The organism is Streptomyces sp. NPDC021080 (assembly GCF_044333225.1).
In the GTDB taxonomy this organism is placed as follows: Bacteria; Actinomycetota; Actinomycetes; order Streptomycetales; family Streptomycetaceae; genus Streptomyces.
Window position 1 is genome coordinate 1 of record NZ_JBIRQM010000024.1, and the last position, 57,671, is coordinate 57,671.

Below are 57,671 nucleotides of genomic sequence, written 5' to 3' on the forward strand. Positions count from 1 at the left end.
AACTCTTCCGGATAAGGCTTGGGCACAGCGACATCCTTCCCACCCGCCCCACAGGGCAAGCCAGTTCAGATGTCACCCAATCGTGCAGCAGACCCATCCTCTGCGGCTGGACCGTGCTCGTGCCCTTCTCACTCGATGAAGAGATCTGGTTGCCCATCGAGTCCGACGACCACGAGTCCATGGTCGTCGGCGCTCCTCAGGTACTACCACTCGCCGAAAAGCTGGCGGCAGCCATCGATCTGCCGGCCGAAACCCCGGCGACATGCGACAACCTCGACCTGAGCATGTGGTTCAGACACCAAGCAAAGGAACTGGCCGCAACTCGAACAGGACCGTGGACCAAGGACCTAAACACAGCCTTCTACGTCGCACTATTCCTGCGCGCCGCCCAGCACTCGATCCGACGCGGCTGCCCCATCGTCTACACCTGAGACCCATCTTCGGTCCCCTGGCCTTCCGGCGGAAGTCACTCACCGTGCACGCGTCACGGAAATCGGCTCTGGCTCACTTTCGGTGGTAACGGAGCGTCATGTCGCAGAGGCCGCCTCTGAAGGCCTCCGCCGCAGCTTGGGGGAGATACTCCCGGCCGTCGGGGTCACGTTCCGGGAGCTGCACCCGAGAGGCCCCAGCAGCGCACATCGCGGTCCGACCAGCAACTACCACCCTGCATAACCGAACTTACCCGGTGTTACCACTGAAAGTGAGCCAGAGCCAGGAAATCGAGCCAGAACCCCTAGAAGTGAACAAAGCCGGCTGCCCTTGTAACCGAGCGGCACGATCTCCTTCCACAGCTTCCACGCGTTGGTGAAGCCCTCGTTCCAGCGGTCGCCCACGTAGGACTTGTAGTCATCGAGGACCGAGGGCCGGTTTTGCCACTGGCCGGTGAACAGGTCCTCCGGCTTCGAGGCGTCGGCGAACCTTTTGACGGTGTGCCAGGCCATGCCGAGCTGCCGCTGGACCGAACGCAGGCTGTGTCCAGCGGCTGTTGGGCGGCCGGGGAATACCCCTGTGCGCGTGCTCGCTAGGCTCACGCCATGTCTGACGATCTCGGTTTCACGTGCTCATGCTGCGGCGACCACCACGCAGAACTCCCCATGAGCTACTCGACCATGGCCCCTGACGTCTGGGATCCCGGCTTCGAGAGTGATCCGGACAGCATGCTGTCGTCCGACCAGTGCGTGATCAAGGGCCAGCACTTCTTCATCAGGGGTCTGATCGAGATACCTGTGATCGGCAGCCAGGACGTCTTCTCCTGGGGCGTCTGGGTCTCTCTGAGCAGGGACAGTTTCGCCCGCGCTCTTGAGGTGTGGAACACGGAGGGACGCGAGGCCGAGAAGCCGTACTTCGGCTGGCTCAGCACCGAGCTCGCGCACTATTCCGAGGGCACCACCAACTTGAAGACGAACGCCCACACGCGACCAGTCGGCAAGCGGCCCTTCATCGAGCTGGAGCCCACTGACCACCCGCTCGCCGTCGAACAGCGCACTGGTATCACACAGGACCGCGTGCGTGAGATCGCCATAGCTGTGCTGCATCCGGCCTGAGCCGTCACAGGTCAAGACTTGGCGAGGCCACACGGTGCCCCTCCCAAGCTCAACAGCCGCGAACATAGAGCAACGACCGATCAAACTTCATTGAGAACGGTCAAACTTCGCTGAGACGAGTCAGGGCGCCAGCATGCAAGTGCTGGCCTCAACTCGACACGGCGTGAGCCGAGCTGCCCCCCGGCGCCGGGTCCGCGGCCGACGCCGAGGCACAGCCCGTCACCACCTTGACCGTACGGGGTACCACGGCCGCCGTCTGCGACACCCTTGCCCGGACCCTTGCCGTGCTGCTCGGCGATGTCGGCGGGCCACGGCGAACCCGGCGACGGCGCCTGCAGCAACAAGCAAGAGCAGCGGCAGGCATTCCGGCGCCGGGCCAAGATCCACACCCGGTCGTCCCCGGTAACAGGCGGGCTCCGCCACCCGGCCATCACCACGTCACCCGCCAGAATCGACGCCTCGGCCCCGGCCAGGTGACGCGGGTGTCCTGGGCGGCGGGCAGCACCGTGTACGTGACGTCCGCGGGCCGTTCCTGACGCGCTTGGGCCGGCGCGGACCACACCAGCGCCAGGAGACCAACGTGATCCCCGGGCGGTCCCCCTGTTCTGCCTGCACGTCGGGGCGAGCAGGAGGATCCTGCGTGTCCCCGGGGCCAGGTGGCACGGGGGTATCGGGCACAAGCCGGGCCAGCGTGCGCACGGCCCAGTGCTCGAGGGTCTTGATAGCACCCTCGTTCTTGCCCATCACGTGGGCGGTCTCGGCGACCGAGAGCCCCGGGAGGAAGCGGAGCATCACGCACGCCTGCTGCTGGAGCATGCCCGCGCTGTCCACCGTGCCTCCATGGCCGACTACCTCGTCCGGCGCGGCGACCTCACCGCCGACGCCGGAGAGCCGGCCAGTCTCTTTCGCGAGCCCACGCTCCAGAAGCAATTCGACCAGGCCGGGAAGCAGCTGCTGCTCGTCGTGGGGATGGAGCTGCTCCGCGGCCGTGCCGTAAGAGCGGCGTACTGCGCCGGCCAGACGAGGCGCAGCCGTCAATGGGCGGTTCGCGGTGCCCTTCGAAGGGAGGGACGTCGGAACCTGCGGCCCCTTACGTCACCGAGGCCGCGAGATCCTGCTGCGTTCAGCCCCGTTTCCGGGCCCTGGGGGGGGGTACTCGTCCATATCACCGTGCCCGCGGGTGAAGGGGATGCCGTCCAGGGCGTCGGCTCACGCCGAGGGTGTGCGGCACTCGATCATCGACCAGGTCACCACTGAAGCGAGGTAACCACCGTGTTCAAGTAGCGATGGTCAGCCTCGGACGGCCCCACGAAGCCCCAGGGCCCGGCCTGACCCTGGAGATACCATCAGCTCTCTTTGCGATCATCTAGGGGAAACCGTGCGTCGACGTCGAGTATCCATGTGTGCCGCTCTTGGAACTCTTGCCCTGGTCACAGCCTGCTCGGACTCGGAGGCCTCCCCCTCCTCCACCGCACAGCCATTGACTACGGCCACCACGCAGTCATCGACTCCGGCCACCACGCAGTCATTGACTACGGCCACCACGCTCGACCAAGCCGATGAGCGACTCCACAAGCTGCTACTCAAGGTGACCACGGCCGCACGGAAGTCAGGACCGCCTCCGTTCGGCGCCGTGCGTCCCGCGGTGGAGACCGCTCCTGATTGCCAGGTTCCGGGCACCGCGAGACACACGGTAACCATGTCAATCCTTCAGGGGGCCGGGTCTGCGGACGTCGGTTCGGATGTCCGAGCCGACCTCCAAAAGCAAGGTTGGACCATGAGTGAATGGCGCGCCCATGACAAAGTGAAGCGATACACATCCCCTGGCAAGTTGGGGGAATTCACCATCTTCGTCTCCTACGTGAAGGGCTCCGGCGAGACGGACGTGCTCGCAAACACTCCGTGCCTGAAGGGCTCGCCGCTCACGAAGTCCTCGATGTTCCCCGAACCTGGCAGCACCGAACCCCAGTAGGTTCCCAGCGGCGTGGATGACGAGGCCGGCGGTGCCTTCTACGAACCGTTCCTATGGACTGAGCGGGAGTGAGTCCTGTTGCCAGAACCCATGCTCAGTCGAACGCCCCGGACGGTGTTGGGCGTTCTGGTTGCCCGCGTTCGTTCCGAGTCCGGGCGGCACGGATCGTGTCCGTGGTCCGGGAACACGGGGGCGGGGTCCCTCACGCCTTGGGGTCTCCGGTCGGGCCTGGACGGTCCGATGCCCGTACCCATCACGCTGGTGGGTACGGGGCGGTGCCGTCCGACGCCTGATCGGGTGCCCCAGGGCGCGCCTTCCGATCGCCACGGCGGCAGCGTCGTGGCGGGTGGTGGTGCGTTTGCCGGTGGTGAGGGGTTTCTGCCAGTGCTGGGCACCCCACTTCGAGGTGTAAGCGGGATCGACCGCCACCAGCGGAACACCGAGCTCGGCGGCCATCGAAACCAGCCGGGCGCGCAGCCGGGCCACGGGCATGCCGGAGATCAGCTTGCGGAACTTCTTTCGGCGGCCGTGTTTCTCCCGGCTGGTCTCGGCGGTGAAGTCGAGGTCCTCGACCGCGATCGCCAGCCGGTGACGGGCGGCCCAGTGCAACAGCCGGGTCAGCGCGTGGCGCACCTGGGCGTCGCGGTGCTCGGCGGTGCCCGTGAGGTCGTAGTCGAAGCGGCGCGGGGAGCCGACCGGATTGCCGTGCACATCCAGCCGCCAGGCCGCCAAATGATCGGCGTTGGTGTCCACCCCGACCAGCCCACCAGCCCGCACGGCGGCCAGGGGCACGGTGGGGGCGGGTGGGATGGTCCAGGAGGCGGTCAGATACCAGCGCCGACGCTGGACGTCTTCGTGGATGCGGTACGCCACCGCCCGGTTCGCTCCGACGCGGTCACGCCACATCTCACCCCGGTGCGCGAACGACACCCGCGCGGTGAGGACGTAGCGGCCGTACGCCCCATTGGCCAAATGAGCCAGCGGGGCCGGAAGCCTGACGCTCACCTGCCCATCGGGGCTGACCCGGATCGTCTCGTTGCCATACCGCTTGCCCGACTCGCCGTCCGCCTGCAAAAAACCGGCGCGACGCCTCCCACCGGGCCCGCCACGCCTCCTCGCCGAGCTGCGCCTGATCCAGGTGGTGGCGGGTGTTGAACAGTCGTTTCCCGCCCCGCACCACCCGCACCCGCACCCGCACCCGCCCAGCCGCCCAGTCGGCCCGCGCCCGCTCCAGCCGGTCCTCCAACACCCGCAGCCGACGCGCCTTGGCATGCCACTCCCGCCGACTCCGGTAACCGCCGGCAGCCCGCTTCGAACCCTTCTCCCCGAGAGGGAGGGACAGCCGGTGCCGGATCGTGTCCACCCCAGCCTCCAACTGCCGGATGTGCGCCAGTTGGCCGCGCCGGGCCAGCGCCCACACGTCATGGGTGGCCTTCGTCAACGACCCCGCCCACCGCGACGACGACAGCCCCGTCAGCTCCCGCTTCCGCGCCGCCCAGCTTTCGTTGTCGTGCTCCAGGCCGACCGCACACCGCGCCTTCAGATCCCGCGCGGCGAGTGAACCCAGGTGGTCGCCGACCAGCCGCAGCACCCTCTCGTCCTGGGCAGTCAGGCCCCTGAGCCGGTCTCGGACCGCCACCCCCGACGGACCGGGCACCACGAACGACGCCGCCACCGACCTCAGACCACCCAACCCGCTCACCCCAGCCCCATCCGGCCCGAACAGCCCGTCACCCACCCAACGAGCACCACCCATAGAGGTCACGCATTCGAGACAGGAACTTCCGTTCCCTCCCCGAACCTCGTACGAGCGGAAACCGTCAACACCCACTCACACACGCCAGAACACACTTACGCACAGTCAACAGGCAACAGTTGCCAACCCCGGCCAGCCACAGCCGACTGATCCAGGCCGGACGCCGCCCGCCCGCGATGGTGTGTCGGCGGCTGGACAGCGGCACGGCCTGCCCGCCGGCGGGCTCGTCACCGAACTGCGGGCACACCTCGGTCAGCCACCACGCCAGCAGCCGGTCCACCCCGTCGATGGCCGGCGCCAGGTCGGCGGCGTACGCCAGGGCGCGGTCGACGTCGCCGAGCTCCCGGTGGATCCCGACCCCCGATGCTCGGAGTACGTCTTTTTTCAGCCATACCCCTATAACGCCCCTGCACGGAAAGGTACTTCCGTACGGGAGCACGCACCTGACATCTTGCATCCACCACTCGTTTCGTACGGCCCTGCCGGTGCCATCAGCACGGCGGGGCCGTCTCCGGAGGACGCATTGATACCCCACATATCAAACCGGACCAGACGCATGCTGGTCCTGGCGGCCGCGGTCGGCGCCGCCTTCACGTTCGGCGCCCCCGGCGCCCTCGCGGGCACGCTCCCCGTCGGCCCCTCCCCCGCACCGGCCGCCAAGGCCCACGCTCCGGCCGCCGTGCCGGCTTCCCAGAGTGCGACCTGGGTGGCCGGCACCCGTGCCTATCTCGTGATCACCGCCCCCGGTGACAGTTCGGCGGTCCGCTCCGCGATCGCGGCCAACGGAGGCACCGTTTTCTCGAGCTTCGACGCGATCGGCGTGATCGTCGCCCACTCGGCATCCAGCGGATTCGCCGCCGCCATGCGCGGCGTCGCCGGCGTGCAGCAGGTCGGCGCAACGCGCACCTCGGACGTCCCGGCCGACGCCTACAACCCGGCGCTCCCGGCCAATCCGGCCCAGGCCTCGACCCCGGCCGGAGAACCGGTCCGGGCCGACATGAGCCAGATCAAGGCCGACCAGGCCTGGGCCGTGAACCCGGGCTCCGCTTCCGTCACGGTCGGCATCCTCGACACCGGTGTGGACGACCAGCACCAGGACCTGGCGCCCAACTTCGACGCGGCCGACTCGGTCTCCTGCGCCTACGGCAAGCCCGACACCCGTGTCGGCGCCTGGCGGGACGTCGACACGCACGGCACCCACGTGGCGGGCACCATCGCCGCGGCCAAGAACGGCAAGGGCGTCGTCGGCGTGGCCCCCGGGGTGAAGATCGCCGCGGTCCGGGTCGCCGAGCCCGGCAACTCCTTCTTCTTCGCCGAGAACACCATCTGCGGCTTCGTCTGGGCCGGCGACCACGGTTTCAAGGTCACCAACAACAGCTACTACACGGACCCGTGGCAGTTCAACTGCCCGGACAACATCGACCAGGCCGCCATCATCGAGGGCGTCAAGCGCGCCCAGGAGTACGCCGAGGGCAAGGGCTCCCTCCAGATCGCCGCCGCGGGCAACGAGAACTACGACCTCGCCCACAAGACGACCGACTCCGCGAGCCCGAACGACTCGACGCCGGTCACCCGCACGATCACCAACGCCTGCCTCGACATCCCGACCGAGCTGCCGGGCGTGGTCACGGTCGCGGCCAACGGCACCGGTGTCACCAAGGCCTCGTTCTCCAACTACGGGCAGGACGTCATCGACGTCGCGGCGCCGGGCAGCAACGTGTACTCCACCGTCCCCGGCGGCGGCTACGGCAGCAAGAGCGGCACCTCGATGGCCACCCCGCACGTGGTCGGCGTGGCGGCACTCATCGCCAGCGCCAACCCGGGCATCACCCCGGCACAGATCCGCGCCAAGCTGGCCACCCAGGCCAACGACATCGCCTGCCCCTCGGACAGCCGCTGCACGGGCACGACGGCCAGCAATTCGTTCTTCGGCGAAGGACAAGTCGACGCCCTCAAGGCCGTCGGGACCACCCCGCCGCCCGGTAAGTACTTCGAGAACCTCGCGGACTTCGCCATCAACGACAACGCGACCGTGGAGAGCCCCATCGCCGTAACCGGCGTGACCGGCAACGCCCCGGCCACCCTCAAGGTGGGTGTGGACATCAAGCACACCTACATCGGTGATCTGAAGGTCGACCTGGTGGCGCCGGACGGGACCGTCTACACGCTGCACAACCACGCCGGCGGCAGCGCCGACAACATCGCCCAGACCTACACCGTAAACGCCTCCTCGGAGGTTGCGAACGGCACCTGGAAGCTGCGCGTCAACGACAACGCCGCCTCCGACACAGGCAAGATCGACGCCTGGAACCTGACCTTCTAGCGGGCCCGGCAACGCCCGCGTACAACACGCACTGCGCCGGCGACAGCTCCTTGCCCGCGGCCACGGACAAGGCGGGCTGCGGTCTGTTCGGCCAGGGCTGCGAACTGCTGGGTGGCAGAGGGCATATGGGCCCCGACCGCGGTGAACACCGCGGTCGGGGCCCATATGCCGGAGCCGTTCAGCAAGGCCGAACGGCCTGGGTCCGGCGTCCGGCTCACCGGTGCGCCTCTCTGAGGAGCTGCAGGGCTGTTCCGCGCTGACCGTACGGACAGCGGGGCCGCGGCTGCACGCGCCGCGGCCCCGAGGAGTGCCATCACCACCGGCGACGACGGATCCTGCCCGTTCGGCGGATCTGCCGGGCGAAAATCTTTCCCGACTCCATCAGGTACCGCCCGCCGTCGGGCGTTGTGACCTCGATCTCCAGGATCCGGCGCCGCAAGCGTGGAGGCAGATATCCATGAGCGTTTTCCGACCTCACGCTGATGCGTGGTGAAGGACGACTACTGCCTGCACGACGTTGGTAATGCGGTTGGCGCTGCAGCGGAGTTTCCGCAGGAGCCGCCAGCCCTTGAGGGTGGCCATGGCCTGCTCGCCAAGGCAACGGATCTTGGCGTGGGTGGTGTTGTGGCGGCGCTTCCACTGCTTGAGGCGGCGGGCCCGAAACGGGACCCGGACGGGCCTGCCGGCTCCTTGGTACGCCTTGTCCGCCCAGCACTTGAGGCCCGCTGCGGTGAGGGCGTCGATGATCCCGTGCTGCCGGGCGGCGGTCAGGTCGTGGGTCGAGCCGGGCAGAGCCGGCGAGGCCCAGAGCAACCGTCCGAACGGATCGGTGAGGACTTGGACGTTCATGCCGTGGCGTTTGTGTTTCCCGGAGTAGTACGGGGTGTCGGCGGCGATGCGGTCGATGGGCAGCAGGGTGCCGTCGAGGATGACGAACGCCTTCGTCCGGATGGTCTTCATCACCTCGGCCAGGGTCGGGGCGAGGGCGGCCAGGACCTCGATGGCCTCACGTATGTAGCGGTAGGCGGTTGCGATCCCGATGCCGAACCCGGCCGCGAGCTGGGTGTAGGTGTCGCCACACCGCAGGTGGGCCAGGGCGAGCAGGGCCTGACGTGCCACGGGAAGCCGCCGTTTATTAGACACTCCCAGCCCACGCGGGCACGGACAACAGACGGGTGGCGCGAACTCGACGGCCATCACCCTCCATCTCTTCCGGCGTGGCCCGCAGATGCTCCAGGCCGTCTCCTCGCCGCCAGGCCCGCTCGAGCAGCCGAACGCTCAATCCCCATAACAGGTCGCCGGTCTCGGCATCGCGCAGCTCACTGCCCATGATCCCGGGCACCACGACGACCGCGTCCTGCGTCACATCCGGCTTCAACGAAGGCTGCGGGCGCCATACACGCTGCGTCTCCGACTGCGCGCCACCACTCCCCCAAGTCCCCATGTTTGACGACAATATCGGCCATGAACGCAACATGAGGGGCGAACGCAGCCAGGACTGTCGCCCCTTTTCTCCCTCGCGCTCGAACTCGCGCCGTTCAGCGTGCCGGCCAAGACGGTCGAGCCGGGCGCCTGCTGACGACCGACTTCGCCGCCGCGGCGACGCAGGGCGTCCCGCTGGATGCAGCGATGAGGTTGTACCGCCGCACTCACCCCGCCAGCTCGGCCAGCCAGGGATGCCCTGGGTGAATCAGCTCCAGCCACCCACGAAGGCGATTCCGCCGCGGCGGGTCCAGCAGCGGCAACACCCCCTCGAAGTCCGCCTGATCCTTGGGCCGGGTCGCCTTGGCCTTGAACAACAGCACCAACTCCGGCACGAGGTACGGGATCCCGTCCGCAGTCCGCTCGATGATCGCGTCGTAGGGCAGCCGCACCCGCTCATCCCGTCGGCAGACCCAGGTCCCGCCCTCGTGCGGTTCGCGGAAGACGTCAAACAGGTACTGGTCGCTCACCGGATCCCGCACCCAGGTCTGGTGCGTGGCCGCCAGCGTCTGCGCTCCCGCCCTCGGCCAGACCCGACCTGAACCCACAGCGTCAAACACGTATTCGGGAAAGCGGCGCCGAATCTCCGCGAACCCCTCCACGGGCACCGCGATCTCCAGATCGCCGTGCTTCCGCGACGGCTCGGCGCGGAAGAGGTCCAGCGCCCATCCCGCCGCAACGCACCAAGGCGCACCGATGCCGGCCAACCGCTCCGCGACTTGTTCCGGACGCCAGGCATCCGCCCAGCGGATCTCCAGTTCGTCCGCATCGAGCACAACGCCGCCGGGCTGCAGGGATTCGGTCATCGGCACAACCTACTGCTCCAACCCGCCCCTGGTACGGCCTCTTTGCAGTCACCGAAGCCTGGCCCGCTACCAGGACAGACACGTCGGCAAGATCATGAGCAACGCCGCCGACGAGGTCGACTCCGATACCCAGACATCCACCTGCAACCGGATCTTCCTGGGCGCACGGCGTCGGGCGTCCGGCAAGATCCGAAAGAGAGGACCTGGGCCTCAGCCGGCCCGGTCGAGGACGGACGCCAGCGCGGCGCGCAGTTGTTCGTCCTCGCGGATCATCGCGTGGTCGAACCCGGAGACGACCAGGCGGCGGTCCCCGGTGGCGAGCGCGGCCAGCCGGTCGTGCTGCTCCAGTGCCAGGGCGGTGGCGCCGAGCGCCCGCAGGGCGTCGCAGGCGCCCTTGAGGTCGGCGCGGGTCTCGGCCGAGTGCAGCGCCGCCTCGGCGAGCCGGGCGCGGTCGAGGCCGGCCGGATCGGCGACGGCGAGCAGCCCGAGGACGGCCGAGGGTGCTTGGGCCGGGTCGTCGAGGAGAGCTTGGAGCCTGGCGGTAAGCGGGCGCCCGGCCGGACCGAGCACGGCGATCTCGCGTGCGGCGCGGGCGGTCGTCCAGTGGAACCACTGTCGGCCCTCGCATCTGTCGAACACCGAGGCCAGCACCGGAACGACCTCCGCCGCCTCACCGGCGAGCCGCCACAGGGCGAGCGCAAGGGCGAGGTCGGCGTCAACCTCCGGCACGGTGTCGCGGTCGATGGTGCGGCCGAGCGCCGTGCGCAGGGCCGGGGTGAGGCGGGCGGCCGCCGGGCCGAGGTCGGCCAAGGCGCGGGCGGCCTCGACGCCGTCGCGCACACCGTTGGCGAGCGCCGTCTCGGCGGCGGTGAACAGCGGCCCGGTCTCGCCGGTCAGCTCGTGCAGGGCCTGCGCCACGAACAGCTTCCGGGCGTCGGCCCGCAGGGCGGTGGCGGCCTGCTCGCGCTGCTGCGGCCCGCTGTCGGCGGCGACGGCGGTGATCGCGGTGGCGGCGTAGTGGAACCGGGGCAGGACGGAACACAGTTCGGGCAGCGCCTCGACGGCCTGTGGGCCCCATTGCCGCAGCAGGTGGACCAGCCCGGCGGTGTCGTTGTGGTCCTCGGTCGTCGAGCAGCCGCAGTCCTTGGCCCCCTCGGGCCGCTCCAGCGTGTTGGAGGCCAGGCGGGCGCGGACCGCGGCGAACAGTGCCGGGTCGAACGGGAAGGGCGCATCGGCCGGGGCGTGGGACCCGGCAGCGCACTGCATGGCGCGCGGGCGTCGGCCGAGGGCCCCGGCCAGCAGCGGGGCGGCGGCCTGCGGTGCGACCAGGACGAGCGCGGCGAGGGCCTGGTCGGCCGCCTCGTCGTCCGGCTGCGCGGCGAGTTCGGCGAGGAGGGGCGCGGCTTCGGCGGCGGCCGGGCCGATCTTGCCCAGCAGCTGGGCGGCCGTCCGGTCGGCGGCGAGCGGTGCGATCGCGGGGATCAGCCGTTGCGGGGCACTGCGGGAGAGGGTGCAGGCGCGGTCGGCCGCCCACAGGGCCTCGGCCCGCACCTCCGCGCGCTCGTCTCGCAGTGCGGCGTCGAGCAGCGCGATGGCACTCTCGCGGTCGGCGTCGGTGTCCCGCCCCAGCAGGGTCGCGACGATGGTGCGCAGCGGTTCCCGGTGCTCGTCCGCGTAGACGGACTTGGCCGTCCCCCGGGTCGGCAACAGGGTGAGGACGGCATCGCGGTGCGCGGCGAGCCACGGCTCCCCGGCGTTCAACGCGGCGAACACGGCGGCCAGGCGCAGCGGCGCGGGCGTGTCCGGGCCGAGCAGGGCGCGGGCCTCGGCAGCGGCGCCCGCGCGGTCCAACCGGGCGTACGCAGTGAGGAGTTCGGCCCGGACGGCAGGCTCGGTCTCGGCGGCCAGGCGGGCTCGGACGGCGGGCAGGGCGGTGCAGGTGTCCCGGGTGTGGCCGACCGTCCAGCCGGCCGCCTGCCGAACGGCGGCGTCCTCATCGGACAGCAGCGGTATGAGCAAAGGCAGTTGGGCGGCTACGGCGGCCCTCACGGCACCCGGCTCGACGTCGCACTCGTCCTCGCTCTTCGCCAGACAGCCGAGCAGCCGGAGCGCGTCGACGGTCTGTCGGCCGGAAGTGGCAATTCGGGCGAGGTACGGGGCGGCGTCGACGCTGGCCGCGTACACGGTGCCCTGGTGCACGATCGAGCCGTACAGTTCGTCCAGTGCCTCCTCAGCGTCCTCACGTGCCTCGGCGAAGGTGCGCAACAACCCGGGCAGGTCCTCGGCGGGGCCGTAGGCGTGGTTGACGGTGGCCCACGGGTGGGCGTCGAGCCCGGCGAGGGCGGCGGAAAGCTCCATGGCCGTGATCTTCGCAGGGACCTCTGACATTCGGCAGACTCGACGAGCTCGTTGACGAGCTTGGTCGCCAGGACGTACTTGAGCCGGTAGCCGGCCATCCCGACCTCGGCGCCGAGTCCGATCAGCAGGTGGCACTTGCCTGTGCCGGAGTCGCCGACGAGGCAGAGCAGCAGCGGCGCTGCACTGCGGAGCGAGGCCGGCTCCGAACTCCATGTCCGTCAGGTGAGGCTGTTGCGACGTGCCCGCAATGAGTACGTCGTCCCGTTCGGCCCGCCGCACTTCGACCAGCCGCCGCTCGTCGCGATCACCCAGCCCTTCTGCTCCTTCACCTGCGCGGCGAAGGTGCGCAGGTCGTTGATGGAGCAGCCGCAGGCGAGGGTGACTTCGATGCCGAGGTACTGGCTGCGGAGGTTGTCGTTGCTGTAGGGGTCCTTGGTCCATTCGACCTCGTGGACATGGTCCTTCAAGCCCGTTCGTTCCTCGTCGTGCTTGATTCCGAGTGCCTTGGCGAACTCGTCCAGGTCATCGATCTCAAAGAGGTCGCTCGACCACTGGCCGGGCCACACGGCGAACAGGCGTGACTTTCCTACGAGCGCGCGCTCGTAGGCCGCGTGCTGGTCTCCGTGGGTCACGGTGCCGTCTTCATGGACCTCGATGTAACAGGTGGTGCTCGCGGTGTAAGGGAAGTCTCTACCAGATGCGGCTGCGCTTCGCGGTTCCACTGGCCCCCAATGCATTTCTACGGAATGCGGCTCGCTCGGTGCCAGTGAACAACAAGCGAGCACGGCGCGGGCGCGTTCCAGGGAACGGGCTCAGAGCGCGTCGTGAACCAGCGCGCCATCAGGGAGGGGCAGCCCCGGAAACTCGACGGGTTCATCGCTCCCTTCCAGCAGGACTCGCGCCTGCCACCACGTACCAGAGCGCTCGACGACGTCGCGGTGCTTGCAGACCTCGCGGCCGACGCCCGGCAGGCGGCTTCCTCGGCTGCCGCAACGGGTCCGCACGGCAACATCCACACGTCTTGACCATTGCTCCCGGCTGCGATGAACGCCGGGAGCTGCCGTCCGCTGAAGCGGGCGCCGAGGCGTTCCCTGCCGTTCCGGTGCCGCCCGGGTCGTCGGACGGCACCGGAACGGCGGTAGGGGCCGAGGTGGGTGTCAGATCTGGCAGATCCCCCGCTGGTAGTCGACGGTCGCGGAAGACCGGGAGTAGTTCCACTGCGGCTGGAGCAGGGCGCTGTCGAGCTGCCGGGCGGCATCCGGGCTCTCCACTATGTACCCGAAGTCCTGCAGCCAGGCCGGGTAGAGGTTCTTCGAGCCGATGTAGAACGCCGAGCCGTCGACCGAGATCAGCTTGTGGTGCTGGGCGTAGGGGTGCCCGTCGGCCCACGTATCGCGCGCGGAGCCGCGGAACGGGGCGAGTTGGAGGTTGCCGCACAGGGCCGCCCGGGCCCTGTGCTCGTCTCCGGTGGCCCGTACCAGCCTGCTGCGCAGTGCGTCGCTGATCTCGGAGAGGGACTTGATCTGCGAGTACCCTCCGCTGCCGACGGTCCCCCGGTTGGCGGGGTCGCTGACAACGATGCGCACCTTGACGCCGTCGGCGAGCTTGGCGGCCAGGGCGTCGTACACGCGCGTGTCGTACCGGGGCAGCGGCGGGCACGTGGCGTTGAGGTCCTGCTGCGATATCTCGATGTGCTCGCCGGCACTGGAGATCAGGGAACGCAGGGCGCTTTCCTCGGGGTTGACCGTGTCGTAGTCGCGGTCGCCGTTGGTGTTGTCGTGCAGACCGGCCACGCACCGGGTGCCGGCGGTGTCCGGCAGCGAGGGGTGCCAGGTGGAGGCAGGGTCGGAGTCCTGCACGCCCACCCCGAGCCCGCCGACGGCGATGACCGGCACGTCACCGGTGGCGGAAACCGTTCGCGGGTTGGTGTCCTGCTCCATGCGGGCCTGGCAGGCTGCCGCGCCCGAGGCGGCGTACCAGACACTCGCCACATTGGTGCGGTTGCTGCAGGTCCAGCTCCAGAGCCGGTCCAGGTAGCGGCCCGCCGTGCCGGCTGCGGGGCCGGACAGGGCCAGGTCGACGTCCGTCACCGGGTGCGGGGTGTCGAGGTAGTCGCCCTTCCAGTCGTTGATGCCGCCGGTGATCGCGGTCTCTCCGTCGACGACGAGGAGTTTGGAGTGGTTCCACGACAGGGCGGTCTTCGACGTCGTCATGGAGGCGACGTCGATGGTGAGGGCGTCCGCCGCGGGGCCGAGTGCGGCCCGCAGGTCGGCAAGGTACTGCGAGGGGCGGACGTTGAGATGGTAGAGCGGTGCGGCGCCGACGAGGACCCGGACCTTCAGGTGGTGTCCGGCGGCCACGGAGGACTTCAGGCCGGCGACGATGGCGTCCTGGAAGGCGCCGTCCGGGAAGGGGGCGAGGCTGGAGACGTCGACGGTGCGGGTGGCCCGGGCGATGTTCTCGGTCATCCTGGCCAGCAGGTTCCTGGTTCCGTCGCGGTCTCGGCATTCCGCGTCGCCCCAGCAGCCGGGGGTCTGCAGCAGCCAGCTCGCGGGGTCTCCGGGCGCGGCATCGAGCCGGTTGCCCGCCGTCCGTTCCCATACGTCGCCCTCGAGGCCGGGTGAAACCTCGCGGAGCGTGCGTTCCACGGCGTCGAGATGCGGGGTCGCTGAGGAGGGGGCGGCGGCAGCGGGCGCCGCGGGCAGGGCGGCGAGGGCCAGAGCGGATATCAGCGCGGCACGCGCTGTGCGCTGTAAGCGGAGCGAAATGATCACCCGCAGAAGTTACCAGTGAGTATGACGGTGCGGCGAACACAGCACAGCCACAGGATGGCCACGGCACGCGGGCATCGCCAGAGCAATTCCCCTGCGAACAGCCTGGTTGCACATGGACCGCCCCGCCCGTACCGGGACCGGCTCGTCGCCAGACCGCTTCCGCCCGTGCAAGCGGGGGCATGACGAAACGACATAGCCGCGCCACAGAGGCGGGCCACCTCGTTCGGTGCTCAGGCATGGTCTCTGCCAGTCAGCAAGTCCAGGGAAGCCGGTGTGTTCAGCAGGACGTGCCCCAACTCCGGGAGACGTGGCGGGACAACTCTTTGAGCCACTCCGGCTGATAATTGCGCCGAGCACGCAGTGCACGATCGTGGGGTGTGTCTCCAGCGGGGTAGGGATTGTCGTACCAGGGGGCGGCCGCCTTCCCGGAATGGTCAAGACCGAACAGCAGCATCTGTGACCACTCGTTGGCCTTCTCGTCGTCCGCGTAGAGTCCAGCGAGTTCCTGCAGCATCTCGGGGCGGCCGGCGTTCGCCCGGGTGAGCAGGAGACGGCGAATGCCCGCGACGTCGCCCCTGAGGGCGTAGGCGTCCAGCTGGGTTTCGAATCCCGATCGGAGCTCGGGGGCAGCTTCGGTCTCCCGCGTGTCGGCCGAAGGGGGCGTGACGTCACCGGCCACGGGTTCGGGACACACAGGGGGGGTCTTGTGAGGCTCCGGCTGGAACTCGGGGCTGGGATCTTGTCGATCAGGGGCAGCAACTGTGTGACGTCGTTGCGGTTTCCGCCGGTCAGTGACACCGCGAGCGGGATGCCCTGGGCGTCGGTGACGACGTGGTGCTTGCTGCCCGGTCGTGCGCGGTCGACCGGGCTGGGTCCGCTTTTGGGCCCCGTCGGGCGGCCCGCACGTGGGATGAGTCGATCACCGCCCGGGACCAGTCCAGCTTCTTCGCGGCCCGCAGCTTCCTCAGCATCGGGGGAAGGGAGCGAACGGCGCCGCCGCGAGGGTGTCGTCGAGCTGCTGCTCGGGCTCGGTGTCCTGCTCCCCGCGTGTGCGGGGAGCAGGCCTCGACCTGGATCACCAGCTTGCCCGAGGGACCATCCCCGCGACTGCGGGAACCGGAGGCAGCTACACAGTAGAGCGGATCATCACCGTCAGGACCGGCGAGGCCAGCGACGGCTGGCTCTGCCCGATGTCCCCATAGCCCCACGACCTGTAGAGATCATGGACCTTTCCATTGCCGGCAGCCGAGTTGACCACGAGGGTGACATACGGCTCGTCGCGTACGGCGAGCAAAGCGTCATGGATGCGACGGGAATACCGGTCTTCCGCCACCCCGGGCTGACACTGATCTCTTTGAGAGCCACTGCTGGCCGCTTGGTGTACCTCTCCGCCGGCGTCGGGCTGGTGCCGTCCGGACCGGCGGACGGGGCGACGTCATGCGGGGACGCCGAGCGGCGGGTGCTCGAGCACGCGGGGCTTGTACTCGACCAGCTGGATGCGGCCGTCGAAGGTGCGGTGCTCGATCATCTCGAGGGCAACGTCCGGATAGCCGTCGTAGATGCGTTCTTCGCCCGTGGCCCCGGTGATCACCGGGAACATCACGACCCGGAAGCGGTCGACGAGTCCGGCACGTAGCAGGGACCGGCACAGGCTGAGGCTGCCGATCGTGCTGAGGAGCCCCGAGCCACTCGACTTCATGGCGCGGACCGCCTCGACGGCGTCGTCGCGGACGAGCGTGGAGTTGGCCCACGTCAGTGGCTCCTTGAGTGAGGAGGAGAACACCATCTTGGACGCTTGCGTGAGCTCGTCGACGGACGCCTCTTCCTCGGGCCTGAACTCGTCTTGGCCATTCGGGACCTCGCCTGCGGCGAAGCCCGACATCAGGCGGTAGGTGTTCGTTCCCATCAGGTAGGTGGCCTCGGGCTGCTCGCTGAGCCATGCGAGGTACTCCGGGCCCTCAAGGCCCCAGAACCCGGGCCATCCCTCTCCCGATGCGTGGCCGTCGAGGGAAGTGATGAAGTCGACGAGAAGCTCCGACACGGCGGTGTCCTTTCCTGGGGTGTCACGAGCTTGGACCGGCCGGGAGCCACAAACTCATCGGCCGCGCCGTGGAGCAACGAGAAAACCCATGGCGCTGCAGCCGATCGACCAAGTCCCTGTGGTCCCTGCCGCGACACCCGAACTGCTCCTTCATCCTGTGCCGGCCGCCCCGTGGCGGCCGTGCCCGGTCATCCTCACAGCCCCCTTGACGGTCCTGGCCTGCGGCGCTCGCTCAGCGAGCGCTCTTGCTGTCCGGCGCGCCCGGGGGCGGGCCGAAGGCCGGCATGCCGAGGTCGGCCCGGGCCGGGGCCGTGTAGCAGGACGCTGTGCGGCGCCGGCGCCGCACAGCGAGGACGCCGAGTCCGGCGGCCACGGCCAGCACCGCCAGGGCGGGCATCCACAGCGCGCCGATCGCGGAGGTGACGCCGATGGAGCCGAGGACGGCCAGGATCGGGCCCGCGCAGCACACCGCGCAGGTAGTGACCGCGGCCGCCCCGGCGCCGAGTGTGCCCCAGGGCCGCGAGGGGCGGGAGGCAGGAGTGGTCATGCGGGTGCTCCGAAGAGGTCGGCCAGCATCCCGGCGGCGGACTCGGGCGCCCGCACCTCCAGCTGGAGAACGGTCGGGGTCAGGTGCAGGGTGAAATCGAAGAACGCGCAGCAGCCCTGCTCCGCCGCGGCGAGCGCCGCGACCTCGTCGGCCAGCCCGGCGTCGGCAGGGAAAGACAGGCGTACACCGTCGGGGATCTCCTCCCGGCTCTCGGCCTTGCCGGCCAGCTGCTGCCACTGCTCGGTGCGCTCGCCCAGCTCGGCGACCTCCAGCGTGCAGGCCACGGGAGCGTCCCGCCATGCCTCGGTGGCCGGGCTCGCAGGGTGTGCCACGTTGCTCTGGTCGGGGAGCAGGCGAGGGGTGTCGGTGAGAGTTGTGGAAGCAGGTGCGTTGCGGACCGTGCCGCCGGCCGGAGAGCTGACCTCGTCGCTGATCGCCCGGGCCGCGGCCCGCTACGGTCTGGCGGCCGCCGACGTGCTGCGGCTGTGGACGTGCCCCACCTCCCCCGCCCGGCACGAGGGCGGCAGTGTGCGGGCCAACGCCGAGCTGCTGCTCGACGAGGCCGGACGGCGGGTGCTCGCCGGGCTGTGTGGGGTGCAGTCTTGCGCGGTGTCCGGATTCAGGCAGGCACGCCGTCCCAGGCGTTGCGCAAGTCGTCCGGCCAGAAGCGGCTGGGCAGGATCATCGTTTCGTCGCAGGTGGGATGGATGAGCAGCGGGAAGAGTGCGTGGTTGAGCGTTCCTGTCGGCAAGTGCCGTCGGGCAACCATCACATTCGTGCAGTACACGGCTGTGCTGCCGGTCAGGCTTTGAGGGACCGGCATCCGCATCTCGCGGGAAAGTTCTCTGCAGAGCATGTTGGCGAACGGCTGCAACAGCGGATCTGGCAGGAGCTTGCCTTTGACGGAGAACAGCCTGCGCGCGACGTACCGCAGGTGCTCGGGACGGTCGTCGAACTCCCGGTCGGCGCAGTAGAGCACGACGGCCGGATGATCGGTACGGCCCGGCTCGAACAGCAGGTTGTTGGCCTGTACCAGCGATGCCCAGACCACGACGCCCTGCTCCAGGAGCAGGTCCTGCCGTTCGAGAATCTCGAGCAGGGGATCGCCGGACATCCACCTCCGGCGAGGTATGCGGAGATACCTCCGCCGGTCTCGCCAGGAGAACGACCGCGGCCCGGAGCCGAGGTTTTCCCGGCACTGCGCAATGAGCTCGGAGGGGGATCTGTGCATCAGTGGATCTTAGGTGCCCAGACGGCGCAGGTCAGACGGGGACGGATCTCGATACGGCTACGGCTGACCTGCAGGTCAGGGGCATATCGCCGCTGCAGCAAGGTCCCCGGTACGAACCGGACGGGCGGGCACCTGACGCCCGGGACCTGGCCTGGGCAACGCCGTACCGGCTGCCCCACCCCCATAGGCCGGACACTGACTGGCATGGGATCCGCCCTGGCCCCTGGTGTCACTCCTGCGCGGAGTCTCTACAAAGGCTTGGCGGAAGGGCTTTTACCGAAGTGCAGCGGGCGGACACGAAGGCGACGACGTTGTGCGGGGTAGTCGGCGGCCAGGGCCTGTGTGATGTTGTGATCAGCCTGAGGTCTTCAGGAGGTCGTTGATCCAGATCATTGCGGCGCGGAGGTGGAGGCCGGCCAAGTAGCTCTCGGGCGACTTGTCATGCGGCTGATCCTGCACCGGTCTGCTCCGGGAAGTCGGGAGGGACGGACGCAGGGAGGCGCCGGGCGGAGGGTTCTTGACGCGCTGGCCCTGGTAAAACAGTGACCGGTGGGTATCCAGGAGCGGGAACGAAAGATGTACCGGCCGCTGCGGCGGGCCGGCCTCGAGGTGATCCCGGACGCAGTGCCGGACGGCACGATGCCGTTCGTCTCCGGATGGCATCCCAAGGACGTTGTCGGCCGCTTCTCCCACCGGTACGAAACCCCACGGCTCGTCGAGCGTCTCAACGAGGACTGGTACGACCTGGCGGTCTCCTCGGGCCTTCTCGACCACCGGCGTGAGTTCCTCGTCCTGCTTCCCCACGGCACCCACACGCACCAAGCCGTCCTGCGTAGGCAGAACCAGCATTATGGCCGCCGTGCCGCACCGGCGGTCTGGGCCCGGGTCAGGCTCCTGGACTGCTGGGACGTCATGGGCCGGGGTGCGGCGTCGGCGTTCCTCGGGATACGCGCGGGCCACCCGGGCTTCGGCATGATGGCGCTCGACAGCAGCGTGTACATCAGCTGCTCGACCGGCGAGATCGGTGTCGACGTGCTCGCGGTGCGTCACCCGGACCGCTCGGAGAACATCCTGCGGGACCTGGAGTGGTACGCACACTGGGACTACCCCCGTGCCGACAAGGAGTTGCAGAAGCGGATCGCCGTCTGGCTCGCGGGCCGCGCACCGGGGACCGCCAGCCGTTTTGGCCGATGACCACGCGGCCCGGCGGCGAGGTCGGCAGGAGTGTCGCCGTCCAATCGCCACGACGTCTGCCGACCGGCGCCGCGAAACCGTCACACCGATCGCCACGCCGAGCGGTTGTGCCACGGGGGTTCTCCGGGCCAGGAGTCTGCGATCGGCCCCCGGCCACGGTACGCCTCGCGCATCGCCCACCCCGGCTCTGCTCCCGAGCACCCTCAGGCAGCGGCGGAGCCGACCGGCCGTGGGGAGGGCTGGTGCGTCACCCTCCCTCCGCAGAGCGTTCCCTCGGCAGGCTGCGGGCCTGCCCCTCCACAGAGATTCCACAATGTCGCGCCCTACGGTCCGCTGGTCGATGCCCGATTCCAGGAGGACCCGTGTTCATGCAAGGTCGACGACACCGCCGCCCCGTGTTACGTGCCGCCGTGGGCGTGGGACTGGCGGCGTCTCTGCTCGGGGCGTGCTCGAATTCGGCCGACACGCCGACTCAGGGCGGCACGGCCGCTGCCGGCGGCGCCGGCCGGGGCAAGCCCAACATCGTGTTCGTCCTCACCGACGACCTGGCGACGAACCTCATCCCGTACATGCCGAACGTCAGGCAACTACAGCGGGACGGGATGTCGTTCAGCAACTACTACGTGTCCGACTCCCTGTGCTGCCCCTCGCGCTCGTCCATCCTGACCGGTCAGTTCCCGCACAACACCGGGGTGTTCACCAACAACGGCAGCGACGGCGGCTACCAGGCGTTCAACCGCAAGGGGGACGAGCACAAGTGCTACGGGCCGGCCATGCAGAAGGCCGGCTACCGCACCGGCTTCATGGGCAAATACCTCAACGGCTATGAACCCGCCGACACCAACGGCACCGACAAGCCGTATGTACCGCCGGGCTGGGACGAGTGGGACACGGCCGGCAACGGCTATCCCGAGTTCGACTACGACCTCAACGAGAACGGCAAGGTCGTCTCTTACGGGCACGACCCCGAGGACTACCTCACCGACGTGGTGTCGCGGAAGGCGACGTCGTTCATCGACTCCGCGGCCGCAGCGAAGAAGCCGTTCGTGCTGGAGCTCGCGACCTTCGCGCCGCACGGCCCCTCCACCCCCGCTCCGCGCGACGCTGCCGCGTACCCGGACCTCAAGGCACCGCGGACCGCCGCGTTTGACACCCCGCCCTCGTCCAGGCCGAAGTGGCAGGACCCGCTGAAGCCGCTGTCCGACCGGGAGAAGCGGTCGATCGACCAGAAGTTCGCCAAGCGGGTGCGCTCGGTGCAGGCGGTGGACGACATGATCGGACACCTGCGCGCCGAGCTGAAGGCCCAGGGCATCGCCGACAACACCTACATCGTCTTCAGCTCCGACAACGGCTTCCACATGGGCGAGCACCGCCTGCGCCCGGGCAAGCAGACCGCGTACGACAGCGACATCCGGGTGCCCCTCGTGGTCACCGGGCCCCGTGTGACGCCGGGCGGGACGACGTCGCAGCCGGCGGAGAACATCGACCTCGGCCCGACGTTCCAGGACCTCGCCGGACTCACCCCCGCCGCCACGACCGACGGCCTCAGCCTCGCCCGGATCCTGCACGGCGAGCGGGTGGACGACTGGCGCCAGGCCGCCCTGATCGAACACCACCGTCCCGGCTCCAGGAAGGACGACCCGGACGCGGCACCGGCCAACAGCGGCAACCCGCCCACCTACGAGGCCATCCGCACCCCCGACGCGCTGTGGGTGGAGTACGCGGACGGTGAACGCGAGTACTACGACGTCAGGACCGATCCCTACGAACTGCACAATCGCGCGTCGGCCCTCTCCCAGAACCAACGCGACCGTCTGCACGCAACACTGACGGCTCTTCAGCAGTGTCATGGATCCCAAGCATGCGCGAAGGCATCCCGGATCGGGCGGTGACCGCGGCCACCGGCGCTCGAGCCCGGCCCCTGTGGCCCCGGCGTCGGACATCGGACATCGGACCGCGGAGAGACGATCCGTCAGTGGGCGAGGACCGTGCCGGCCAGGGGCACAGGGGTGGCGGTTCCGCCGAGCTCGGCAGCCCGTTGCGGCGCCGCCGGTGAAGGCCCACGGTGACGGCCGGGCCGCGAGCGGAGCCGCGGCACGGGCCTCGGTCACGGGCAGTCCGTGACCGAGGCCCCGCTTTGCACGGCCCGCCCATTCTTGCTACGCCTCATGTCGAGGTCTTTCGCGACCCGGGATCTCGAACAGGTGCTGTACTTCGTCGCGGAAGAAGCACACGCTCGGGCCGTCCTCGGCAATCAGCAGGGCTTCGGCTCCGGCGAAGAGCCGGTCGACGTGCCCGACGTCCGGTGCCCGCGACCGCCCCGGACTACCGGCCAGTGTCCTGGTACGGGGAGGCGCAGTAGTCGACGTGGTCGATGACCACGCACGCCGTGAAGAGAACGATCGGATTGCTCTGGATGTCGGCGGTTTCGGTGCACAGGCCGTTGCCCCTGGAGTCATACAGCGTCTGGGGGTCCCCAACCTTGCGGTAGTAGCGGACGGCGACCCCGTATCCGTCCGGGTAGGTGTCGCAGACCCTGACAGCGCCGTTCGCGCCGTAGGACACAGCCTTGGCACGCGTGTGAGCGCCGTAGGCGACTATGGAGGTGCGGTCGGCGGCCTGCGCCGGCACCGACAGCACCAGCGCGCCTAACAGAGCCGCACCGGCGGTCAGCGCACAACTAGTCTTCCGATACCTGATCATGATCTTCCCTTTCTCGTCGGCCCGTCGGGCCTGAGAATCCCGCGCGGCGTGTGCCGCCGGGCTTGGCTGGTCCGGCCGCATTTTGCTGCCGGACATCAAGCTTTTCGGCCGCGAAACTCTGTCCTGGAGGACCAGGACATCGCCGGGTCTGGCAGCGACGAGGTCGGCTGCCGGCGACGGCCACCCGATTCCCCGCGCTGCGCCACCGCCCGAATTGCTCGACAAGTACGGCCGACAGGCATCTGCGCCCCGGCTCGTCGCCTCGACGCGCGTTCACAGTCCTGCCGTCGCCGTTTTCACCTCGCTCCGCTGGGTGCGCTCTTCCGCGTCGGCCAGCCAGAACAGGATCGGGGGCAGGCCGAGCTCAATCGCCGCAAGCACGATCTGAAACCACTGCGGCCAGCCGTGCACGGCGAGGGAGAGCAGTCGGCCCATGCCGCCCAACAGGAATACGCCGGCCAACCAGCGCACCACCCGAGCCGGGATCGGCCGCTGCTGGGCGGCCCACAGCCACGCCAGCCCGTAGCCGACGAAGCTTGCCCCCATGAACCGACCCCAGCTGTCGACCGTCGTGCCGGCAGAAGCCGCTCCGGGGATCGCCGCGTTGCCAAGGACCACGTGGTACAGCCCGATCGCCACGCTGGACCAGCCCATCAACCGTGTGAGTGTGTGCAGAGCCCTTGCCATGATTCCTCCGAGCCGTCCCGGTGGAGCTTAGTTGACATGTGTCTACTAGACTGGATGTGCTAGTGGACACATGTCAAGTAGTCTTGGTCCGTGCCTCCCCGCCAACGACTCAGCCCCACCGACCGCCGTGCCCAGCTGCTCGCCGTCGGCGCGCGACTCTTCGCCGCTCACCCGTACGACGAGGTCCTGATGGAGGAGATCGCCGAAGAGGCGGGCGTCTCCCGAGCCCTGCTCTACCGTCACTTCTCCAGCAAGCACGTCCTCTTCGCAGCCGTGTACCAGCAGGCCGCGGACCAGCTGCTCGCCGAGACGCGGCTCGACCCCGCCGACTCTCTGGTGGATCAGCTCGTCCAGGGGATGGACGTCCATCTCGACTACTTCGTGGAGAACCGCCACGCCGTCCTCGCCGCGAACCGTGTTCTCGCGGGCGACCCCGTGATCCAGACGATCATGACGAACGAGCTGGACGCACTGCGCACACGGCTGCTGGCCGTACTCCCCCTCGCGGACGAGAGCGCCAGGGAGACCGTGTCCAGCGTGCTGAAAAGCTGGCTCGTCTTCGTCCAGGTCCTCTGTGTCGACTGGCTCACCCACGAGACCTGCACCCGCACGCAGTTGCGTGACGTCTGCATCGGCGCGGTCCTCGGCGCGCTCCGCCCGCTGCTCTCCCAGGACCAGGCCCTCGACCGGCCGCCGGAGCGGCCCGACGCGGACACATAGGGGCACCGTAAGCCCAGGGTGTGCAGCCCGGCAGGAGGACGACGCTCCCTCCGTCCGACCGCATCACGTAACGCGCCGCTCTGCCGGTCCTTCAAGGACCAGGAAAAGACCGCACCCAACTACCTCGGGTTTGACAGAGTCCGTTCCGGGGGCATGCGGTCATGTCCGCTGGAGTGGTGCACTGACGGCCACCCGGTGATCTCCTCTCTCCTTGTTCAGCCGTTCCTGCGGATTGTTGGGGCCGAAGCCGACAGTCAAGGCGACGGCGAAGAGAGAAGCCCTCAGAATTCGCTGACCTGATGAAACGTGGCTCACGACAGGCGCAGATCCCGCGTTGAGACACTGACACCGCCTTGCTGAGGGGAACAAAGACGGTGACCAGGAAGGCGGCACGGAACCCTTTCAGTGCCTGCCTCAGACATTCGGTATCCAGTTGGCTGGGATGACGGCCTTAGCTGTCGGTGTGGAAGTTCGCCGGGATGATGGCCGGCACGCCGTCGCTGTGGAAGTTCGCCGGGGTGACGGCCGCGATGCGGTCCCGGTGCTGGTTGACCGCGGCGACTGCCGGCGCAGCAGCGATGGTGGCAACGACACCGACTGCAACGGCTGCTGTGGCCAGCCGAGAGATCTTCATCCTGACTCCTGTGTGGGTGCGAATCTTCGTCCATGTCGATCAAGCCCCTAGCCGCTCAGGCTGTCGTCGAACTCGAGGTACGTACGCGTCCCCTGCGTGACCCGAGGCTCGGTTCCGCAGACGTCCGGCGTCACCGGAACTTCCGTTCCCCCAATGCATTCGTGACGCTACGTCAGCCCGCCGGGATCCTCGGTTGATCGCGGCGACTTGGCGGATGACATCCATTCTTGGGGTGCGATCCCCGAGACGGATGTCGCACCCCGACGCAATGAGCGAAACTTGCCTTCATGGCGCGTACGTCGGCGGATTCTGAACTGAGCCTCATGGACAGCGGCTGGTGGCCGCGCTGCAGCGGGACGGCCGCCTCACCGCGGAGCCGGCGGCCCACGTGCTGGGGCTCAGCTCCGCCACCGTGCGCCGCCGCCTGCACGCGCTCGGCGCCGACGGCACCGTGCGCGTGTCGACGAGCAGGTGTTGCTTGATGGCTCTGACCTTCTTGGCGCCGTCGTGCCCGTGCAGGCCGCCGTGTTCCTTGGCCCGAATGCTCAGGCAGTCCATGATGGCCGCGGTGGGAGTGGGACCACGGTCGAACTGCACACGTTCGTGCTCGTGCAGCACCGTCAGCATCCGCTCCCACACGCGTTCTTGCTGCCATCGCCGCCAGTGGTGGGCGACGGTCTGCCGTGGCGGCAGGTCATGCGGCAGCAGTCTCCAGGCGCAGTCGGCCCGCAGCCAGTGCGTCAGCGCCTTGAGGATCTCCCGCCGCGTGTGTTTTGCCGGCCGGCCACCGGACCTGACCGCCGGAACCAGCGGACAGCCCACGGACCCAGGACCTCATCCCACCGGCTGATGCCGACGTCCTGGAAGTCGCTTCCAGCAGGCCGGCGTCCACGAGGCGGCCTGGCGCTCTGGTGTTCAAGCACTACGGCGCCCCGGCTCGCACCGCCGAGGCCCCCGCTCTCACGCTCCTCGCCCGGCACGGCGCTCTGGCTCAACGGCCTCTTGGCCGCCGCCCCTGAGCGCCGGCCGGCGTGGACCGCGTAAAACGCGGTCCACGCCGAACCCGTGCCCGCCGGTCAGCAGAACTCACCAGAGCAGGAGGATCCCCATCGTGACCGTCGCCCTCCGTCCCCATCGCGTCGAAGCCGTACCGCGCCGGCGCCGCCGCGGTCGAGCATCTCAGCCTGGTCGCATCGCAGTGTCGGCATGAGGCGCGGACCTGCGGCAGCGCGGGCACGGACAGCGGGATACCGGCGCGCTCCGTGTCCCGCTCCACGCCGACCGCGTTTGCCCCGCGGCGCGAATTGCCCGACTTCGCGGTGCTGCAGATGCGCGGCACGGCTTCTGGGACCTCCGGGCGTCATCCGCTGCGGCTGCGGGGCATTTCCGCGCATGATGATCTCGCTGAGAAAAGATTCGGCGCCCGTGTCGATTTCGCGGATGGCTCTTCGTGTAGGGGGTGAAACGGGCCACGGAAGAGCGGTCCGCCGAAGCAAGGAGGATGCTGTGCGCCAGGTCAACGCCACGCTGTCCATCACTCTCGACGGGGTCGTCCAAGGCCTGGGCCGTCCGGATGAGGACACCCGCGGTGGCTTCACTCACGGGGGCTGGGGCGGCACGTACAACGACCAGGTCATGGGCATGGAGATGGGCAAGAGCATGTCCAAGCCCACGGACATGCTGTTCGGACACCGGACCTGGACGGACTTCATCACCGCCTGGGGCACCCGCACGGACGACAACCCGTTCACTGCGCACATGAACGCGGCGACCAAGTACGTCTGCTCCAGAACCCTGGAGAACGCGGACGCCTGGCAGAACTCGAGCCTGCTGAAGGGCAACGCCACCGAGACGGTGGCCAAGCTCAAGGAGGAGGACGGCAAGGACCTGACGATCATCGGCAGCGCCATGCTCGTCCGCGAGCTGCACGCCGCCGGCCTCGTCGACACCTACCAGCTGCTGATCCACCCGCTCACCCTGGGAACCGGCATGCGGCTCTTCGAGGGCCCTGCCCCGCTGACCGAGTTCGAGCTCACCGACAGCGTCACCACCACCAAGGGCGTGATCATCGCCCGCTACTCCCGCAAGTAGGCATCCATGGCGAAGTACCTGCTCTCGATCTACCAACCCGAAGGCAAGGCAGACCCCGAGGCCATGGAAAAGATCAAGGCCGATCTGCACCAGCTCAACGAGGAACTCCGCGAAAGCGGCTCTTGGGTGTTCACCGGCGGCCTGCATGCGCCCAGCACGGCCACGGTCGTGCGCAGCGACGGCATGCTGACCGACGGTCCCTACGTCGAAGGCAAGGAGTTCGTCGGAGGGATCTGGGTGATCACCGCACCCGACCTGGACGCCGCGCTGGCGTGGGGTCGCAAGGCGGCCGCCGCGACCACGCTTCCGATCGAGGTCCGCCCGTTCCAGGACGTCGAACCGTATTGAGTCCCACACCGCAGGACATCGCGGCCGTGTTCCGCGCCGAGTACGGCAGAGCCGTTGCCGTACTCGTGCGCAGGCTCGGCGACATTAGCGCGGCCGAGGACGCCGTCGCTGAAGCGTTCGCGGTTGCCCTGCGACGCTGGCCGGTCGACGGCATGCCGCCCAGCCCGGCCGGCTGGATCATCACCACCGCCCGCAACCGGGCCGTCGACGAGCTGCGCCGCGAATCGCTGCGTGCGCACAAGCACGCCGAGGCCCAGCGACTCCACGGCCCGGACGACCGAGAAGAGGAAGGACCCGTGCGCGACGACCGTCTTCGGCTGGTGTTCACCTGCTGCCACCCGGCTCTGGCGGTCCCCGCGCAAGTGGCGCTCACGCTGCGCCTTCTCGGCGGTCTCACCACGCCTGAGATCGCCCGCGCCTTCCTCGTGCCCGAGCCGACGATGGCACAGCGCATCGTCCGGGCGAAGGCGAAGATCCGCGACGCCAAGATCCCCTACCGGGTGCCCCGGGATGCCGATCTGCCCGAGCGCCTGGGGGCGGTGCTCGCCGTGCTCTACCTGATCTTCAACGAGGGCTACGTCGCCACCTCCGGCGCCGAACTGGCCCGCGCCGAGCTGTGCGCCGAGGCGATCCGACTGGCCCGGCTGCTGGTCGAACTCATGCCTGACGAGCCGGAGGCCGCAGGACTGCTCGCGCTGATGCTGCTGATCGAGGCCCGCCGCGGCACCCGCACCGACCAGGACGGCAACCTTGTCCGGCTGCCCGACCAGGACCGCTCCCGCTGGAACGCCGACCTGGTCGCCGAGGGCCGCGCGATCGTCCGCGCCTGCCTTCGTCGCAACCAGCCCGGCCGCTACCAGATCCTGGCCGCGATCAACGCCGTGCACACCGACCCCGTCACCGACTGGACCCAGATCCTCGCGCTGTACGACCAGCTCGCGCACTTCGACGCCGGCCCGGTGGTCGCACTTCACCGCGCGGTCGCACTCGCCGAGGTCCAGGGCGCGGCAGCGGCACTGCGGGTCGTCGATGACCTGGATCTCGGGAACTACTACCTGTTCCACGCGATCCGCGGTGACCTCCTCGCCCGCCTCGGACGAACCGGCGAAGCCGTGCAGGCCCTGGACGCCGCGGCCCAACTCACCGGGAACGAGCCGGAACGCACCTTCCTGATCGCCAGGCGCAACGGACTCGGTTGAGCCGACCGCCCCCTCGGCAACTGCTCACCCTCACGCTCGGCGTTGCAGGGCCGCCACCACGGAAGCCGATGCCGCCCTGGGCGTGGTCCGGCCGGCATGGCCCAGTGAACCTTTTCCGACCTGCCGATGGCGCCCGCGCAAATCCGCTGCGTCGGCGAGCAGGCCATGGCCGTCCTGAAAGGCCGGCGTCCGCTCCGCGAGCTCCGCTGCAGCAGGAAAAGGCGTCCGCAGGACCTGGCTCGAACTGATCGAATCAACTCATGCGGGCCACCGCAGGGACATATAGGGTCCCCATCATGAGTCTGACGCCACGGTTAATCGTCCCGGATCCCGACACCGCCGCGACCTACTACCAGAAGGCCATGGGCGCCGAGGAAGTCTTCCGCGCCCAGGACGACAACGGCCGCGTGATGGTCGTCGTCCTGCAGATCGGTGATTCCCCGCTCTCCCTGTCCCCGGCAGTGCCCGAGTGGGGCTGGCTCTCGCCCGACGACGTCGGCGGCTCCCCGGTCCTCCTGGAGGCGGAGTTCACCGACCAGGACGCCGTCGCCGAGCGCATGGTCGCCGGAGGCGGCACGGTGGTCGTACCGGTGGAGAACCGCCCGTACGGCAAACGGGAGGGACGTCTCCGCGACCCGTTCGGTCACTTGTGGATCGTCACCGGCCCCCTGCGCTGAGACACCGGCACCGCTTCTCGCGGGGTCGCGACCCCGCGAGAAGCGGTGGCAGGAGGTCCTCAGACGGTGGCAGGGGTCCTCAGGCCCGTTGCGCCCGCGTGCGTCTCACTCAACCTGCTCGGGCCACGGCGAAGGCCGGTAGGAATAGGCCTCGGTGCCCTTGCGCACCCCTTGCTTGATGGCGACCGGCAGCATCAGGTCGCGTATCACCCGGGTGATCCACCGGTCGGGGGTCATCACCGCCCCCGTCTGCCGGGCCTGCTTCGCCATCGCGGCGACCCGGTCCCGCCGGGACTCCTCGAACGCGGTGAACGCCTGCGGCGCGGTCGGGTGTTCGCGCAGCGCCAGGGCGAGTTCGTAGGCGTCCTCCATGGCGAGCGCGGCACCCGCCCCCAGGTGCGGGGCCACCGCGTGCGCGGCGTCCCCCAGCACCACGGCGCTCCCCCGGTGCCACGTGACCAGGGGCGGCACCTCGTGGACCGGCCACCGGCCGACCGGTCCGGCGGAGGCGTTCAGGATGCCCCGGATCACGGCGGGGTCGGGACGGTGCCGGTCGGCCAGCGCGGCCACCCACCGCGCGTCGTCGATCTCGGCGAGTTCGGCGAAGGTGCGTTCACGGGTCTCCTGGTGGTTCTCGAACCACCACACGACACCGGGCGACACCACCTGGTACCCGAAGAACCCGCGCAGGCCGAAAACCATGTGGAACCGGCCGTCCACGGGGAGTTCCACGGCGTCGATCTCCGACCTGCCCCCGGATCCGACCACCTCGGTATAGGCGGGCCGGGGCGCGTCGGGGAGCAGCAGGCGGCGCGTGGCGGAGTTCACGCCGTCGCACCCCAGCACGATGTCGGCCTCGGCGGACGTGCCGTCCTCGAAGCCGATGCGCCAGCGGCCGTCGCCGCTCTCGTCCAGCGCGACGAGGCGCTTGGCGGTATGCAGTTTCACCCCGTCGCCGGTGGCCGCCTCGCGCAGGGCGCCGCTGAGCTCGCCGCGCATGATGTTCGTGGTGCGTTCCGGGTTCTGCGCGAGCTCCCGGCCTTTGTGGTTGGCGAAGTCGATGGACGTCGCCACGAAGCCCTGTTCGAGGATCCGGTCGGCCAGACCCAGGCGCTCCAGTACGGCGCGTCCGTTCGGAGCGAGGTTGAGGAATGAGCCGACGTCCTGGGCCCGGCGCACGTACGCCTCGTACAGGTCCACCTCGAAGCCCAGTCTCACCAGGCACAGGGACAGCAGGGATCCGGTGATGCCGGCGCCGACGACGGCAACCTGTCGGCGCGGAGTGCTGTTCTCGTTCTTCATCACGTGCTCCTGATCATGACCGCGGTCAGAGGCTTCGGACGGTCGGCCCCTGTACGAGGTCTCTTGCCGATCACCGGGTGGTCCCACGCGACCATGTCGTGCTCCTTTCGCCGCCCTGCCGCAGGCCGACCCGTGGCTCAGGCCGGAATCGAGCCCCCGTCGAGGCGGAATCCACCCGGAACCGGCCTGGAATCGAGACCCGGCAGGATCGCCGTCACGGGCCGGTGACGACGTCACCTGGGGAACCGGCATCGAAGCCAGGCAGCAGCAGAACGATTCCTTCGCGTCCCGGACCAGCTCCGGCAACACCGCCGGCTGACACTCCGACGGCAGCCCGGCCGGACGCGCACCTGCCCCGGCGACGCCACCGGCCCCCCGCACACCAGCGTCCGCTTGTCATCAGAATCGGGGGTCACGACCATGGCCACGCTCGTTCACAAGCACGAAGTCACGTTTCTTCGCTGGCCGGTACAGAGCCACGAACGAGACCGACTGCGCGAGGCGGGGCTGCCGTGCCTGCTGGTCCTGGAAGGCCAGACGGCACCGCCGAACGACATCTCGCCCACCGAGGACTGGGTGCGCCCGCCGGTGGCCCGCCTCGACCTGGCGGCCCGCGTCCACACCTTGCAGCGGCGCACCGGAACCGACTTCATGCCCGCGCTGGATCCGACCGGAGTGCTCTACTACGGCGGACAGTCGGTGCCCATGTCCGATGCGCAGAGCGAGATGATGCGATGTTTCCTGGCCGACTTCGGCCATCTCGTCCGCCGGGACAGGCTGAAGAAGGCCCTGAGCCGCATCAACAACGAGGCGGTCACCAGTAACGCGATAGACCTGCACATCATGCGGCTGCGCCAGCGGCTGTACGGCGTCCGTCTGAGCCTGCGCACGGTATGGGGCCGGGGCTACATCCTGGAGGCGGCCGACTGAACCGATCGGCCCCGGAACGCGAAGTGTCCGGCCCCTGCGGAAAGGGGCCGGACACTTCGCGTGCGCGTCGCGGGTTTCTTCCGCGTGCGCGGGCCGGAGCACCGCTTGCGCAGCGGTCAGCCCGCCTGCCGGCGCCGCCGCTCGTGCACCTTGCCGCGCAGTTCGTGAAGTTCGGTGAACGGCAGCGTGGCACGGTCCATGAGGTGCGCCGCTCCCGGGGTGCCGGCGGTGCCCGGCTGCTCCCCGATCATCTTCGTCACCAGGCCCACGTGCCCGATCTTCCACTGGAAATAGCCGTTGCCGACCCTGAGCATCGCCTCGACGACCCGGTGGAACGGACCCGCCGCCACGCCCGCTCCGACGATCTCCTCCAGGTCGGCGCCGATGCGCTCCAGCCCGGAGCGGAAGGCCAGGAACAGCGACCCGGAACGGCTGGCACTGCCCAGCACCCGCTCCAGTTCGTGGGCCTGACTGGACTGGGCACCGCTGGCCGTGCCGAGGTACTGCCGGAAGCGGACGAAGTCCTCCAGCGGCAGCCGTTCGAGCGCGATGAGCTGCTCGTGCAGCAGGCGCAGCAGTTCACCGGCCCGGTAGAGCAGATCGACCGACCGTTCGAGGTCGGTGGTGGTCATCGTCAGGAAGTTGCCCTCCACGGCGGCCAGGTCGCCGAGGATCTGCTTCAGCCACAGCTCACAGGTCTGGTGGCTGACGATGAAGAACTGCTCGGAGAGCACGGTGGTGAGGTCCGCGGCGTCGTCGGGTGTGCGCGGCTCCTGGAGTTTGAGCAGGTCGTCGAGTTTCAGGTAGGCGGCATAGGTCACCTCTGTCCGCATCACTGTTCCCTCTTCTCGCGGACCAGGCCGATCAGGCGCTCCACCCCGGTGGCGAGTTGCCCGCGGTCGACGCAGAACGCGATCCGGACCATGCCGGACGCGACACCGCCGGGCTTCAGCGGTCGCATCGAGCCGTCCGGGGCGAACTCGGGCCGTGCGGAGAACCCGCTGCCGGGAACGACCACGACGTCGTGGTGGAGCATGAGTTCGGCGCTGAACTCCTCGCCGGTCAGGCCGGTGGAGGAGATGTCGGCCATGGCGTACCAGCCGCCGCCGGGCAGTGCGGGCAGCAGCCCTTCGGTGACCAGCGGGGACAGCGCGGCGTCCCGGTTTCCCCGTACGAAGTCGTGATTGCCGACGAGCGCTCCCGACGTGTCCAGGGCGGCCAGCCCGGCGTACTGGACGGGCGCGGAGGGCGCGATGATGCAGGACTCCTGCACCGGGCGCATGGCAGCGGCGATCCTGGGCTGCGAGACCGCGACGTAACCGAGCCGGTAGCCGGTCATCGCCAATCCCTTGGAGAAGGTGAAGACGCTGTTGACGATGCGTTCCGGTGCGGGGCGGTCGCGCTCCAGGGCGGCGATCGACAGGTGAGGGCCGAAGAAGGCGAAGTCCTCATAGGCCTCGTCGCTGATGATCTGCCAGCCGTGCTCGTCGGCGATCTCGTAGAGGGTTCGCTGCAGCGGGAGGCCGATGACCGCGCCCGTGGGGTTCGACGGGGTGTTGAGCAGCAGCACCCGTGTCGCGGGGGTGGCCATCTGCCTGATCGACTCGGGGTCGGGCGCGAAGTGTTCGTCGAGCTTGTAGAACACCGGGCGGAATCCGGCGAGCAGGACCTGTTGCAGGTGCACGGGCCAGTGGATCTCCGGCACCAGGATCTCCGCTCCCGAGTCGGCGAGCGTGCGCATCAGCGCGCTGAGCCCCTGGCACGACCCGGGGGTGACGAAGAGCCGGGAGGGTTCGGTGTCGATGTGGTTGACGGTGTCGAGCTTGTCCACGAGACGCTCGCGGAGCTCCATGAGCCCCTGCACGTCGATGTAGCGGGCCCGGCCGTCCACGGCGGCGGCGGCGAATTCCTTGGCGACGGAGTCCGGCGGGCTGAAGGCGGGCTCACCCACGTGCAGCTTGATCAGACCGGGGCGCTCGCGTTCACGCTCGTTGGCGAGCCGGAAGGACTCGTACAGCCAGGAGGAGGGGATCGCCGAGGCCCGGGCGAACCAGGGTGGAGCTGTCTGCGTCATCTGATGCATGCCTTTCCGCTGGTGGCAGGACTGGCCGGGTCGAGCCGGCCAGGTGGTCTCCTGGGGTGTGGCTCACGCCGCTCGTCCGCCGTCCACGGCCACCAGGGATCCTGTGACCCAGGACGAGGTCCCGGGGTCGACGAGGTGGCACACCCAGGCCGCCACCTCCGAGGCAAGGCCGAACCGTCCCATGGGGGTGCCGGCCACGATCCCCTCGCGCAGGGCGTCCGCGCCCTCGCCGGCCGCCAGGTCCCACAGACCCGTGTCGACCGGACCGGGCAGCACCGCGTTGACCCGGACCTCGGGCGCCAGTTCCACCGCCAGCGACCTGGTCAGGGAGTTCAGAGCGGCCTTGCTGGCCCCGTAGAAGGACCGGGACGGCATCGCCAGGACGCCGCCGACGGAGGAGACGTTGACCACGCAGCCCCGGGTGCTGCGCAGCATGGGCAACAGCGCCCGGATCAGCAGGGCCGGAGCCACCAGGTTGGTGTCGACCATCCCCCGCAGGTCCGCCTCGGTGGCGTCCTCCAGACGGTCGAAGACCGCGTGTCCCGCGTTGTTGACCAACGCGTCGACGCCTCCGAGCACTTCCCCGGCTCGCTGCGCGATCCGCGCGGCGGAGTCGGGGGCCGTGACGTCCACGGCGTACGGCACGGCGGTGCCCCCTTTGCCGGCTCCCGCCTTCGCCGTCACCTCCGCCAGCCGGTCGGCCTGTCTGCCGACCGCGAGGACGTCGGCGCCCAGCCCGGCGGCGCGGGCGACCACGGCGGCCCCGATGCCCGATCCGCCGCCGGTGACGACCAGCCGCAGGCCCTCCCAAGAACTACTCATGCGCCGTACTACCTCCCTTCGCGTGGACCGGAACCCTCCGTGCGAGGTCCGCGAGCAGGCTCGCGGGGTTGTCGAAGACGTGGAAGTGGGCTCCGGATCTGATGTCGACACTCGCGTTCCCGGTGGTGAGCCGGCTCCAGTGACGGCCGGCGCGGACCGGCACGAGGGGGTCCCCCCGGGCCATGCAGGCGTGCACGTCGCAGGTGAGCAGAACCGGGTTCGGGGAGCCGAGGTAGCGCTCGTGCGCGCCGATGTCCGCGCGCATCGCGGGGAGCACCAGATCACGGATCTCGGCCTCGGCCGTGATGGCGGAGTCGATGCCCCCCAGTGCGACCAGCCGCTCCCAGAGCTCCTCGTCGGGCAAGAGGTGTTCGTCGCGAGGGGGCCGGGCCGGGTCTCCGGGAGCCCAGGCGGAGGAGGCGACGAGCAGGACGACGTCGATGCCGGCCGCGGGGCAGCGGTGGGCCACCTCGCAGGCGACGGCCGAGCCGAAGCTGTGGCCGAAGAGCAGCAGGTCGGCCGGCGGCAGCCGGGTCAGGTCGGCGACGATCTCCTCGGCGATCGCGCCGACCTCCTGCCTCGGCGGCTCCGCCAGCCGGTCGCCGTGCCCGGGGTACTGCGCGGCGCACAGCTCCACCGCGGTCCCGGGGAACGCGGCAGGCAGTGGGGCGCGCCAGCAGGCGAAGCTCTCCGCGCGGCCGCCGGAGTGCGGCAGCGCGAGCAGCCGGAGCCCGGGACGCGAAGTGCCCGTCACCGTGCGCACCGATCCGCGACGCAAGCTCATGGACGATCTCCCCTTCCCCGCCTGGGACTTGAGAATCGCACGCACGCCGGGGGCCGCCGCCGAATCCTTCATCATTCATTCAGCACTGCCTCGGACGCTGGTGCGGGAGGTGAGGATCGGGGAGAGAAGTTCACCCCGTGCAGGCCCGGTGCCCGGGCCGAAAGGAGTCTTCCGGTGGTCTCCTCCGGCAACTCCGCCGTCTTCGGCGGCCCGTACGACGACGCCTCCGGCGCGGCTCTCGACCTCGCCGACCCGGCCTGCTTCGTCGAGCACGACCCGTACGCGTACTGGGAGCGGATGCGCCGCAGCGAACCGGTGCGATGGCATCCCCCGGTGGGAGAGCGCCCCGGGTTCTGGGCGGTGGCCCGACACCGGGACGTCCAGAGCTGCTACATGGACGCGGCCCGGCTGAGTTCGGCGCGGGGCACGGTGCTGGACGTCCTGCTGCGCGGCGGCGACTCGGCCGGCGGCCGGATGCTGGCGGTGATGGACCGACCCCGCCACCGCGAACTGCGCCAAGTGATGCTGCGCGCCTTCTCGCCACGGGTCCTCGGGCACGTGGAGGACGCCGTGCGGCGGCGGGCCGACGCCCTGGTGACGGCCGTGGTCGGTGCGGGCGAGGCCGACGCGGCCCACGACATCGCCGAGCACCTGCCGATCAACACGGTGTGCGACCTGCTGGAACTGCCCGCCTCCGACCGGCCCCTGCTGCTCGAGTGGAACAAGCGCGCGCTGTCGTCCGAGAGCGCCGAGGACGACCCCTTCGACGCGCTGGAGGCCCGCAACGAGATCCTGTCCTACTTCGTGGACGTGGTCCGCGAGCGCCGCCGCCGGCCCGGCGAGGACGTGATCAGCATGATCGCCGACGCCCGGGTCGGGGACGAGCCGATGACGGAGGACGATCTCGCTCTCAACTGCTACAGCCTGATCCTGGGGGGCGACGAGTCCACCCGGGTGACCATGATCGGCGCACTGCACGCCCTGGGCACCCACGAGGAGCAGTGGCGTCGGCTGCACACCGGCGAGGTGACGGTGAAATCGGCGGTGGAGGAGGTGCTCCGCTGGGTGACCCCGGCCATGCACTTCGCCCGCACAGCCACCGCCGACCTGCGCATCGGCCCCGCCGAGGTGTCGGCGGGCGACATCGTCACCCTGTGGAACATCTCGGCCAACAACGACCCGACCGTCTTCGCGCAGCCCCGCCGCTTCGACGTCGGCAGGGAGCACAACCCTCACCTCGCCCTCGGGCACGGGCCCCACTTCTGCCTGGGGGCCTTCCTCGGCCGGCTGGAGCTCTCCGCCGTTTTGGACTCCCTGGTCCGGCGAGTGCACCGGATCGAGATCCTCCGGGAACCGCCCCGCCTCTACTCCAACTTCCTGTTCGGGCACAGCGCCCTGCACCTGCGGCTCGACTGAGCCACGGCCGGGCCCCTTCCTCCTGCTCCCCGGGAAGGGGCCCGGCCGGCGCGGATCTCCGCGGCCCGCGCCGCCTCAGTTCGCGGCCAGCAGACCGCCCAGCTCCGCCATGGTGGGCCGCTCGAAAATAGCCCGCACCGACAGGCTCATCCCCCAGTCGTCCCGTACGGCCTTGGCGAGACGCACCGCCAGCACCGAGTGCCCGCCGCGGTCGAAGAAGTTGTCGTCCGGCGCGACCGCGGGCACCTCCAGCACCCTGGCGGCCAGTTCACACAGCGCAGCCACCGGGTCGGACCGGTCGAAGGCGCGAGCGGACCCGCCGGACACCGTCGCGGCACTCGCACCGCCGGATTCCGCGGTGGACGGCGACGAAGCGGCCCGGCGTTCCAGGACGCGCCGGTCGATCTTGCCGTTGCCGGTCATCGGCAGGGACGCCACCACCTCGACGCGAGCGGGCACCATGTGCGCCGGCAACCGCTCGGCGAGCCGTCGGCGCAGTTCCTCCGCCAGGCCGTCGACCGGGTACGCGTCGGGCACCACGAAGGCGACCAGGCGCGCCGAGTCCACCTCACCGGTGACGACCACTGCCCCGAGCCGGACCCCGTCGCAGGACTCCAGCGCCGTCTCCACCTCGCCCAGTTCGACCCGAAAACCCCGCAGCTTGATCTGGCGGTCGGCGCGGCCGGTGAAGAAGAGCGAGCCGTGCTTGTCCAGGTACCCGAGGTCGCCGGAGCGGTACATCCGGCTCCCGGGGCCGCCGTGCGGGTCCGCGACGAAGCGCTCCGCCGTCAGAGCGGGCCGGTTGAGGTATCCGAGGGCTTCTCCCCGGCCCACCAGGTAGAGCTCTCCCTCCTCTCCCGGCAGGCAGGACCGAAGGCCGACGTCGAGCACCCGGACCTCGTTGCCCGGCCACGGCTCCCCGATGCTGACCGGCTCGCCCGGCCGCACCGGACCCGCCATGGTCACCCCCACGGTCATCTCGGTGGGCCCGTACCCGTTGAACATGCGCCGGCCAGGCGCCCACCGGGCCACCAGCGCCTGGGTGCAGGAGTCCCCGGTGGAGAGCACCACCCCACCGGGCAGGACGCCGTCCGGGTCGGTGGCGGTCAGCGCGACCGGGGGCAGCACCGCGTGGCTGATCCGCCGGTCGATCAGGGTGCGGCGCAGTTCCTCGCCGGGCAGTACGGCGCGGTCGTCGGTGAGCACCAGGGTGGCCCCCGACAGCAGGGCGAGTGTCAGGTCCCAGAATCCGGCGTCGAAGTTGAACGAGGCCCACTGCAGCACCCGGTCACCGGGGCCGGGGCCGATCCACAGGCGCTGCGTCTCGGCGAGCGCCGCCATGCCCGCGTGCGGGATCACCACGCCCTTGGGTGTTCCGGTGGAGCCGGAGGTGTAGATGACGTACGCGGTGTCCTCGGCGTGCAGCGGCCGGCGCCGCTCCGCGTCGGTGACCGGCCCGACCGGACCGGGAGATGGGTCGGGGGCGGCCAGGTCGAGGGTTTCCAGTCCGGTGACGTCCACCGGCGGGGGGCCGGTGTGCAGCAGGATCCGCAGCCCCGCGTCGGCAGCCATGTGGCGTGTCAGCGCGGCGGGGTAGCCGGGGTCCAGGGGGACGTAACCCGCTCCGGCGGTCGTCACGGCGAGTGCCGCCGCCACCTGGTCGGTTCCGCGGGGCACGCAGATCCCGACGAGGTCGCCGGGGCCGAGTCCGGTCGCGATCAGCCGCCGGGCCAGCCGGTTCACCCGGTGTGCGAGTTCGCCGTACGTCAGTGTGGTGCTCTCGCTCTCGACCGCGGTCCGTTCGCGGTGCTCGGCCACCGTCCGTTCGAAGAGCACGGGAAGGGTTTCGGAGCCGGAGGTGGCAGAAGCGGCAGGGGCGGCGGGCCCGGCCGCCGCGGGCAGGCGCAGGCGCACGTCCGGCCAGACGCGTTCGACGTGGGCGCGCGCCCGCTCCAGTGAGGTCGCGGGCAGTTCCGTCCGCCATCCGGCGGGGGCCGGCAGCCGGGCGGGCCACAGCGATCGCTGGCCGCGCCGGTTGCACAGGACCAGGTAGCTCTCGTCCGGGTCTTCGAAGGGGTTGGCTGGCATCGAGCGACCTCCTGTGTGACGGTGCCGCCGGATGGGTCCGGCGCCCCGCGGGGCGCCGCGCGCGACACAGGTACCCCCACCCTGACGCGGGCGGGGGCAGGGCCCGCGTGGCCGGAAAGGAACGTGAAGGTCCTCTCAGCTTTCTTTCAGCGGCGCCCCGCGCGGGCGAGGACCGTCGCTACGTTGCCCGACGTGACAGCCACCGAGATCCGTCCGTCCGTGGGCCAGACGCTGCTGTGGTTCCTCGACCGCTACCGGGGCGAGGAGGGCGCGCTCAACTGCCCGGTGCTGTGCAGGCTGCGCGGCCCGCTCGACCGGGACCGACTGCGGGAGGCGGTCGGCCACGTGATGTCCCGGCACGAGGGCCTGCGCGCCACCTTCACCGGTGGCGGCCGCCGTCTGAAGGCGCTGGTGCGGCCGTCCGTGTCGCCGCGGATCCGTGAGGTGGACCTGACCGGCGAGCCGGATCCCGGGGCGTGCGCCGAGCGGGAGGTGGCCAGGGAGCTGGGCACCCGGATCGACGCCACCGAGTGCGCCGTGCGCATCACTCTGTGGCGGCTCGCCGAGGACCATCACGTGCTCTGTTTCAACATGCACCACATGGTGACCGACTCGTGGTCCTGCAACGTGATCTTCGAGGATCTGTGCGCGGCGCTGGAGGGCAGGCCCTGCGCCGAGGCCCCCGCGTACTCGCGGTTCGCCGAGGAGCAGCGCGAGACCCTGGCCGGTCCTTCCGGGCAGCGGCTGCGGGCCTTTTGGAGCGAGCGCCTCAAGGACGTGACGCTGCCCCCGCTGCCGATTCGTCCGGCCACCGCGGGCGCGCCGCGCGACACCAGGCTCGTGCAGCACGTCCTGAACGCGCCGACGGTGGCCGCGCTCGACGCCCTGGCCAAGCGGGAGCGGTCGACGATGTTCGTGGCCCTGCTCACCGCGTACTACCGGGCCCTGAAGGCGGTCAGCGGCGCCGAGGACCTGGCGGTGGCGAGCCTGTTCGCCAACCGCAGCGCCGAACACCGGCGCACAGTGGGGTTCCTGGCCAACATGGTGCTGCTGCGGACCCGGCTCGCCGGCGGTGACTTCGCGGCGCACCTGCGGGCCACGCACGCCACGGTGATGGAGGCGTTCGTCCACCAGGCGCTTCCGTTCCAGATGCTGCCGATCAGCGCGGGCGGCACCGACCGCCGGTTCGACGACGTGGTGTTCCAGATGATGGCGGACCCGGTGTACTCGACCCGGGCCGGCGGGCTGGACATCGAGGTCCTGGTGCCCGACGACGTCGCCACCCGCTTCGAGCTGGAGCTGGTCGCCGTGCCCGACCGGGACACGGTGCGGGTGCTGCTGTTCTTCAACCCCGACCGTTTCGACCCGGAGTTCGCCCAGTCGCTGCTCGACGCGTACGTCGACATCTGCACGACCGCCGCCCGCACCGCGGCGCCCCACTCCGACCAGGCCGGGGCGCGCCCCCGGCGGCACACGGGAGGCCACGATGACCAGTGAGGTGAGGGCGGGACGCGCGCTGTCCGCCGAGGAGATCCGCGAAGCCGTCGCCGCGAAGCTGGAGCTCCCGGCCGCGGAGATCGGCTTGGACGAGGACCTCGTCATGCTCGGTCTGGACTCCCTGGGGATGATGAACCTGGCAGCCTGCTGGCAGGAGGCCGGTGTGGAAGTGGCCTTCGGGGACCTGGTGGAGGAACCCACCGTGCGCGCCTGGGCCGCGCTGCTGTCCGGGAGCGAGGACGGCTCGGGCCCGCGCGCCCAGGCGCAGCGGGACACGGCCGCCGGGACGGACGCGTTCGCGCTGGCTCCGATGCAGCACGCCTACTGGTCGGGCCGTCAGCCGGGCATGCCGCTGAACACGGGCTCGCACTTCTATTTCGAGTTCGACGTCAGCGCCGACGTCGCGCGCTGGGACGGTGCGGTGGCCGCGGTGCGCCGCCTGCACCCCATGCTGCGGGCGGCCGTGGGTGAGGAGGGCCAGCGGATCCTGCCGGAGTGCCGGGGGCTGGACGAGGTCGTCGACCTGCGGGGGCTGCAGCGCCCCGAGTGCGAACGGCGCCTCGCGCGGCTGCGCGAGAGCCTGTCGCACCAGACGCTGCCGCTCGCCGAACGGGGCGGCCTCGACGTGCGGTTGGCGCTGCTGCCGGCCGGGAAGGGCCGGCTCTTCCTCGACATCGACATGATCGTCTGCGACGCGTCGAGCTTCCGGATCGTCGTCGGCGACCTGGCCCGCTGCTACGAGGACCCGGCCGCCGTGCCCGCGCAGCCCACCCTGACCTTCCCCGAATACCGCCGCCTGGTCGCCGAGCACCGCCGCGAGCCCCGCCCGCAGGACATCGCCTACTGGCGCGAGCGCGCCGAGGACCTGCCCGAGGCGCCCCGGCTGCCGCTGGCCGCGCGGCCGGAGCGGATCGAGCGGGTGGACACGGTCCGACGACACTCCTGGCTGGCCCCGGAGGCCTACGAACGGTTCTCCCAGCACGCGCGCAGCAACGGCCTGACGGTGTCGATGGCCGTGGCCGCCGCCTACGCGGACGTCCTGGCGGCCTGGAGCGAGGAGTCGCGGTTCCTTCTCAACCTGCCGGTGCTGAACCGGATCCCGGTGCACCCGGACGTCGGCCGGATCGTCGGAGACTTCACCGACCTGCTGCTGCTCCAGGTGGCGCCCGACATGCGCCGTCCCTTCGTCGAGCGCGCCCGCACGGTGCAGGAGCAGTACCGCCACGATGCCGCGCACGCGGCGTACGGCGGCACGTCGGTGCTGCGCGACCTGGCCCGGACCGCCGCCGGGGCGACCCGGCGGGCGGGTGCCGTGTTCACCAGCGCGCTCAGCCTCGGTGAGCTGTTCGACGGGGCGACCCGTGCGGTGCTCGGCACCCCGGTGTGGATGAGTTCGCAGACGTCGGGCGTGTGGGTCGACCTCCAGCTGATCGAGCACGAGGGCGGCATGCTGATCAACTGGGAGACCGCCGAGAACCTCTTCGAGGCCGGTGTTCCCGAGGCGATGTTCGAGACCTTCGTCAACCGGGTGCGGCTGCTCGCCTCGCAGCCCAGCGCCTGGTGGGAGAGCCTGCCGGTGCGGCCGCCCGCACCACAGCTCCAGGCCCGCCGCGGCGCCAACGACACCCGCGCGGACCTGCCCTGTCGGGCGCTGCACGAGGAGTTCTTCCGGCAGGCGTCCGAGCGCGGCGGGGCACCGGCGGCGCTCTGGGGCGAGGACCAGGTGCTGACGTACGGTCAACTCGCCGAGCGGGCCCTGCGGCTGGCCCGCGTCCTGCGCACCGCCGGTGTCACCGCGGGCGACCGGGTCGTGATCACCCTGCCCAAGGGTGTCGACCAGGTGGTCGCGGTGCTGGCGGTGCACGCGCTGGGCGCGGCGTACGTGCCGGTGGGCACGGAGCAGCCGCAGGCGCGGCGGCGCACCGTGGAGTCGCTGTCCGGTGCCCGGTGCGCGGTGAGCGCGGATCCTGCCCGGGAGGCAGCCGACGGCCGGATCCCGCACATCGATGTACGGTGCGCCACCGACCGTGAACTGCCGTTGCTGGAGCGTTCGGTGGACGTCTCGCCGGACGCCCCCGCCTATGTGATCTTCACGTCCGGATCGACCGGAGAACCCAAGGGCGTGGAGCTGACCCATGCGGCGGCCCACAACACGGTGGCCGCCCTCAACGAGCGCTACCGCATGGGCCCCGCCGATCGCACCCTGTGCCTGTCGGCGCTCGACTTCGACCTCTCCGTCTACGACATCTTCGGCCCCCTGACCTGCGGCGGCGCGCTGGTCCTGGTCGACGACGAGGAGCGGCGTTCCCCCCGGACGTGGCTGCGCAGGGCGGCCGGGCACCGGGCGACCGTCCTCAACTGCGTGCCCGCGCTGCTCGACATGGCGCTGACCTGGGCCTCCTCCCGGCCGGAGCCGGGCGGCTGGCCGTTTCGGCTGCAGCTGCTCGGCGGCGACTGGGCGGGGCTCGACCTGCCGGGTCGGGTGCACGCTCTGCGCCCGGACAGCGTGTTCGTGGTCCTGGGCGGCACCACGGAGACCGCGATCCACTCGACGGTCCAGGAGGTCACCGAGGTGGATCCCTCCTGGGCCTCGATCCCGTACAACGTGCCGCTGCCCAACCAGTGCTGCCGGATCGTCGACGAGCACGGCGGCGACCGCCCCGACTGGGTGGCCGGGGAGTTGTGGATCGGCGGGGCCGGGGTGGCGAGCGGGTACGTGGGGGCACCGGAGCTGACCGCCGCGAAGTTCGTGGAGGCGGACGGCACGCGCTGGTACCGCACCGGCGACCGGGCCCGCTACCGGCCCGGGGCCGTGATCGAATTCCTCGGCCGCGCCGACCTCCAGGTCAAGGTGAACGGCTACCGGATCGAACTCGGCGAGGTCGAAAGGGCGTTGAGCCTGCATCCCGGGGTGCGCGAGGCGGTGGTGGCGCCTGTCGCGGCACACGGCGGCGCGCTGTACGCCCTGCTCGCCCCGGGCACGGCCGACCCCGAGGACGCGCTGGCCACGGCCGCCCGGCACGTGCCGCCGTACATGGTCCCCGCCCGCGCGGTGGCCGTCGACGAGCTGCCGCTGAGCCGCAACGGCAAGGTCGATCGCGCCGAGGCGGGGCGGTGGCTGGCCGCGGCGGTGAGCGAGCAGGTGTCCGCCGACGCGTCGGACGCCCCGCGCGGTGCGGCCGAGGAAACGGTCGCCGCCCTGTGGGCGGACCTTCTCGGCTGCGGGCCGCTGGGCCGCGACACCAACTTCTTCCACATCGGCGGTGACAGCCTCCAGGCCGCCCGCCTGCTGGCCGCCCTGCGCCGGCAGGGGTACGAGGCCCGGCTCGGCGACCTGTTCACCCGTCCCACCCTCAGTGGTTTCGCGGGGACGCTGACGCACACCGGCGCGCATGCCCCCGCCGCGGTGCCGGCCGACCCGGAGCACCGCCACGAGCCCTTCCCGCTCACCGAGGTGCAGCGCGCCTACTGGCTCGGCCGCGACCCCGACTTCGTCCTCGGTGGCGTCGCCTCGTACTGGTACTGGCAGTTCGACAGCGTCCAGGTCGACCTGGACCGGCTGGAAGCAGCCTGGAACACGCTGGTGCGACGGCACGAGATGCTGCGCGCCGTGCTGGACGGCGACGGAGGCCAGCGCATCCTGCCCGAGGTGCCGCACTACCGGTTCACGGTCACCCGCACCACCGCGGCCGACCACGGGGAAGCCGTCGCCGCGCTGGAGGACATGGCGCAGCAGGTGCTCGACGTGACCTCATGGCCGCTGTTCGACGTGCGCGCCGTACAACGGGACGACGGACGCACGGTGTTCGGCGTGGGCTTCGACTACGTGGTGCTCGACGCACTGTCGATCATGACGATCTTCACCGAGCTGAACGCGCTCTACGCCGACCCCCGCCACCGACTCCCGGCGCTGGAGCTGTCGTTCCGCGACTACCTGCTCGCCCAGCGCACCGATCCCGCCGCGAAGGCACGCGACGAGGAGTACTGGCTCAAGGCGATCGAGGAGCTGCCGGCGGCTCCGGCCCTGCCCACGGCCCTGGACCCCGAGCGCATCGACCGGCCGCGGTTCGTGCGCGAGGAGTTCCGTATCGACGCGGCGACCTGGGCGAAGCTCCGCCGCCGCACCTCCGCGGAGGCGCTGACCCCGTCGATGGTCGTGGCGGCCGCCTTCGCCGAGGTGCTGGCGATGTGGAGCGCCGAGACGTCGCTGACACTCAACCTGACGGTCTTCGACCGGCAGGACGTGCATCCCCAGGTGAACCAGGTGGTCGGCGACTTCACCTCCCTGCTGCTGCTCGGCCACCACAGCCGTCCCGCCGACTCCTGGGCCGACACCGTGCGCCGGCTGCAGGAGCAGGCGTGGAAGGGCATCGAGCACCGCAACGTCTCCCCCACCTGGGTGCTCCAGCAACTGGCCCGGCGCTCCGGGGGCGGTCAGATGCTCATGCCGGTGGTGTTCACCTCCACCCTCGGCGTCGGTGCCGGCTTCAAGGACCTCTCCTTCGCCTTCGGTGAGCTGCGCCGCGGACTCTCCCAGAGCCCGCAGGTCGCCCTGGACTGCCAGGTGGTGGAGCGCGACGGGGCCCTCGCCGTCAACTGGGACCACGTCGAGGGCCTCTACAGTCCCGGGGTGATCCCGGCGGCCCTGGAGGCGATGCGCCGTCTGCTGGTGGCGCTCGCCGACAGCGACTGGTCCCGCCCGGCCCCGCCGATCGCGCTGCCCCGGGCGCAGGCGGTGGTCCGCGCCGGGGCGAACGCCACCGCCGTCGCCCGCCCCGCCCGCACGCTGCACGAGCCGGTCCTCGATGTCGCCCGCCGTACCCCCGACGCCGTCGCGGTGCGCACCCTGTCCGGCGAGGCCCTGACCTACGCCGAGCTGGCCGGCCGGGTGCTCGCCGTCGCCGGACACCTGGTGTCGCTCGGGGCGCGGCCGGGCGAGACCGTGGTCGTCTCGCTGCCGAAGGGGCCCGACCAGGTGGTCGCGGTGCTCGGCGTGCTGGCCGCGGGCTGCGCCTACGTGCCGGTGGGCGTGGGCCAGCCGGCCGCGCGCCGCAACCGGATCGTGCGCTCCTCCGGGGCGTGCCTGGCCCTGGTCGCCGACGGCCCGCAGCCCGGCGGGGACTGGGACCGGGCGGTACGGCTGGTGCCGGTGACCGAAGCAACGGCGGCCACCCCGCTCCCACAGCCGGTGCCGGCCGACCCGGAACAGCTCGCCTACGTCATCTACACCTCGGGCTCCACCGGCGAGCCCAAGGGGGTGGAGATCACCCACGCGGCGGCTGCCAACACCATCGACGACGTCAACGCCCGCTACCGGGTGGGGCCCGCCGACGTGGTCCTGCAGGTCTCGGCGCTCGACTTCGACCTGTCCGTCTACGACCTGTTCGGGCTGCTCGCGGTGGGCGGCACGGTGGTGACGCTCACCGAGGACGTCCGGCGGGAGGCGGCCGTGTGGGCCCGTCTCGCCGCCGAACACGGGGTCACCGTCTGGAACACGGTGCCCACCCTTCTCGACATGCTGCTGGTGGCCTGCGAGTCGGGCGTGAGCCTGCCGGGGCTGCGCGTGGCGATCGTCTCCGGTGACTGGGTCGGCCTGGACCTGTGCGACCGGCTGCGCACGAGCGCCCCGAACGCCCTGCTCGTCGCGATGGGAGGTGCCACCGAGGCCTCGATCTGGTCGAACGCCCACGAGGTGAGCGCCGTCGATCCCGCGTGGGTGTCGGTCCCCTACGGGCATCCGCTGGCCAACCAGTGCTTCCGCGTGGTCGACGCCCACGGCCGCGACCGGCCCGACTTCGTGCCGGGCGAGCTGTGGATCGGCGGCCTGGGTGTGGCACTGGGCTACCGCCAGGACCCGCGGCGCACGGCGGTGTCCTTCGTCACCGCCGGGGGCCAGAGGTGGTACCGCACCGGCGACCTGGGCCGCTATCACCCCTCGGGGATCCTGGAGTTCCTGGGCCGGCGCGACCACCAGGTGAAGGTGCGCGGGCACCGCATCGAACTCGGTGAGATCGAGACCGCCCTGCGGGAACTGCCCGGTGTGGCGAGCGCGGTGGCATGGGTCGACGTCAGCGCCGGGGTGCACCGCCTGGCCGCGGTCGTCACTCCGCAGCAGGGCGCGGATCCCGCGCCGTCGGCGACGACGGTGCTGGCGGCGCTGGCCGCGCACCTGCCCGCCCACATGCTTCCCGAACACCTCACCGTCGTCCCACAGTTGCCCCTGAACGCGAACGCCAAGGTCGACCGCGGCGCCGTCGCGCGCAGGTACGGGCTGCGTCACACGGCGCAGGAGCCGACTGGGGACGACCGCCCGCAAGGCGACACCGAACGCGCGGTGGCCGAGGTGTGGGCCGAGCTGCTGGAGGCCGCCGAACTGGGCCGCAGCGCCAACTTCTTCGGCCTCGGCGGTGACAGCCTCACCGCCACCCGCATCATCCAGCAGCTCGCCAAACGCTTCGGCGTGGAGCTCTCGCTGCGCCAGCTCTTCAACCACCCCACCATCGCCGGGATCGCCGCCGTCCTCGACTCCGAGATCTCCGGCAGCCACCCGCGCCAAGCCTCCGTCCGACTGGAAGAAGGTGTCCTGTGACCGCCGCCGACATCATCAGCGAACTCGAACAGGCCGGACTGCACCTGTGGGAGGACGAGGGCCGGCTCCGCTTCAGGGGCCCGGAAGGAGTCATGACCCCCGAGCGGCGAACCCTGCTCTCCGGCTGCCGGGAGGACGTGCTGCGGACGCTGCGCGAGCGCGGCCCGCAGCAGGTGCGGCCCGATCCCGACGCGGCCCACGAGCCGTTCCCGCTCACCGAGGTCCAGGCGGCCTACCTGCTGGGCCGCCGGGGCGCCTTCGCGTACGGCTCGGTGCCCTGTCACGCCTACGGCGAGCTGGAGTTCCCCGCGCTGCGGCGAGACCGGCTGCTGCACGCCTGGCAGCGGGTGGTCGACCGGCACGAGATGCTGCGGGTGGTCATCGACTACGACGGCTACCAGCGGGTGCTGAAGGATCCGCCCGCCCCCGACATCGCCTGGCACGACGCGAGCGCGCTGTCCGCGACGGCGGGCGAGGAGGTCCTGCGCGAGGTCCGCGGCCGGCTCTCCGCGGAGTCCAAGGACGTCACCGCCTGCCCGCTGTACTCGCTGGAGGTCACCGAGTTCGCCGACCGGGCCGTCCTGCACTTCTCCATCGACTTCCTGATCGCGGACTACGTCAGCATCTACCGGCTGCTGGACGAGTTCGGCAGGTTCTACGAGGACCCAAACGCCCCACTCGCGGCCCCCGGGATCTCCTTCCGTGACTATCTGCGGGCGGAACGAGCGGTGCGCCAGGGGCCCGCCTACGAGCGCGACCGCGACTACTGGACGGCACGCCTGGACACGCTGCCGCCCGCCCCCGAACTGCCGTTGGTCGACCGGCCCAGCCGGCAGGGTGCGGCCGGTTTCACCCGGCGCGAGCTGCGGCTGGAGCCCGCACAGTGGTCGGCGCTCAAGACCCGTGCCGGCCACCAGCAGGTCTCCGCCTCGACGGCCGTGATGGCCGCGTACGCCGAGGTGATCGGCCGCTGGAGCCGCAGCCCCCGCTTCACGCTCGACGTGACGGTGCTCAGCCGGCTTCCGCTCCACCCGGACGTGGGCGCCGTCGTGGGCGACTTCACCTCCGTCGAACTGCTGGCCGTCGACGGCGGCTGCGCGGGCACCTTCGCCGAACGTGCCCGCACCGCGGGCGAGCAGCTCTTCGAGGACCTGGACCACCGCCTGTTCTCGGGCGTGGAGGTGCTGCGCGAGCTGACCCGCCGCCGGGGCCAGCAGGGTTCGATGATGCCGGTGGTGTTCACCAGCGCCATCGGCCTCGCCGACGGCCTGGCCCCGCAGGGCATGATGCGCTCCCAGATCCGCAACGGCATCAGCCAGACGCCGCAGGTCTGGCTGGACTGCCAGGCGATGGAGGCTTCCGGGGCGCTCCTCGTCAACTGGGACGTGCGCGACGACACCGTGCCCCAGCCGGTCCTCGACGACATGTTCGCCGCGTTCCGTGACCTCCTGCACCGGCTCGCCGACGGGGACGAGGCGTGGGAGGGCGATCCGCTCGCGCTGCCCGCCCACCAGACGCGGCGGCGCGCCGCGGTCAACGACACGGCCCGCCCGGTCGGCGACGCGCTGCTGCACCGGGCGCTGCTGGAGGCGGCACGCAGGCGCCCGGACGCAACGGCGGTGATCGACCACCGCGCGCGCGTCGACTACGCGACGCTGACCGGCCGGGCCGCCGCCGTGGCCGCCGCGCTGACCGAGCGGGGCCACCGGCCGCACCAGCGGGTCGCGGTGGTGCTGGAGAAGAGCTGGGAGCAGGTCGCCGCGGCGCTCGGAGTGCTGCTGGCCGGAGGCACGTACGTACCGGTCGAGGCGGGCCAGCCCGACTCCCGACGCGACAAGATGATCGAGTCCGCCGGGATCGGCCTGGTGCTCGCGCACAGCACGGTAGGCGGCGAACTGCCCGAAGGGGTCGTACGCATCGACGTGGACGGCCTGTCCACGGCCCCTGTCGACGAGGTCACGGTCTGCCCCGACGACTCGGCGTACGTCATCTTCACCTCGGGCTCCACCGGCGAGCCCAAGGGCGTGGAGATCAGTCACCGCGCCGCGGCCAACACCCTGGACGACGTGTGCCACCGGTTCGGCATCGGCCAGGACGACATCGCGCTGGGCCTGTCGAGCCTGGGCTTCGACCTGTCGGTCTTCGACATCTTCGGCGTCCTGGGCCGAGGCGGCACCCTGGTGCTCACCGACCCGCGGCGGCGCAGCGACCCCTCGCACTGGGCCGAGCTGATCGGCGCGCACGGCGTGACGGTGCTGAACACGGTGCCCGCCCAGATGATGCTGCTGGAGGAGTACCTGCGCGGTGACGGCCGCGACTGCGCCGGCGTGCGTCTGGGCATGATGTCGGGCGACTGGATACCGGTGACGCTGCCCGACGCCGTGCGCGCCCGGCTCCCGCGAGTCGCGCTGTACAGTCTCGGCGGCGCCACCGAGGCGTCGATCTGGTCGATCTTCCACCCCATCGGCGAGGTCGACCCGGCGGCTCCGAGCATCCCGTACGGCACTCCGCTGGAGAACCAGCGCTTCCACGTGCTCGACGCGTTCCTGCGGCCCTGCCCCGACCTCGTCGTGGGCGATCTGTACATCGCCGGCGCCGGCCTCGCCAAGGGCTACCTGGGCGACCCGGAGAAGACCGCGGCGAGCTTCTTCGCGCTGCCGGACGGCGAGCGGGTGTACCGCACCGGCGACCTCGCCCGCTATCTGCCCGACGGCACCCTGGAGTTCATCGGCCGCGACGACCGGCAGGTCAAGATCCGCGGCCACCGCATCGAACCGGCCGAGGTGGAGTCGGCCCTGGCCGCCGATCCGCAGGTCGACGCGGCGGCCGTGACCACCCAGGGCGAGCGCAACGACCGCAGACTGGTCGCCTTCGTCTCACCCTCGCCCGCCGGCCCGGCCGCCCACAGCGTGGACGCGGCCCTGGTGCCCGAGGTGCTCGCGGCCGCCGCGGAGATCCGCGACGGGGTGGACGTCTCGAAGGTGGTCGAGTTCGCGGCCGTGCTCGACGACGCGGCGTTGCGCCGCATGGTCGACGTCCTGCGCCAGGAGGGCGTGTGGCCGGATGCCGCGACGCGTCACAGCACCTCCGAGATCATGCGGCTGGCCAGGGTAGCCCCCCGGCACGAGCGGCTGGTGCGCCGCTGGCTGGCCGCCTGCCTGGAGAACGGCTACCTGGACCGGGCCGCGGACGGCACCTTCGGCTGCCTGCGCCCGGTCGCCCCCGAGGACGTCGAGCGGGCGTGGGCCGAGGTCGACCGGCTGCTGCCGGAGGCCAACGACCGTCCCGAGCTGGTGAACTACTTCAAGCTCGCCGCCACCCACCTGCCGGAGCTGATGCGCGACGAGCGGGACCCGTTGCGGATGCTCTTCCCCGAGGGCGACCTGAGCATCCACGAGGCCGCCTACATGGAGGGCTTCCTCTCCCGCTACCTCAACCGGCTGGCCACCTCCACCGTGCTGGGCGTGGCCCGGCGCAACACCTTGGGCCGTCCGCTGCGCGTGCTGGAGGTCGGCGCGGGCGTCGGCGGCACCAGTGTCGACACCATCCCGGCGCTGGACGGCGAGAACGTCCGCTACACCTTCAGCGACGTGTCGCAGTTCTTCCTGAACAAGGCCGGTGAGAGGTTCGCCGAACACCCCTGGGTGGACTACGCGCTGTTCGACTTCAACGAGCCGTACCGCGAACAGGGCGTCAGGCCGAACTCGGTGGACGTGATCCTGTGCGGCAACGTCATGCACTACGCGAAGGACGCCCGCGCTGTCCTGCGCCGGATGCGCGAGGCGCTGGTGCCCGGCGGATGGCTGGTCTTCATCGAGACCACCCGCGACAACTACCAGATCCTCACCTCGATGGAGTTCCTCTTCGACGCCACCGCCGGGGACTTCCAGGACGTGCGCCACGGCAAGGACCAGACCTTCATCGGCCGCGGACAGTGGTACGACATGCTCGCCGAGGCCGGCGCCGACCTGGAGCTGTGCGTCCCGGCACCGGAGGACGAGCTGGCCCGCATAGGGATGCACGTCTTCGCGGCCCGTTTCAAGACCGACCGCGAGCCGCTCGACACCGAGGAGTTGACCCGGCGCCTCGCCGAGCGGCTCCCGACGGAGATGATCCCGTCGCGCTTCGAGGTGCTGGACGCGCTGCCCCTGACCGACAACGGCAAGGTCGACCGCGCCACTCTGGCCCGGTGGGCCGAGGACCATCGCGCGGCGGGCGTCGCGGCCGCCCCGGAGAGCGCGCGCGAGGCCGGCGAACAGGAGCTGGCGGTCGCCGCGGTGTACGCGGAGGTCCTGCGCGAGTCGGAGGTGCCGCTCGACACCAACTTCTACGCGATGGGCGGGGATTCGCTGCTCGCCGCCCAGCTCGTCACGGCGCTGCGCGAGCAGGTGCCGGCCGCGGCCGAGGTCTTCTTCGACGAACTGCTGCGCGAGCTGCTGGGCGGCGCGTCGGTGCGCGAACTGTCCGCGTTCCTCCAGCAGGGGCAGGACATGGCCGAGGAGAGCGGGACCGGTGACGAGCTGGTGCTGACCGGGACGGCGGACGCGCTCGGCAATCCGGTGCACGTCCTGGTCGGCGACGGTCTGGGCGGCCAGGTGGAGCGGCTCGCCGCCGGCCTCGGGACGCTCGACCCGGTGGTGGTGGTGCCCCCGGTGCGGGTGGCCGAGGGGCAGAGCCTGGACGACGTGGCGCAGGAGATCGTGGCGCAGGTACGGGTGCTGAGCCCGGGTCCGTTCCACCTGGTCGGCGCGCACAGCGGGGGTGTGCTGGCGCTCGCCGTCGCCCAGCAGCTGGTCGAGCTCGGCACCCCGGTGTGCGGGCTGACCGTGCTGAGCAGCTACCCGCTGCCCGCCACCGTCCGCGACGACGTCCTGGAAGAGGCGCTGTTCTGCCTGGAGCGCGGGCAGGACCCGGCCGCCCTGGGCTATCCGGACGTCCCCGCACTCGGGTCGGCGCTCGCCGCACTCGCCCCGGCCGGTGACATTCCGCCCGGTGCGCTGGCCGGGCTGACAGGCCGGAGCGAGCCGGAGCTGCGGGCCGTGGGCGAGACGGCCGCCGCGCTCGGCGCGCGCTCGCGCGGGGAGCGGCTGGCAGCGCTCGCAGCGGCTGTGGGGCTCGACGCGGACGAACTCACCGAACGCCTCGCGCGGGGCCGGGCGCTGGCGGGCTGCGTCGTCGCCCACGACCCCGGTCTGTACACCGGGGAGGCCCGGCTGCTGGTGCACGGCGAGGAGTCCCCCCTCTGGCCCACGATGGGCGCCGACATGACCGCCCTGTGGGAGTCGGTCTGCGTGACCGGACTCCTGCGACAGACCGTGTCCGGTGATCACTACACCTGCCGTGAACTGGTCACCTCCGATGTCATCGACCTGCCCGATGAGGAGAACGCGTGAGCGAGCACAGCACCCCCTCGGTCGCGGTGGTCGGCTCCTACGGCGCCGTCGGCGCGGCCGCCGTACGGGCCATCTCCGAACGCCTTCCCGACGCCGTCGTACGGCTCGGCGGGCGCGACCGCAGCCAGGCCGAGACCCTGCTGGCCAAGTCCGGTCTGCGCGGCGAGGCGGTCGAGGTGGACCTGTACGACGGCCGGTCGCTGGCCGGGTTCTGCCGCGGCGCGCGTGTCGTCCTCAACTGCGCGGGCCCCTCCTACCAGGTCCTCGACCGGGTGGCCTGGGCCGCGGCGGCGGCCGGCGCCGACTACGTCGACCCGGGCGGTGACGAACCGCTGCTGGAGGCACTGACCCGGCCGGGCACCTTCACCGGTACCGCCGTCATCACGGCGGGCATGCAGCCGGGCCTGACCGGTCTGCTCCCCCGCCACCTGTGCTCCACCATGAGCCACCCCCGACGGCTGACGGCCTACGTCGGCACGATGGACCGGCTCACCCCGGCCGGAGCCGCCGACTACCTGCTGTCCATGGGCGGTGCGTACGGAGAGGCCCGCGGCGCGATCAGGGGCGGTGTCCGCGTGGAACGCGAGCTGGAGCCGCGGACCGGCGTGGAACTGCCCTACGCGCACAACCGGGTGGACATCTACCCCTACCTGAGCTTCGAGTCCGCGCGGCTGCCCGAGGTCACCGGGCTCATGGAGATCGACTGGTACAACGTCTTCGACGGCGGCGCGCACATGATGAACTGCCTGAGCAGACTGCAGGGGGCGATGCGCGGCGAGTCCGCTCTCGCCGAGGCGGCCGAGGAGCTCACCCGTGCCGCGGCGCTCGACCTGTTCGGCAGGGAGCCGTTCCAGCTCATGCTGTTCGAGGTCACCGGCATCGACGACACCGGACGCCCGGCCACCCGCAGCCTGGCCCTGCGCGCGGGCGACACGTACGCCCTGACCGGCCTCGCCAGTGCGCTGGCCGTGCTGGCGGTGCTCGACGGCGGGACGGGCCCCGGGGTGCACTTCGGCTCCGACGTACTCGACGCCGAGACCGTACTCGCCGCTCTGCGGGCCGAGCCCGCGGTCGCGCTGCTGGAGATCGTCGACCGGCCGATCCTCGCGGCCCGTGCCATGGAAGAGGGCGAACTGTGACACGCCCTCGCGTCGTGGTGGCCGGTACCGGCTTCGGCCGCGCCTACCTGGCGGCCTTCGAGCGGGCGGACTTCGGCTTCGAGCTGGCCGGGGTCCTCGCGTCCGGCAGTGCCCTCAGCCGCGCCTGCGCCGCGCACCACGGTGTACCGCTGTGGACCACGGTCGAGGAAGTACCCGACGACGTCGACCTGGCCTGTGTGGTGATCGGCGGGGTGATGAACGGCGGCCCCGGGCCCCGGCTCTCCCGGGCGCTGATGCGCCGCGGCGTGCACGTGTTGCAGGAACACCCGCTGCATCCGGACGAGTTGGTGGCGTGCCTGCGCGCCGCCACCGAGTCCGGGGTGGTGTTCCGGCTGAACACGCACTATCCGCACGTGGAGCCGGTGCGCCGGTTCATCGGCACCGCCCGCGAACTGGTGGCCCGGCAGCAGCCGCTGTTCCTCGACGTGACCTGTGCCTTCCAGGTGCTCTACACGGTCTTCGACATCCTGGGCCAGGCGCTGGGATCCATCCGCCCGCACGGCATCGACGGGGCGCTCGCGGAGGCACCGCAGGCACCGTACCGGAGCCTCACCGGCCGCTTCGCCGGTGTCCCGTTGTCCTTCCGGCTCCAGAACGAGCTGGTGCCCTTCGACCCGGACAACTACAGCCACCTGTTCCACCGCATCACCCTGGGCACGGACGGGGGGCACCTCACCCTGGTCAACACGCACGGCCCGGTGCAGTGGAGCATGCGGCCGCACATGCCGGGCGACATGAAGGAACTGGTCCGCTTCGGCGATTCCGCCGCCCCGCACCTCACGGTGCCGAGCGTGGAGCACCTGGGTCCGGCGCAGGGCGCCTCGTACCGCGAGGTGCTGCGCGACCTGTGGCCGCAGGCAACGGCACGGGCCATCGCGGCGACCTGGGACGCGGTCCGGTCGGGCTCCGACAGCCGGGGACACGTGCAGTACCACGTGGCCCTGGCGAAGCTGGCGATGCGCGTGAACGAGGCCTGCGGGCCGGTACGACTGCGCCACCCGAAGGCGCCGCCGGGACTCCTCGCCGCCTCGGACCTGCAGGAGGCCCCGTGAACACCGATGTCCAAAACCCGTGGCTGCGCTGCTACTTCCCCCGGCCCGACGCCGTGCGGCGCCTCGTGTTCTTCCCACACGGCGGCGGGGCGGCGAGCTTCTACCGCCCCCTGGCGCGCGATCTGCCCGAGGACGTCGAGGGCATGGTGGTGCAGTACCCCGGCCGGGCGGACCGCATCGGCGAACCCTGCTGCACCGAGATGCCCGGCCTGGTGGAGCCGCTGGCCAAGGCACTGACCCAACTGGACGACAAACCGGTGTGGTTCTTCGGGCACAGCATGGGCGCCTCCGTCGCCCACGAGGTCACCCTGCTCCTCGGCACGGCGGGCGAGGCGCTCCCTGAACGACTGATCGTCTCCGGCCGGCCGGGACCGGCCCGGCAGCGCCCCGACGACAAGCACCTGGACGACGAGCGGCTGTGGGCCGACGTGTGCCGGCTCGGCGGCACCGACGCACAGTTGCTCCAGCTGCCGGGTCTGCGCGAGATGACGCTGCCGGTGCTCCGCGCGGACTACCGGCTGGTGGGCACCTACCGCCCCGGGGCGGGCCGCGACCTGTCGGTGCCGGTGAGCGTCTGTTACGGCACCGAGGACCCCGAGGTCGAGACGGCGGACGCGGCGGCCTGGGCGGAGGCCACCTCGGCGCAGACCGAGCTGACGGCTTTCCCGGGCGGCCACTTCTATCTGCGCGGGCCCGCCCTCGAGGAGTTGACGCACTGGTTGGCCCGACGACTGCACAGCCGGCCCCGGCAGACCCACACCGGCCCCGCGGAAAGGAACCGAGGATGATCGTACGACCCGTCGTGGAGAAGTACGCCGAGGAGGTCTCCTCCCCCGCACCGTCCTGGCTGGCCGCCCTGGTCGCCGACACACAGGCCGAGACGGACCTGCCGGCCATGATGGTGGGAAGTCTGGAGGGGGAGTTCCTGGCGTCTTTGGCGTTCGCCCTGCGGCCCCGCCGCATCCTGGAGATCGGCACCTTCACCGGCTACTCCGCGCTGTTCATGGCCCAGGCGATGCCGGAGGACGCCGAGCTCCACACCTGTGAACTGAGCCCGCTGCACGCCTCGATCGCGCGCAAGCACTTCGCGGCCTCCCCCTGGGCCGAGCGTATACACCTGTGGGAGGGCCCGGCCCTGACGTCGGTCAGGGACCTGCCCGGCCCCTTCGACCTGGTCTTCGTCGACGCCGACAAGCCCGGGTACATCGACTATTACGAGGCGGTGCTGCCGAAGCTGTCCCCGCACGGACTGCTCCTGGCCGACAACGTCCTCCAGTTCGGCGGCGTCGCCAACGAACGGGACCAGCAGCCCGACACCATCGCGATGCGCGCGTTCAACGCACACGTCGCGGCCGACCCCCGGGTGCGGCAGAGCGTGCTCACCGTGCGCGAGGGTGTGAGCGTCATCCGGTGGGCCGGCTGACCGGCCCCGAGCGCACGCGACGGCGCCCGGACCCCTGCACGGGGTCCGGGCGCCGTCGCGTGCGCGCACCGGGCCCGCCCGCGTTCCGCGGGCCGGCCCGCCCGCCTCAGCTCACCGGCTTGATGTTGTTGTTCGTGTGGAAGAAGTTCTTGGGGTCGTAGACCGCCTTGATCCGGGTCAGCCGCTCGTAGTTGGAGCCGTAGGCGTCCTCGATGCGCTCGGCGGAGTCCGCGCCCAGATGGTTGGCGTAGACCGCGCCGGTGGTGTACGGCAGGAGTTCGGCGTACACCTTCTCGGTCCACTCGACGGCCTCCTCGTCCTTGGCCGGGTCGGTCCAGGAGGTGAGGATGCTGGTCAGATAGCCCTCGCGGTGCAGGAAGGGGGTCTCGGACGCCGGTACGTTCGACATGACACCGCCCATCAGGCCGCCGCCGACCAGGCTCCGTTCGGACGGGGCGTTGACGAACCCGTCGGCGAGGATCTGCAGCGGCTCGTCGCGCAGTTCGGGCAGCAGGAACGAGCGCGGGTAGTACCGGTGCCCGGCGACGGTGTTCTCGTCGAGCATCCGTTGCACGGCCACATACGGCATCAGGCCGCAGTGGTCGAGGAGCGCGCCGGTGCCCAGCCCGCGCATCTGGCCGATCAGGTCCTCGGTGGAGTCGTCGGGGGCCGCGTGCACGAAGCCCAGGCCGATCGCCGGTGCGCCGCCCGGGGCGGTGAGGAAGGCGAAGGAGGTGGTCAGCTCGTCGGGGGCGGTCCGGTTGAACTCGTCGAGCCGCCGGGCCACGTCCACCGTCTGGTCGATGGGGAAGGCGAGCAGCCCCGCCATGCAGTCGCCCTGCGGGTGCAGGTTGAACTCGAAGCGGGTGGCCACGCCGAAGTTGCCGCCGCCGCCCCTGATCGCCCAGAACAGGTCGGGGTGGTCCTGCGCGGTGGTGGTCACCAGCTCTCCGCTCGCGAGCACGATGTCGGCGGAGAGCAGGTTGTCCACGAGCAGGCCCCGGTAGCGGGCGAGCCAGCCGAGGCCGCCGCCCAGGGTGAGGCCGCCGATGCCGATGTACGACTCCTGGGAGCCGGTGACGGCGAGCCCGAAGCTGGTGGTCTCGGCGTCGACGTCGCCCTGCTCCAGGCCGGGCTGGACGACCAGACGGCGCCTGGCGGGGTCGACCCGGATGCCACGCAGCCGGGAGGTGTCCAGCAGCAGTCCGCCCTCGACGGTGCCGGTGCCGGCGAAGCAGTGGCCGCCGCCCTTGACGGCCAGCTCGATGTCGTTCTCACGCGCGAAGTTGACGACCTTGACGACGTCGGACGCGCCGTCCACCTGGACGATCGCCCCGGGGCTCTTCTGGAAGTAGCCGTTCCAGATCTGCTTGCGCTCGTCGTAGTCGGCGTCCTGCCCGGTGATGGTCCGGCCTCTGATCGCCTCACCCAGCTCCGCGAGCCTGGATTCCGGGATGGCCGTACCGGTCGCGGTGACGAGTCCCACGTCGGTCCTCCTCTGGGGTTGGCGGGTTCGGCCGACCCACGCTCGCGCAAGGAGGCCGATGACGAGGAGAACGTACGGCTGACGACGGGCCCGCGAGAGGAGGGTGAAAGAGGACGGAAAGGCCCCCCGGACCTCGCGGCGCGCTGGTTACGCTGACGCACATGTCTGCACTCCGCGCGATGCCGCTGCTCACAGTGAGCGATCTCGATTCCGCAGTAGAAGCCCACGTCCGGGTCACCGGAATGGAAGTGATCATGAATCACGGCTGGATCGCCACCTTGGCCCCGCCCACGGACCACTCCGTGCAGGTCAGCCTGATCACCAAGGACCCCACCGGGCCGGTGAACCCGGCAGCCTCCCTCGAGGTGGAGGACCTCGAGGCGGCCCTGGCCGGGGCCCGCGCCGCCGGTCTGGAAATCCTGTACGGACCGGCGGACGAGGAGTGGGGCGTACGGCGCTTCTTCTACCGGGACCACGACGGCAACGTCGTCAACGTCCTCACCCACCTCTGACCGCCGTGGCCCCCGCGTTCCGCCACCCCGCCGCCCCCCGCCCCGGC

General features: G+C 70.7%; 43 protein-coding genes and 9 pseudogenes (1 of these 52 running past the window's edge). 24 read left to right on the plus strand and 28 right to left on the minus strand.

Going from position 1 to position 57,671, the window contains the following annotated elements:
• Window positions 1-431, plus strand: a pseudogene (locus ACH4S8_RS39720) (hypothetical protein); the annotation flags it as partial.
• A 225-nt stretch (window positions 432-656) separates the two neighbouring features.
• Here ACH4S8_RS39720 and ACH4S8_RS39725 read toward each other — a convergent pair.
• Window positions 657-941, minus strand: a complete 285-nt coding sequence (locus ACH4S8_RS39725; RefSeq protein WP_398403230.1) for a hypothetical protein — start codon at window positions 939-941, stop codon at window positions 657-659.
• 153 nt (window positions 942-1,094) lie between these two features.
• On the opposite strand from ACH4S8_RS39725, the gene ACH4S8_RS39730 reads away from it, so the two are divergent.
• Complete coding sequence (locus ACH4S8_RS39730; RefSeq protein WP_398403232.1) at window positions 1,095-1,544, plus strand: DUF2199 domain-containing protein; 450 nt, start codon at window positions 1,095-1,097, stop codon at window positions 1,542-1,544.
• A gap of 669 nt (window positions 1,545-2,213) precedes the next feature.
• On the opposite strand, the pseudogene ACH4S8_RS39735 reads toward ACH4S8_RS39730, so the two are convergent.
• Window positions 2,214-2,354: pseudogene (locus ACH4S8_RS39735) on the minus strand (sigma factor-like helix-turn-helix DNA-binding protein); the annotation flags it as partial.
• Window positions 2,355-3,375: 1,021 nt separating this feature from the next.
• On the opposite strand from ACH4S8_RS39735, the gene ACH4S8_RS39740 reads away from it, so the two are divergent.
• Complete coding sequence (locus ACH4S8_RS39740) at window positions 3,376-3,516, plus strand: hypothetical protein (RefSeq protein WP_398403234.1); 141 nt, start codon at window positions 3,376-3,378, stop codon at window positions 3,514-3,516.
• 51 nt (window positions 3,517-3,567) lie between these two features.
• On the opposite strand, the pseudogene ACH4S8_RS39745 reads toward ACH4S8_RS39740, so the two are convergent.
• A pseudogene (locus ACH4S8_RS39745) lies at window positions 3,568-5,209 on the minus strand (IS200/IS605 family accessory protein TnpB-related protein).
• 619 nt (window positions 5,210-5,828) lie between these two features.
• On the opposite strand from ACH4S8_RS39745, the gene ACH4S8_RS39750 reads away from it, so the two are divergent.
• Complete coding sequence (locus ACH4S8_RS39750; RefSeq protein ID WP_398403236.1) at window positions 5,829-7,595, plus strand: S8 family peptidase; 1,767 nt, start codon at window positions 5,829-5,831, stop codon at window positions 7,593-7,595.
• A gap of 474 nt (window positions 7,596-8,069) precedes the next feature.
• On the opposite strand, the pseudogene ACH4S8_RS39755 reads toward ACH4S8_RS39750, so the two are convergent.
• The 6 genes and pseudogenes from ACH4S8_RS39755 to ACH4S8_RS39780 all read right to left on the minus strand — a co-directional run.
• Window positions 8,070-8,726, minus strand: a pseudogene (locus ACH4S8_RS39755) (transposase family protein); the annotation flags it as partial.
• A 4-nt stretch (window positions 8,727-8,730) separates the two neighbouring features.
• Complete coding sequence (locus ACH4S8_RS39760) at window positions 8,731-8,961, minus strand: hypothetical protein (RefSeq protein ID WP_398403238.1); 231 nt, start codon at window positions 8,959-8,961, stop codon at window positions 8,731-8,733.
• Between the two features lie 283 nt (window positions 8,962-9,244).
• Window positions 9,245-9,883 carry a nucleotidyltransferase domain-containing protein gene (locus tag ACH4S8_RS39765; RefSeq protein WP_398403241.1) on the minus strand — a complete coding sequence of 213 codons (639 nt, stop codon included), beginning with the start codon at window positions 9,881-9,883 and terminating at the stop codon, window positions 9,245-9,247.
• Between the two features lie 210 nt (window positions 9,884-10,093).
• Complete coding sequence (locus ACH4S8_RS39770; RefSeq protein ID WP_398403243.1) at window positions 10,094-12,271, minus strand: hypothetical protein; 2,178 nt, start codon at window positions 12,269-12,271, stop codon at window positions 10,094-10,096.
• Window positions 12,271-12,408, minus strand: a pseudogene (locus tag ACH4S8_RS39775) (ATP-binding protein); the annotation flags it as partial. The gene ACH4S8_RS39770 and the pseudogene ACH4S8_RS39775, both read right to left, overlap by 1 nt.
• A 51-nt stretch (window positions 12,409-12,459) precedes the next feature.
• Window positions 12,460-12,873, minus strand: coding sequence for a hypothetical protein (locus ACH4S8_RS39780; RefSeq protein WP_398403245.1), 414 nt, complete (start codon window positions 12,871-12,873; stop codon window positions 12,460-12,462).
• 192 nt (window positions 12,874-13,065) lie between these two features.
• Here ACH4S8_RS39780 and ACH4S8_RS39785 point away from each other — a divergent pair, with 192 nt between their 5' ends.
• A complete protein-coding gene (locus tag ACH4S8_RS39785) occupies window positions 13,066-13,266 on the plus strand; it encodes a hypothetical protein (RefSeq protein WP_398403247.1) in 201 nt (66 codons plus the stop codon).
• A gap of 132 nt (window positions 13,267-13,398) precedes the next feature.
• On the opposite strand, the gene ACH4S8_RS39790 is transcribed toward ACH4S8_RS39785, so the two are convergent.
• From ACH4S8_RS39790 to ACH4S8_RS39825, 8 genes and pseudogenes are all read right to left on the minus strand, one after another.
• The gene (locus tag ACH4S8_RS39790) at window positions 13,399-15,015 is read right to left on the minus strand and encodes a phospholipase D-like domain-containing protein (RefSeq protein ID WP_398403248.1); all 1,617 of its coding nucleotides are present in this window, start codon (window positions 15,013-15,015) and stop codon (window positions 13,399-13,401) included.
• 277 nt (window positions 15,016-15,292) lie between these two features.
• Window positions 15,293-15,694, minus strand: a complete 402-nt coding sequence (locus ACH4S8_RS39795; protein WP_398403386.1) for a hypothetical protein — start codon at window positions 15,692-15,694, stop codon at window positions 15,293-15,295.
• Window positions 15,637-15,986, minus strand: a pseudogene (locus tag ACH4S8_RS39800) (transposase); the annotation flags it as partial. The pseudogene ACH4S8_RS39800 and the gene ACH4S8_RS39795, both read right to left, overlap by 58 nt.
• Before the next feature lie 155 nt (window positions 15,987-16,141).
• Window positions 16,142-16,422 (minus strand): annotated as a pseudogene (locus ACH4S8_RS39805) (GNAT family N-acetyltransferase); the annotation flags it as partial.
• Between the two features lie 28 nt (window positions 16,423-16,450).
• Window positions 16,451-17,056 (minus strand): dihydrofolate reductase family protein, encoded by a 606-nt coding sequence (locus tag ACH4S8_RS39810; protein WP_398403250.1) that lies wholly within the window; start codon window positions 17,054-17,056, stop codon window positions 16,451-16,453.
• Window positions 17,057-17,288: 232 nt separating this feature from the next.
• Window positions 17,289-17,603: a hypothetical protein gene (locus ACH4S8_RS39815; protein WP_398403252.1), complete on the minus strand. Its 315-nt coding sequence runs from the start codon at window positions 17,601-17,603 to the stop codon at window positions 17,289-17,291.
• Window positions 17,600-17,935: a hypothetical protein gene (locus tag ACH4S8_RS39820; RefSeq protein WP_398403254.1), complete on the minus strand. Its 336-nt coding sequence runs from the start codon at window positions 17,933-17,935 to the stop codon at window positions 17,600-17,602. Before ACH4S8_RS39820 ends, ACH4S8_RS39815 begins: the two co-directional genes overlap by 4 nt.
• Window positions 17,936-18,222: 287 nt before the next feature.
• Window positions 18,223-18,717 carry a hypothetical protein gene (locus tag ACH4S8_RS39825; RefSeq protein WP_398403256.1) on the minus strand — a complete coding sequence of 165 codons (495 nt, stop codon included), beginning with the start codon at window positions 18,715-18,717 and terminating at the stop codon, window positions 18,223-18,225.
• A 666-nt stretch (window positions 18,718-19,383) separates the two neighbouring features.
• On the opposite strand from ACH4S8_RS39825, the gene ACH4S8_RS39830 reads away from it, so the two are divergent.
• Both ACH4S8_RS39830 and ACH4S8_RS39835 read left to right on the plus strand, forming a co-directional pair.
• Window positions 19,384-20,028, plus strand: coding sequence for a hypothetical protein (locus ACH4S8_RS39830; protein ID WP_398403258.1), 645 nt, complete (start codon window positions 19,384-19,386; stop codon window positions 20,026-20,028).
• A gap of 368 nt (window positions 20,029-20,396) precedes the next feature.
• Window positions 20,397-21,920: a sulfatase gene (locus tag ACH4S8_RS39835; protein WP_398403260.1), complete on the plus strand. Its 1,524-nt coding sequence runs from the start codon at window positions 20,397-20,399 to the stop codon at window positions 21,918-21,920.
• A 433-nt stretch (window positions 21,921-22,353) separates the two neighbouring features.
• Here ACH4S8_RS39835 and ACH4S8_RS39840 read toward each other — a convergent pair whose 3' ends face one another.
• Both ACH4S8_RS39840 and ACH4S8_RS39845 read right to left on the minus strand, forming a co-directional pair.
• A complete protein-coding gene (locus ACH4S8_RS39840; protein WP_398403262.1) occupies window positions 22,354-22,731 on the minus strand; it encodes a hypothetical protein in 378 nt (125 codons plus the stop codon).
• A gap of 273 nt (window positions 22,732-23,004) precedes the next feature.
• Window positions 23,005-23,418: a DUF4345 domain-containing protein gene (locus tag ACH4S8_RS39845; protein ID WP_398403264.1), complete on the minus strand. Its 414-nt coding sequence runs from the start codon at window positions 23,416-23,418 to the stop codon at window positions 23,005-23,007.
• A 90-nt stretch (window positions 23,419-23,508) separates the two neighbouring features.
• Between ACH4S8_RS39845 and ACH4S8_RS39850 the strand changes: the two genes are divergently transcribed.
• Window positions 23,509-24,138 carry a TetR/AcrR family transcriptional regulator gene (locus tag ACH4S8_RS39850; RefSeq protein WP_398403266.1) on the plus strand — a complete coding sequence of 210 codons (630 nt, stop codon included), beginning with the start codon at window positions 23,509-23,511 and terminating at the stop codon, window positions 24,136-24,138.
• 451 nt (window positions 24,139-24,589) lie between these two features.
• Here ACH4S8_RS39850 and ACH4S8_RS39855 read toward each other — a convergent pair whose 3' ends face one another.
• Complete coding sequence (locus ACH4S8_RS39855) at window positions 24,590-24,772, minus strand: hypothetical protein (protein WP_398403268.1); 183 nt, start codon at window positions 24,770-24,772, stop codon at window positions 24,590-24,592.
• A 337-nt stretch (window positions 24,773-25,109) separates the two neighbouring features.
• Here ACH4S8_RS39855 and ACH4S8_RS39860 point away from each other — a divergent pair.
• Window positions 25,110-25,169, plus strand: a pseudogene (locus ACH4S8_RS39860) (hypothetical protein); the annotation flags it as partial.
• A gap of 239 nt (window positions 25,170-25,408) precedes the next feature.
• Here the strand turns inward: ACH4S8_RS39860 and ACH4S8_RS39865 are convergent.
• Window positions 25,409-25,594, minus strand: a pseudogene (locus ACH4S8_RS39865) (transposase); the annotation flags it as partial.
• A gap of 684 nt (window positions 25,595-26,278) precedes the next feature.
• On the opposite strand from ACH4S8_RS39865, the gene ACH4S8_RS39870 reads away from it, so the two are divergent.
• The 4 genes from ACH4S8_RS39870 to ACH4S8_RS39885 all read left to right on the plus strand — a co-directional run bounded on the left by ACH4S8_RS39870 (window position 26,279) and on the right by ACH4S8_RS39885 (window position 29,087).
• Window positions 26,279-26,863: a dihydrofolate reductase family protein gene (locus tag ACH4S8_RS39870; RefSeq protein ID WP_398403270.1), complete on the plus strand. Its 585-nt coding sequence runs from the start codon at window positions 26,279-26,281 to the stop codon at window positions 26,861-26,863.
• A 6-nt stretch (window positions 26,864-26,869) separates the two neighbouring features.
• A complete protein-coding gene (locus ACH4S8_RS39875; protein WP_398403272.1) occupies window positions 26,870-27,211 on the plus strand; it encodes a YciI family protein in 342 nt (113 codons plus the stop codon).
• Complete coding sequence (locus tag ACH4S8_RS39880) at window positions 27,208-28,410, plus strand: RNA polymerase sigma factor (protein WP_398403274.1); 1,203 nt, start codon at window positions 27,208-27,210, stop codon at window positions 28,408-28,410. The genes ACH4S8_RS39875 and ACH4S8_RS39880 overlap by 4 nt, the downstream gene beginning before the upstream one ends.
• Before the next feature lie 296 nt (window positions 28,411-28,706).
• Window positions 28,707-29,087, plus strand: coding sequence for a VOC family protein (locus ACH4S8_RS39885; RefSeq protein WP_398403276.1), 381 nt, complete (start codon window positions 28,707-28,709; stop codon window positions 29,085-29,087).
• A gap of 105 nt (window positions 29,088-29,192) precedes the next feature.
• Here the strand turns inward: ACH4S8_RS39885 and ACH4S8_RS39890 are convergent, their stop codons facing one another.
• Window positions 29,193-30,389, minus strand: a complete 1,197-nt coding sequence (locus tag ACH4S8_RS39890; protein WP_398403278.1) for an FAD-dependent oxidoreductase — start codon at window positions 30,387-30,389, stop codon at window positions 29,193-29,195.
• 420 nt (window positions 30,390-30,809) lie between these two features.
• Between ACH4S8_RS39890 and ACH4S8_RS39895 the strand changes: the two genes are divergently transcribed.
• Complete coding sequence (locus tag ACH4S8_RS39895) at window positions 30,810-31,319, plus strand: helix-turn-helix domain-containing protein (RefSeq protein ID WP_398403280.1); 510 nt, start codon at window positions 30,810-30,812, stop codon at window positions 31,317-31,319.
• 116 nt (window positions 31,320-31,435) lie between these two features.
• On the opposite strand, the gene ACH4S8_RS39900 is transcribed toward ACH4S8_RS39895, so the two are convergent.
• The 4 genes from ACH4S8_RS39900 to ACH4S8_RS39915 form a co-directional block, all read right to left on the minus strand.
• Complete coding sequence (locus ACH4S8_RS39900; RefSeq protein ID WP_398403282.1) at window positions 31,436-32,152, minus strand: tryptophan 2,3-dioxygenase family protein; 717 nt, start codon at window positions 32,150-32,152, stop codon at window positions 31,436-31,438.
• Complete coding sequence (locus tag ACH4S8_RS39905) at window positions 32,152-33,393, minus strand: pyridoxal phosphate-dependent aminotransferase (RefSeq protein WP_398403284.1); 1,242 nt, start codon at window positions 33,391-33,393, stop codon at window positions 32,152-32,154. The genes ACH4S8_RS39900 and ACH4S8_RS39905 overlap by 1 nt, the downstream gene beginning before the upstream one ends.
• Window positions 33,394-33,465: 72 nt before the next feature.
• The gene (locus ACH4S8_RS39910) at window positions 33,466-34,224 is read right to left on the minus strand and encodes an SDR family NAD(P)-dependent oxidoreductase (RefSeq protein ID WP_398403286.1); all 759 of its coding nucleotides are present in this window, start codon (window positions 34,222-34,224) and stop codon (window positions 33,466-33,468) included.
• On the minus strand, window positions 34,217-35,008 hold the full coding sequence (locus tag ACH4S8_RS39915; RefSeq protein WP_398403288.1) for a thioesterase II family protein: 792 nt from the start codon (window positions 35,006-35,008) through the stop codon (window positions 34,217-34,219). The genes ACH4S8_RS39910 and ACH4S8_RS39915 overlap by 8 nt, the downstream gene beginning before the upstream one ends.
• 174 nt (window positions 35,009-35,182) lie before the next feature.
• Between ACH4S8_RS39915 and ACH4S8_RS39920 the strand changes: the two genes are divergently transcribed.
• Window positions 35,183-36,424, plus strand: coding sequence for a cytochrome P450 (locus ACH4S8_RS39920; protein ID WP_398403290.1), 1,242 nt, complete (start codon window positions 35,183-35,185; stop codon window positions 36,422-36,424).
• 75 nt (window positions 36,425-36,499) lie between these two features.
• On the opposite strand, the gene ACH4S8_RS39925 is transcribed toward ACH4S8_RS39920, so the two are convergent.
• A complete protein-coding gene (locus ACH4S8_RS39925; protein WP_398403292.1) occupies window positions 36,500-38,512 on the minus strand; it encodes an amino acid adenylation domain-containing protein in 2,013 nt (670 codons plus the stop codon).
• Between the two features lie 192 nt (window positions 38,513-38,704).
• On the opposite strand from ACH4S8_RS39925, the gene ACH4S8_RS39930 reads away from it, so the two are divergent.
• The 7 genes from ACH4S8_RS39930 to ACH4S8_RS39960 are packed head-to-tail and all read left to right on the plus strand — an operon-like array spanning window position 38,705 to window position 55,626.
• Complete coding sequence (locus ACH4S8_RS39930) at window positions 38,705-40,009, plus strand: condensation domain-containing protein (RefSeq protein WP_398403294.1); 1,305 nt, start codon at window positions 38,705-38,707, stop codon at window positions 40,007-40,009.
• Window positions 39,999-46,598 (plus strand): amino acid adenylation domain-containing protein, encoded by a 6,600-nt coding sequence (locus tag ACH4S8_RS39935; RefSeq protein WP_398403296.1) that lies wholly within the window; start codon window positions 39,999-40,001, stop codon window positions 46,596-46,598. The genes ACH4S8_RS39930 and ACH4S8_RS39935 overlap by 11 nt, the downstream gene beginning before the upstream one ends.
• On the plus strand, window positions 46,595-51,991 hold the full coding sequence (locus tag ACH4S8_RS39940) for an amino acid adenylation domain-containing protein (RefSeq protein WP_398403298.1): 5,397 nt from the start codon (window positions 46,595-46,597) through the stop codon (window positions 51,989-51,991). The genes ACH4S8_RS39935 and ACH4S8_RS39940 overlap by 4 nt, the downstream gene beginning before the upstream one ends.
• A complete protein-coding gene (locus ACH4S8_RS39945) occupies window positions 51,988-53,130 on the plus strand; it encodes a saccharopine dehydrogenase NADP-binding domain-containing protein (RefSeq protein ID WP_398403300.1) in 1,143 nt (380 codons plus the stop codon). Before ACH4S8_RS39940 ends, ACH4S8_RS39945 begins: the two co-directional genes overlap by 4 nt.
• The gene (locus tag ACH4S8_RS39950) at window positions 53,127-54,203 is read left to right on the plus strand and encodes a Gfo/Idh/MocA family oxidoreductase (RefSeq protein ID WP_398403302.1); all 1,077 of its coding nucleotides are present in this window, start codon (window positions 53,127-53,129) and stop codon (window positions 54,201-54,203) included. The genes ACH4S8_RS39945 and ACH4S8_RS39950 overlap by 4 nt, the downstream gene beginning before the upstream one ends.
• A complete protein-coding gene (locus ACH4S8_RS39955) occupies window positions 54,200-54,991 on the plus strand; it encodes a thioesterase II family protein (protein ID WP_398403304.1) in 792 nt (263 codons plus the stop codon). Before ACH4S8_RS39950 ends, ACH4S8_RS39955 begins: the two co-directional genes overlap by 4 nt.
• Window positions 54,988-55,626 carry an O-methyltransferase gene (locus ACH4S8_RS39960; protein WP_398403306.1) on the plus strand — a complete coding sequence of 213 codons (639 nt, stop codon included), beginning with the start codon at window positions 54,988-54,990 and terminating at the stop codon, window positions 55,624-55,626. Before ACH4S8_RS39955 ends, ACH4S8_RS39960 begins: the two co-directional genes overlap by 4 nt.
• A 106-nt stretch (window positions 55,627-55,732) precedes the next feature.
• Here the strand turns inward: ACH4S8_RS39960 and ACH4S8_RS39965 are convergent, their stop codons facing one another.
• Complete coding sequence (locus ACH4S8_RS39965; protein WP_398403308.1) at window positions 55,733-57,112, minus strand: FAD-binding oxidoreductase; 1,380 nt, start codon at window positions 57,110-57,112, stop codon at window positions 55,733-55,735.
• 161 nt (window positions 57,113-57,273) lie between these two features.
• Here ACH4S8_RS39965 and ACH4S8_RS39970 point away from each other — a divergent pair, with 161 nt between their 5' ends.
• Window positions 57,274-57,624 (plus strand): VOC family protein, encoded by a 351-nt coding sequence (locus tag ACH4S8_RS39970; RefSeq protein WP_398403310.1) that lies wholly within the window; start codon window positions 57,274-57,276, stop codon window positions 57,622-57,624.
• 5 nt (window positions 57,625-57,629) lie between these two features.
• Window positions 57,630-57,671 carry the start of a class I SAM-dependent methyltransferase gene (locus ACH4S8_RS39975; RefSeq protein ID WP_398403313.1) on the plus strand. It continues 1,143 nt past the right edge of the window, so 42 of the gene's 1,185 nt are visible here — the first part of the coding sequence; the start codon lies at window positions 57,630-57,632; the stop codon falls past the right edge of the window.

Excerpts from the sequence above, each read along its gene's own strand:
- ACH4S8_RS39725 (WP_398403230.1), bottom strand. The coding sequence starts at position 941 with ATGGCCTGGCACACCGTCAAAAGGTTCGCCGACGCCTCGAAGCCGGAG.
- ACH4S8_RS39730 (WP_398403232.1), top strand. The coding sequence starts at position 1,095 with ATGAGCTACTCGACCATGGCCCCTGACGTCTGGGATCCCGGCTTCGAG.
- ACH4S8_RS39750 (WP_398403236.1), top strand. The coding sequence starts at position 5,829 with ATGCTGGTCCTGGCGGCCGCGGTCGGCGCCGCCTTCACGTTCGGCGCC.
- ACH4S8_RS39765 (WP_398403241.1), bottom strand. The coding sequence starts at position 9,883 with ATGACCGAATCCCTGCAGCCCGGCGGCGTTGTGCTCGATGCGGACGAA.
- ACH4S8_RS39770 (WP_398403243.1), bottom strand. The coding sequence starts at position 12,271 with ATGTCAGAGGTCCCTGCGAAGATCACGGCCATGGAGCTTTCCGCCGCC.
- ACH4S8_RS39815 (WP_398403252.1), bottom strand. The coding sequence starts at position 17,603 with ATGACCACTCCTGCCTCCCGCCCCTCGCGGCCCTGGGGCACACTCGGC.
- ACH4S8_RS39825 (WP_398403256.1), bottom strand. The coding sequence starts at position 18,717 with ATGTCCGGCGATCCCCTGCTCGAGATTCTCGAACGGCAGGACCTGCTC.
- ACH4S8_RS39835 (WP_398403260.1), top strand. The coding sequence starts at position 20,397 with ATGCAAGGTCGACGACACCGCCGCCCCGTGTTACGTGCCGCCGTGGGC.
- ACH4S8_RS39840 (WP_398403262.1), bottom strand. The coding sequence starts at position 22,731 with ATGATCAGGTATCGGAAGACTAGTTGTGCGCTGACCGCCGGTGCGGCT.
- ACH4S8_RS39845 (WP_398403264.1), bottom strand. The coding sequence starts at position 23,418 with ATGGCAAGGGCTCTGCACACACTCACACGGTTGATGGGCTGGTCCAGC.
- ACH4S8_RS39855 (WP_398403268.1), bottom strand. The coding sequence starts at position 24,772 with ATGAAGATCTCTCGGCTGGCCACAGCAGCCGTTGCAGTCGGTGTCGTT.
- ACH4S8_RS39875 (WP_398403272.1), top strand. The coding sequence starts at position 26,870 with ATGGCGAAGTACCTGCTCTCGATCTACCAACCCGAAGGCAAGGCAGAC.
- ACH4S8_RS39885 (WP_398403276.1), top strand. The coding sequence starts at position 28,707 with ATGAGTCTGACGCCACGGTTAATCGTCCCGGATCCCGACACCGCCGCG.
- ACH4S8_RS39890 (WP_398403278.1), bottom strand. The coding sequence starts at position 30,389 with ATGAAGAACGAGAACAGCACTCCGCGCCGACAGGTTGCCGTCGTCGGC.
- ACH4S8_RS39895 (WP_398403280.1), top strand. The coding sequence starts at position 30,810 with ATGGCCACGCTCGTTCACAAGCACGAAGTCACGTTTCTTCGCTGGCCG.
- ACH4S8_RS39900 (WP_398403282.1), bottom strand. The coding sequence starts at position 32,152 with ATGCGGACAGAGGTGACCTATGCCGCCTACCTGAAACTCGACGACCTG.
- ACH4S8_RS39905 (WP_398403284.1), bottom strand. The coding sequence starts at position 33,393 with ATGACGCAGACAGCTCCACCCTGGTTCGCCCGGGCCTCGGCGATCCCC.
- ACH4S8_RS39910 (WP_398403286.1), bottom strand. The coding sequence starts at position 34,224 with ATGAGTAGTTCTTGGGAGGGCCTGCGGCTGGTCGTCACCGGCGGCGGA.
- ACH4S8_RS39915 (WP_398403288.1), bottom strand. The coding sequence starts at position 35,008 with ATGAGCTTGCGTCGCGGATCGGTGCGCACGGTGACGGGCACTTCGCGT.
- ACH4S8_RS39925 (WP_398403292.1), bottom strand. The coding sequence starts at position 38,512 with ATGCCAGCCAACCCCTTCGAAGACCCGGACGAGAGCTACCTGGTCCTG.
- ACH4S8_RS39935 (WP_398403296.1), top strand. The coding sequence starts at position 39,999 with ATGACCAGTGAGGTGAGGGCGGGACGCGCGCTGTCCGCCGAGGAGATC.
- ACH4S8_RS39960 (WP_398403306.1), top strand. The coding sequence starts at position 54,988 with ATGATCGTACGACCCGTCGTGGAGAAGTACGCCGAGGAGGTCTCCTCC.
- ACH4S8_RS39970 (WP_398403310.1), top strand. The coding sequence starts at position 57,274 with ATGTCTGCACTCCGCGCGATGCCGCTGCTCACAGTGAGCGATCTCGAT.